Source organism: Mesorhizobium sp. U510 (genome assembly GCF_059180695.1).
The window spans coordinates 6698403-6756073 of the sequence record NZ_CP180532.1 but is presented as its reverse complement, the minus strand read 5'-3'; the positions used below and the strand labels follow the sequence as shown (position 1 = coordinate 6756073).

The window sequence follows — 57671 nt, the reverse complement described above, 5'->3', positions numbered from 1 at the left end:
CGGGCGCCGGCGACCCGCGCTGCGCTATCTACATCGTCATGGTGCGGACCGGCGGCGACGACGAGCCGCAGCACCGCCGCCATTCGATGATCCTGGTGCCTTCCGACACAAAGGGCGTGAGCAAGCTCCGCGCCATGCAGGTCTATGGCGACGACGACGCGCCGCATGGCCATATGCACCTGCGCTTCGACAATGTCAGGGTACCGGCAGCGAACCTGATCCTTGGCGAGGGCAGGGGGTTCGAGATCGCGCAAGGGCGGCTCGGTCCCGGCCGCATCCATCACTGCATGCGTGCCATAGGCCAGGCCGAGATGGCGCTGGAGATGCTGTGCCAGCGCTCCGTGCGCCGCGAGGCCTTCGGCCAGAAGCTGGCGAAACTCGGCGCTAATTTCGACATCATTGCCGAATGCCGCATGGAGATCGAGATGGCCCGGCTGCTCTGCCTCAAGGCGGCTTGGATGATCGACCAGGGCGATGCGCGCGCCGCTGCGCCCTGGATCAGCCAAATCAAGGTCATCGCGCCGCGCGTCGCGCTGAGGATCACAGACGAGGCGGTACAGATGTTCGGCGCGCAAGGCATCAGCCAGGACACGCCGCTGGCGCGGTCGTGGACGCATCTGAGGACATTGCGCCTTGCCGACGGCCCTGACGCCGTGCATCGCCGGCAGGTGGCGCGGACGGAGCTGAAAAAGTACACGCAGGAGAAGCTCTGAGCAGCAGCCGCTAGACCATGAGTGTTCTGTCAACAACCAAGGAGTGTCGCCGATGACCATTCCCTCCGAAATGAACGCGTTGCTCCTGGTCGGCGACGGCTACACCAAGACGCCAAGCGGCAGTGCGCTCGAGGCGATGGAGCCCTATCTCGTGCCGGGCCGCATCGCGGTGCCGGTGCCCGGACCGAGCCAGGTGCTGATCAAGGTCAGCCTGGCCTCGATCAACCCCTCCGATGTCGCCTTCATCAAGGGTCAGTACGGCCAGCCGCGCGCCAAAGGCCGGCCGGCCGGCTTCGAGGGTGTCGGCACGATCGTCGCCGGCGGTGACGAGCCCTACGCCACGAGCCTCGTCGGCAAGCGCGTCGCCTTCGCCACCGGCCTCAGCAACTGGGGCTCGTGGGCTGAATATGCCGTCGCCGAGGCGGCAGCCTGCATTCCGCTGCTCGATACGGTGCGCGACGAGGACGGCGCGGCGATGATCGTCAATCCGATTACCGCCATCGCCATGTTCGACATCGTCAAGCAGGACGGCGAAAAGGCCTTCGTCATGACCGCCGGCGCCAGTCAGCTTTGCAAGCTGATCATCGGCCTGGCCAGGGAGGAAGGGTACCGGCCTATCGTCACCGTGCGCCGCGATGAGCAGATCGCGCTGCTGAAGGAGATCGGCGCTGCCCATGTGCTCAACGAGAAGGCGCCGGATTTCGAGGTCACGCTGCGCGAGGTGATGAAGGCGGAGCAACCGCGCATCTTCCTCGATGCGGTCACCGGGCCGCTGGCCTCGGCCATTTTCAATGCGATGCCGAAACGGGCGCGCTGGATCATCTATGGCCGGCTCGACCCTGACGCCACCATCATCCGCGAGCCCGGCCAACTGATCTTCCAACACAAGCATATAGAGGGTTTCTGGCTGAGCGAATGGATGCGGCAATCTAGGGAGCGGCGCGGTCCGGCGATCCTTGAAGCGCAGAAGCGCTTTTCCGACGGGCGCTGGTCGACCGACGTGACGGCCGTCGTGCCGCTCGCCGAGGCGATCGCGCGGGTGCCGGCGGAACTGGCGAAGCCCAACGGCAAGGTTTTCATCCGGCCTTGATGCTATTCGAAGCCACGCCGGAAGCCCGAATACGAGGCTTTCGGCGCGTCTTTCCTGTTAGGACGCCCGCGCGTCCGGCCATCCGCAGCGGCCCGCCGAGATCACAACCGCGCTCTTCAGCCCCTATGCCTCGCCGCTTTGTCCGTGATATGCCGCCGCCATCGAATGCCGGGACGGTGCTGGACTGAGCCTGTTCCGGGTGTTGTGGGGTGTCTTGATGACGATATCCAAGCCGGTTTTCGACCGTTTGGGATTTGGCCTGTGGATCGGGGCGTTCCTGATCGTCCTTGTCCTGGTCTTGTGGTCTCCCCACACGCGGACGGTCTGGCAAGCCTACATAGACGGCAGCGAGGCGTTGCTGGCCCGACAGCCGCTCTACAATATCCAGTCCGAGATGGGATATCTCTACGCGCCGGCCTTTGCGGCGCTCTACGTTCCGTTGGTGAAACTCGGTCCGCATCTGGGCGGCCTGGTATGGCATACTATCGGCTTCGCGGTGCTGACCTTTGCCGCGATACGGCAGGTGCGCAAGCTCGGCGGCGGGGAATTGCCGTGGCTGCTTTCCTTTGGGCTGTTCCTCGCCCTGCCGATGGCTTTGGCGGCGATCCGCAACGGCCAGGCGACGATCCTTTTGACTGGCGCCTGCTGGCTTCTCACCTTGTCGGCGCTCGAAGGACGGCGGGCCGAAACCTTCTTCTGGGCCTCGGTCGCCATCATCGCCAAGCCGACCGCGATCATCATGCTTTTGTTGGTCGGCGCCCTGCGCCTGCGGCTGATACCGGTGCTGGTGCTGGCGGTGCTGTTCGTGCTCGCCTTGCCCTATGCGTTCGCACCCGCTAGCTATCTCAACGACCAGTATCGTGTTTTTGGCGGGATGCTGACCTCGATGGCCGTCGACAACACCAGCCACTTTGTTCCCACCGATTTCACGGCCCCCTTCACCAAAATCGGGCTCCCCATGCCGGAATCCGGCGCAACCATCGTGCGCATGGTCATGGCCCTGTTCACGCTTTCATTCGTCATCTGGTTCGATCGCAAGCTTGAACGCGGGACGGCTGGTCTCGCCATCTTCCTGACGGCGACATTTTACATGTGCGTCTTCAACCCGCGCGTCGAGCCCAACACCTATGCCATGATCGCCGTGCCTGCCGGTCTCGCTATTGCCTTGTTGTGGCGCGAGGAACGAGGCGGTGTCCTGGCTTCGGTGCTGTCCGTGATGCTGTTCCTGACAGGATTGACCGGAGTCGAGCGCCATATCCAAGATTTAACGTACCCCTGGTTCCGGCCGATTGCGGTCACCGTTATCGCTGGCTTCCTGATCTGGTGGTTCTGGGCCAAGACGGGAGGCAAGGTCATGAATGAAAGGCCTGTCGCAAATGGCTGAGTCGCGGCCCGTTCTCGATATTGTCGCGCCGTTCTTGAACGAGGCGCAGTCCGCATCGGCCTTTGCCGCATTGCTTGACAAGCTCGAAGCCGAGGTGTCGCAGCGCTTCGGCATGGAAGTCCACAAGATCCTCGTGGATGATGGCAGCAGCGACAATGGCGCCGAGCGGTTTTCACAGGCGCTGTCGGGTTCCTGGGAGATCGTGCGGCTCAGTCGCAATTTCGGCAAGGAGGTCGCGGTGCTCGCCGGTCTCGACCAGTCGCGCGGCGACATGGCGCTGGTCATGGACGCCGACCTCCAGCATTCCATGGACACCAGCCTGAAGATGATCGCCGAACTGGTGGAAAATCCCGATATCGATGTCGTCTACGCACAGAACGACCGCCGCGAAGCCAGTTGGCGGCGCAGCCAGCTGGCGAAGCTGTTCTACAGCCTGATCAACAGCAGCCAGCGGTTCGACATCCCAGAAAATGCCGGCGACTTCCGCGTCATGCGCGGCGCCGTGGTGCGCGCGCTGACCAGCCTGCGTGACAAAAGGCGCTTCAACAAGGGCCTGTTCGCCTGGGCCGGCTTCCGCCAGAAAGCCATAGCCTATTCACCGGAGAACCGTGTCATCGGCAAGTCGAAATGGAGCCGGCTCAACCTGATCGCGTTCTCGCTGGAAGGGTTTACGTCCTTCTCCGTCATCCCGCTGCGCATCATCAGCCTGAGCGGGATGCTGGCGGCGTTGGCGGGCATCCTCTACGGAGCCAAGGTGTTCTTCGAGGTGCTGTTCTACGGCATCGCCGTTCCCGGCTATCCCAGCCTCATGGTCGCCGTCGTCCTCCTCGGCGGCCTCAATCTCACCTTGCTTGGCCTGATCGGTGAATATGTCTGGGTCACGCTTTCGGAAAGCAAGGATCGGCCTGTCTATATCGTGCGCGACGTCGTGCGCGGCGTTCCGGACAGGCCGCCAGGCGCATCCGGCGCATGACGCGGCGCATTCGCCTGATCGCCGACGATTACGGCCTGGCGCCCGGGGTTTCCGCTGGAATTCTCGACTTGCTCGATCGCGGCCGCCTGACCGGCACCAGCTGCATGACCGGCTTTCCGGAATGGCCCGATGCGGCGGCGCGTATCAAGCCGCTATGCGGCCGCGCGGCGGTGGGGCTGCACCTGACCCTCACCGACCAGCCGGCCGTCACCGGCCGGTCGAGCCTGGCGCCGCAAGGCCGGCTGCCGCCGCTGCGTTCGCTGGCACTGCCGGTCCTGCGCGGCAGCATTGACGAGCGGGATGTCCGTGCCGAGCTCGACGCGCAGTACAGCCGCTTCGTCAAGGCGCTTGGCCGCCGACCTGACTTCATCGACGGGCACCAGCACGTGCATTTCCTGCCTGTCGTGCGCAAATGGCTGCGGGCGCATTTTTCCGAAGCCGGCGGCCAGCCGGCGCTGCGTGGCGCTCCGGCGTTGGGCGATGCCGTCGTTGCGCCGAAGGTCGCGGCAATTGCCGCCGTGGCCGCCGGCTTCAACCGCTCTATGGCGCGCGCCGGCTTCACTCTTTTCGAGCCGCTCGCCGGCATCTATGACTGGCGGCAGCCCGAACGGTTCGCGCCGGTTCTGCAGGCCGCCCTCGAGGCGCTGCCGGAACGGGGCCTGTTCATGTGCCATCCCGGCCATGTCGACGAGACTCTGCGGGCGCGCGACCCGATGCAAGGCGTGCGCGAGGTGGAATACGCGGTGCTGGCCTCCGACGCGTTTGGTGCAAGCCTCGCCCGCGCCGGCGTCGAGATCATGGACGGCAAGGGATGAGCGGCGCCGACCAGCCTCGCCGTTCGACCGGCAGCAAGATCGTGCGCTTCGCTATAGTCGGGCTGGCGAACACGGCCATCGACCTCGCTGGCTTTTTCCTGCTGCTCAAACTGCATGTTGCGCCGCTGCCGGCCAACGTCATCTCATGGTCGATCGCCGTCATCTTCTCTTTCGTGGCGAATGGCTTCTGGTCGTTCGAGCGCAACCAGGCCATCCGGCTGCATGACGCCTTCCTGCGTTTCGTCTCGCTCGGGGCGTTGATTTCGCTCGGCGTCTCCAGCCTGTCGATCGCCCTCTTCGCCGGTGTTGCCGGCGTGTGGCCGGCGAAGATCGGCGGTGTCATCGTGGCGGCGGTGCTGAATTTCCTTGCCGCGCGCTGGTCGATCGAAGGCCGGTTGCTGAAATAGCAGCTACTGCGCCGGCTCCACACCGACATAGGCGGCTTCCTCGAGCTCACGCTTGAGGCGTGTTTCCTCATGGGTCTTCGGGGTGACGAAGCGGCCAAGCAGGAGATAGGCGACCGGCGTCAGGAACAGTGTCGAGACGGTGGCCAGCCCCAGTCCGCCGACGATGACCCAGCCGAGCGCCACGCGTGCCTCGGCTCCCGCGCCCGCCGCCAGCACCAGCGGCACGCCGCCAAGTATGGTGCAGATCATCGTCATCATCACCGGCCGCAGGCGGATGGTCGAGGCCTGCTCGATCGCCTCGCGCACGCCAAGCCCGCGATCGCGCAGCTGGTTGGCAAACTCGACGATCAGGATGCCGTTCTTGGCCATGACGCCGACCAGCAGCACCAGGCCGATCTGGCTATAGGCATTGAGGCTGGTGCCTGACAGCAGCAAGGCGAAGATGGCGCAGGCCAGCCCAAGCGGCACCGTCGCCATGATGATGACGGCGCTGACGAAGCTTTCGAACTGGGCGGCCAGCACCAGGAGGATGATGACCAGCGCGAAGCCGAAGATGGTGACCATGGCGCTGTTGGTTTCGCCCAGCGTGGCGGCTTCGGCCAGCGGCAGGATGCGGCTGCCCGGCGGCAAGAGCGGCGTGGCGATCTCCTCGGCGCGGCTCAGCGCGTCGCCAAGCGCGAAATTACCCGAGAGGTTGGAGGTGATGGCAACCGATGGCTGCTGCTGTTCGCGCGACAGCGATGGCGGCACGGCGCGCTCGGTCAGCGTGGCTATGGTCGACATCGGCACGAAGCGGCCGTCTCCCGTCTTCAGGAAGACGTTTTCCAGATCGGTCGGATCGTTGATGGGATTGGTGGTCGAGACCAGTTTTACGCCATAGCTGCGGTCGGCGATGTAGACGTCGACGACATCGTTGCCGTCGAGCATGGCCTGCATGGTGTTGGCGAGCCCCGTGATGTCGATGCCGAGGTCGGAGGCGCGCTCGCGGTCGATGGCGACGGCCAGCTGCGGCTGCGTCGGGTCGATCGACAGGCGCGGCGTCTGGAAGCGCGGGTCCTTCTGCATCTCGGCGATGATCTTCACCGCCGCGTCGCCGAGCGCCTTGCGGTCGTTGCCGACCAGCGCGAATTGCAGGCCGTTGCCGGCGCCACGGATGCCGAGGCTGTTGGGCTGCACCGGGAAGATGCGCACACTCGGCACCTGCTTGGTGAGCTGGCTGATCTCGGCCATGATCTCCTGCTGGCTGCGGCTGCGCTCGTTCCAGGGCGCCAGCGTCATCACCATGAAGCCGGAATTGTAGGAGCCGTTCTGGCCGGCATTCTCGAAGGTCGAGCGGATCTCGCCGGAATCGCGCATCGGCTGGATCAGCTTCTCGATCTTCTGCATCTGCTGCGTCGTATAGTCGAGGCTGACGCCTTGCGGCGCATTGATGCGCAACAGCACGGCCGCGCGGTCCTCGGTCGGCGTCAGTTCCTGGCGGATGGTGCCGAACAGGGTGAAGGCGGTGCCGGCAAACAGCACCGCGACCAGAACCACGATCCAGGGCGCATCGAGGCAAGCGTGCAGGGCGCGCTTGTACGCGGTATTCAGGACGCCGCCGATACGGGCGCCGATGCCGTGGCCGCCCTCGTGGTGAAGCGAGGCGCCGGTCAGCATGCGCGAGGCGAGCATCGGGCATAGCGTAAGCGCCACCACGCAGGACAGCAGCACCGACATGGCAAGCACGAAGCCGAATTCGCGGAACAGGCCGCCGGTTTGGCCGGGCAGGAAGGAGATCGGCACGAAGACGGCGACCAGCGTCAGCGTCGTGGCGACGACGGCGAAGAACACTTCCTGCGCGCCGAGCACGGCGGCCGCACGCGGCCCCATGCCCTCGTTGCGCCGTCGCACGATGTTTTCAAGCACCACGATGGCGTCGTCGACGACAAGGCCCGTCGCCAGCACCATGGCGAGCAGCGTCAGGATGTTGACGGAGAAGCCGGCCAGATAGATGGCGGCGATGGTGCCGATCATGGCGACCGGCATCGACAGGCCCGGGATCAGCGTGGCGCGCCAGTCGAGCAGGAAGATGTAGATGACGATCAGCACCATGGTCACCGACAGGCCGAGCGCGATCTCGACCTCGTGGACCGCGCCCTTGACGAAGACGGCGTCGTCGCTGGTGATCTTGATCGCCATGCCCTTGGGCAGGTTTTCCTGCAGTTTGGCGACGGCGGCCTGAACGCCGGTCGAAATATCAAGCGTGTTGGATTCCGCCTGGCGGATGATGCCGATGCCGATGCCGGTCTTGCCATCGGAGCGCAGCGTGGTCTGGCCGACATCGGGACCGAGCGTGACGGTGGCGACGTCGCGTATGCGCGTCGTGCCGCCGATGATGATGTTTTCGAACTCCTCGGGCGTGGTCACGTCGGCCGTGGTGCGGACGATCAAGTCCTGGTTGGTCGTGGTGATCGACCCGGCAGGGGAATCGAAGGCGACCGAGGCCAGGGCTGTCCTGAGGTCGGCCACGGTGAAGCCGAGGCTGGCGAGCTTGTTCTGGTCGACGTCGATGCGGAAGATCTTGTCGCGGTCGCCATAGACCTGAACGTCGGCGACGCCGGGCACGGCTGCCAGTTCGTCCTCGATCTGGTCCTGCACCACCACGGTCATGTCCTGGACCGACATGTTGTCGGACGTCACAGCCAGCCGCATCACCGCATCGGAATTGGCATCGGCCTTGACGATGCGCGGCGGATCGGCGGTGTCCGGTATCTGGTTGGCGACGCGGCCGACGGCATCGCGCACGTCGGAGGCCGCGACGTTGAGGTCGACGCCGTCGTTGAACTCGATGGTGACGCGGCTCTGGCCGAAGGAGGAGGAAGACGAGATCGACTTGACGCCGGAGACGCGTGCCACCGCACCTTCGATCGTGTCGGTCAGCTCGCGGTCGACGGTTTCGGCCGCGGCGCCCTGGAACGTGGTGGAAACGGTGACCACGGCGCGGTCGACGTCCGGAAGTTCGCGGATCTCGACGCCGTAGAAGGCGGCGAGGCCGGCAACCGCGATGAGGACGTTGAGCACGAAGGCCATGACCGGCCTGCGGATGAACAGCGCGGTGAAGCCGGTATCGCTGGCGGCGTTGACGGATCCGGTCATGAGCCTTCGGCGGTGTTGGCGGCGCGCTGCTCCTGGCCGGCGATGCGGACCTCGCCGCCTTCGCTGACGCTCTGCGTGCCTTCGGTGACCACCATGTCGCCGCTGTCGATCTCGGCATCGATCAGCACGGTCTCGGTGTTGCGCTGGATGATGCGCACCGGCACGCGCTTGGCCTTGCCGTCCTCGATCTGCCAGACATAGGCGCCGTCCGAGCCCCACAGGATCGCCAGCGGGCTGACGGCGGGATAGGTCTCGCCGGGGAATTTCATGGTGATGGAGAACGACATGCCGGCGCGCAGCGAATCGGCGGGATTGGCAATCTTGGCCTTGACCAGCAGCGTGCGGCTCTTCTCGTCGATGTGGTTGTCGATGGCCGACACCGTGCCGGTATAGGAGCTGCTCGGATTGGCGATCGGCGTCGCCGTCAGTTGCGCGCCGACCTTGACGGCGGCGGCAAAGCGCTCGGGCACCTGGAAATCAACCAGGATCGAGGAGCGGTCATCGAGCGTGGCGATGGCCGACTGGTTTGTCACATAGTTGCCGGCGGAGATCGGCAGGATGCCGACAGTGCCTGATATCGGTGCCAGGATCGACCGGCGCTGCAGCGCAAGCTCGGCGTCCTGCAGCGCCAGCTTGGCGCCCGCCAGAACCACCTCTGCATCGGCCACCGCTACCGGCGTCGCGGCATTGGAGGCGCGCAGCGATTTGACGCGGTCGAGCTTGGACTGCGCATCCTGCAAAGCGAGCTTGGCCCGGTTCTGCGCGATGATTTCGGTCTCGGAATCGAGCGTCGCAATGATCTGTCCCTTGTCGACATGGCTGCCGGATTCGACCAGCAATTCGGCAAGGCGGCCGGAACTGTAGGGATTGACGGTCACGGAAGCGTTGGCGCGGCCAGTGCCGATCGCCTGGAGGCGGTCGTTGATGACAGCCGAGGCGGCCGGCGATGCAACGATGGTGGCAATCCGGGCGCCGTTGCGCGCCGCCTGACGGGAGCCAGCCGCCGCCGTGTCCTTGGCAGGAGGTGTGGCGCCATAGGCCCAGTCGATGCCCCAGCGCGCCAGCACTTGCGGAGCGCCGGGGTAGAAGCGCGCCCACGCCGCCGTGGCTGCAACCACGATCACAAACGCAAGGACAATCTGTTTCCAGCTCGGCATCGACACTCCAGCGGCAAGAATCGCCCGCCGGTTCCAGGTGGAAGCGGATGCAGCGACGATACGGGCTGGCGGCGAAAACCGGCCACGCCACATCCCGGTATCACCGGTTTATGGCAATTATCACGCAATCGTGCACATTAAATCTCGGTAACGTGAATTCGAGATGCCCGCCTAGCGCGGATGCGATTGGCTAGTGACCTTGCTAGCGCAGGCCTTCCATTTCACGGATGCGCCGGGCGCCGTCGGCCTCGAGCTGTCTGGTGACGGCGCCGATCAGCGTTTCGACGACGACGAAGAGCGCGGCCGAGGAATCCCACGCGGACGGCACCGCGGTTCGTCCTGCGATGACATGGCGGGCAAACCGGGCGATCGGCGAAAGCCACTGGTCGGTGAACAGCACGATCTGGACGCCGCGCTGATGCGCCTTCTCGGCGAAACGGACGAGGCTGTCCTGGTAGCGCCGGATGTCGAAGATCACCAGTACGTCGCGCTTGCCCATGTCGATCAGCCGGTCGCGCCACATGCTCTCCTGGCCGGCGAGGTGAAAGACATCGGGCTGGATGACGGCAAGGTGGGCGGCCATGTAGCGCGCCAGCGGATCGGTGAAGCGGCCGCCGATGAGGAATGTCTTGCCACGCCGGTCGGCAAGCCGTGCCGCGATGTCCGTCAGCTGCTTGTCGGAGAGGTGGCGGAAGGTCTCGCGCATATTGTCGAGCGTCGCTTCCAGCATTGGCGAGACCGTGCCGCCGCCGGGCGAGGGCGGGTTGAGCGTTCGTATGGCCGGAGACTGCAGCTGCGCCGCCAATTCGTCCTGCAGGCTCGACTGGAACTCCGGATAGTTCTGGAAGCCGAGCCGGGCCACGAAGCGCAGGATCGTTGGCGAGGAGACGCCGGCCGCGGTCGAGAATTCGGCGACCGTCTTCAGGCCGATCATCGGATAGCTGGCGATCAGCGTCTGCGCCGCTCGCCGCTCGCTGGCCGGCATCGTGCCGATGCGGTCGGCGATCAGTTCGGCAATGCTGGAAATCATCTTTTCCCCCACCCCTTGGCTTGGCCCATGAGATCGCATTTGACAAAGCCGGGTAAACTGTATGAAATCATCCATAGGGACGCAATGAGGCAAAATACGTAACATACGATACAGCGCTCCCCGGGGACGGCAGACTATGGAGAAAGCACGGCCCGCCAGCCTTGCATCGTCCGATACCGTGAGGGTGACGAACCCGGGCGGATCGAGCCCTTTCGTGCTGACCTGCGACCACGCCTCCAATTTCCTGCCCGCCGAATTCGGCACGCTCGGCCTTGCCGCCGAAGACCTGTCCCGCCACATCGCCTGGGATCCAGGTGCGCTGCCGGTGGCAACGCGCATGGCGCAAGCGCTCGATGCGACGCTGGTCGAAACCCGCATTTCGCGCCTCGTCATCGACTGCAACCGGCCGCTCGACGCGCCGGACCTCGTGCCGCCGATCAGCGAGACGACATCCATACCGGGCAATGCCGGCCTGTCGGAAAAGCAGCGCGCGGAACGGATCGCCCTGTCATGGCAGCCGTTTCACGGCACCATCGAACGCATCGTCGAGGAACGGCTGGCGCGCGGCCAGGAGACCCGGCTGGTGTCCGTGCATTCTTTCACGCCGGTCTACAAGGGTCACGACCGGCCCTGGCATATCGGCATCATCCATGACGAGGATCGCCGGCTGGCGTCGCCGCTGATATCGGCGCTCAAGCGACTTGCCGGCATCACCGTCGGTGTCAACGAACCCTATTCGCCGGCCGATCGCGTCTATTTCACGCTGGAGCGGCATGCGCGCTCGCGCGGGTTGCCCTGCGCGATGATCGAAATCCGCAACGATGAAATCTCCGGTGAGACCGGGCAGCGGAAATGGGCGGATCTGCTCACAGGCATTTTTTCGGATCTGGAACCAGAGGAGGCCACGCGGCCCAGATCGCATTCAGTCAGAAAGTCAGTCCAATCGGCCAGCTGAGAAACAAACAGGGGACTTCCAATGGCAGCACCGGGTTATACAGACGTTGACAAGGCGGAGGACGTAAAGCACCTCCACAGCATGGGCTATGCCCAGGAACTGGAGCGGCGTCTCAGCCGCTTTTCGAATTTCGCGGTTTCCTTCTCCATCATCTGCATCCTGTCGGGCGGCATCAATTCGCTGGCGCAAGGCACGTCGGGCGCGGGCGGCATCGGCATCGGCATCGGCTGGCTGGTCGGCTGCTTCGTGTCACTGACCTTCGCTGTTGCCATGTCGCAGATCAGCTCGGCCTATCCGACGGCCGGCGGCCTCTATCACTGGGGTTCGATCCTCGGCAACCGCGGCACCGGCTGGGTGACGGCCTGGCTCAACCTGCTCGGCCTGATCACCGTGCTCGGCGCCATCAACGTCGGCACCTGGACGTTCTTCGTCGGCGCCTTCGGGCCGGCACTCGGCATCGAGGGCACGCTGACCAACCAGATGATCTTCCTGGTCGTGGTCACCGGCCTGCAGGCGCTGATCAATCATCTCGGCATCAAGCTGACGGCAAAGCTGACCGACTTCTCGGGTTATTTGATCTTCTTCGGCGCGATCCTGATCGCGGTGGTCTGCCTGATTTCGGCCGAACATTGGGATTTTAGCCGCCTGTTCACGTTCCACAACTACTCGGGTGACGCAGGCGGCGGTGTCTGGCCGTCGGTTTCGAATGCCTGGGTGTTCGCACTTGGCCTGTTGCTGCCGATCTATACGATCACCGGCTACGACGCTTCGGCACACACGTCCGAAGAAACCATCAAGGCGGCGTCTTCCGTGCCGCGCGCCATGGTGATGTCGGTCGTTTGGTCGGCGCTCTTCGGCTATCTGTTCCTGGTCGCTTTCGTGCTGATGATCCCGAACATGGACGACGCCGCCAAGCAGGGCTGGAACGTGTTCTTCTGGGCTTTCGACCAGCGCGTCAGCCCCGGCGTCAAGGAATTCGTCTATCTCGTCGTGTTCGTGTCGCAGTTGCTGTGCGGTCTGGCCACGGTGACGTCGGCATCGCGCATGATCTTCGCCTTCTCGCGTGACGGCGGCCTGCCCGGCTCGGCGGCACTCGCCAAGGTCAGCCCGACCTATCGCACGCCGGTGGCGGCGATCTGGACGGCGTCGATCCTGTCGGTGCTGTTCGTCTGGGGCTCGACGCTGGTTTCGGTCGCCGGTACCTCGGCCTACACCATCGTGGTGTCCTGCACCGTCATCTTCCTGTTCCTTTCCTTCACCGTGCCGATCGTGCTCGGCATGCTGGCCTGGGGCACGCCGAAGTGGGACAAGATGGGGCCGTGGAACATGGGGCGCGGCGTGTTCATGCTGTTTGCCTTCCTGTCGATCGTGTCGATGATCCTGATCTTCGTCATCGGTATCCAGCCGCCGAACGACTGGGCGCTCTACATCACCGTCGGCTTCTTCATCCTGACGGCGATCGTCTGGTTCGGCTTCGAGCGCAACCGCTTCCAGGGCCCGCCGCTCGGCGACATCATCGCGGCACGCCAGGCAGCGATCAAGGCAGCGGAACAGGCGGTCGGCGAAACCGGCCACTGACATCTCCCATCAAGGCCATGGCCGGCACGTGCCGGCCATGGCTTCATTTATCCCTTTCAATGACCAAGCGCTGGAGTGCCACAGGAATGGCCGGAAATTTCTCGTTCGATCAGTTGAAGAAGGCGGTCTCCAGCGGTGAGATCGACACGGTGCTGGCCTGCATCGTCGACATGCAGGGGCGGCTGGCGGGAAAGCGGTTCCTGGCGCAGTACTTCGTCGATTCCGCGCATGACGAAACGCATGGCTGCAACTATCTTCTGGCCGCCGACATCGATATGGAACCGGTGCCCGGCTACAAGGCGGCAAGCTGGTCGAAGGGCTATGGCGACTTCGTCATGAAGCCGGACCTGGCGACGCTGCGGCGCATTCCGTGGCTGGAGAAGACAGCGCTCGTGATCTGCGACGTGCTCGATCACCACACCCATGACGACCTGCCGCATTCGCCGCGCGCCATCCTGAAGAAGCAGGTCAAGCGGCTCTCCGAGCGCGGCTATATCGGCTATTTCGCTTCCGAACTCGAATTCTACCTGTTCAACGAGACCTATGATTCCGCCCGCAAGAAGCACTGGCAGGGCCTAGATACCGCCTCGCCCTATATCGGCGACTATCAGATCGGCATCACTACCAAGGAAGAAGGCGTCATGCGCCGGCTTCGCAACGAGATGGAAGCCGCCGGCATCCCGATCGAGAATTCCAAGGGCGAATGGGGCCCGGGCCAGGAAGAGATCAATGTGCGCTATGCCGAGGCGCTCGACATGGCCGACCGCCACGTCATCCTGAAGAACGGCGCCAAGGAAATCGCCGAGTCCGAAGGCAAGGCGATCTCCTTCATGTCCAAATACAATTACGGGCTCGCCGGCAACTCCAGCCACATCCACAATTCGCTGTGGAGCGCCGACGGCAAGACGCCATTGTTCTTCGACAAGAAGGCGGACTGGACGCTGTCGACGCTCGGCCAGCAATGGGCGGCGGGGCAGTTGAAATACGCCAAGGAGTTCACCTGGTTCCTGGCGCCCTACATCAATTCCTACAAGCGCTTCCAGGCCGGCACCTTCGCGCCGACCAAGATCATGTGGAGCGAGGACAACCGCACCGCCGGCTTCCGCCTCTGCGGCGAGGGCACCAAGGGCATCCGCATGGAATGCCGCATCGGCGGCGCCGACCTCAACCCCTATCTCGCCTTCGCGGCGCTGATCGCCGCCGGGCTCGCAGGCATCGACGAGAAGCTCGAACTGCAAAAGCCGTTCGTCGGCGATGCCTACCAGGCGTCTCGTCTGCCTGAGATTCCGAAGACGCTGCGCGACGCCACCGAGACGCTGGCCAAGTCGAAGATGCTGAAACAGGCGCTCGGCGAGGACGTGCTCGAGCATTATGTCCACACCGCCAAATGGGAGCAGTTCGAATACGACCGCCGCATTACGGATTGGGAACTGCACAGGGGGTTTGAGCGGTACTAAGCAGTGTCGGCGCCGCCCCCTGGCCATCGCAGGATGGCGGGCGGCGTCAAAACCAAGATTTCATGAAGTGCGAGGACTGAAGGAATGACCGAAACGGTCAAGTTGAAATCCCCCATCGATGGCTCGATCTACGCCGAGCGGCCCGTGGCAACGGACCAGGCGGTCAATGCCGCGGTCGAGCGCGCCAAGGCGGCGCAGGAGAAGTGGGCGCAGGTACCGATCGTCGAGCGCGGCAAGTACATGCTGGCGATGCTCGAAGCGCTGGTGGCGATGACCGACGAGATCGTGCCGGAGATCGCCTGGCAGATGGGGCGGCCGGTGCGCTATGGCGGCGAGTTCGGCGGCGTCAAGGAACGTACCAATTACATGGTCGAGATCGCCGAACAGGCGCTGAAATCCGTGCCGGCCTCAAACCCGAAGGATGGGTTTCGCCGCTATGTGAAGAAGGATCCGCTCGGCGTCGTCATGGTGATCGCGCCGTGGAATTATCCTTACCTGACCGCCGTCAACACCATCGTGCCGGCGCTGATGGCCGGCAACGCAGTCATCCTCAAGCACGCGGCGCAGACGCTGCTCGCCGGCGAGCGTTTTCAACAGGCCTTCGACAAAGCGGGCCTGCCAAAGGGCGTGTTCCAGAATGTCGTGCTCAACCATGCGCAGACCGAAAAGCTGCTCGGTTCCGGCAAGATCGACCATGTGAACTTTACCGGTTCGGTCGGCGGGGGCCGCGCCATCGAAAAGGCGGCGGCAGGCACTTTCATGACGCTCGGCCTCGAGCTTGGCGGCAAGGACCCGGCCTATGTGCTGCCCGACGCCAAGATGGACCATGCGGTTGCCAATCTGGTCGACGGTGCCTTCTACAATTCCGGCCAGTGCTGTTGCGGCATCGAACGCGTCTATGTGCACGAGAAGGTCTATGACGAATTCGTCGAAGGCTTCATCGCCGAGACGAAGAACTATGTCGTCGGTAATCCGCTGGAACAGGCAACGACGATGGGGCCGATGGCGCAGGCGCGCTTTGCCGACCTGATCCGCGAGCAAAAGGCCGAAGCGCTGCGCAAGGGCGCCAAGGCGCACATCAACATGAAGGTGGCTGACGACAAGGCCGGTTCGCCCTATCTCGCGCCGGAAGTGCTGACCGAAGTCGACCACCAGATGAGCGTCATGCGCGAGGAAAGCTTTGGCCCGATCGTCGGCATCATGAAGGTGCGCAATGACGAGGAGGCGATCGCGCTGATGAACGACAGCGCCTATGGGTTGACCGCCTCGATCTGGACCCGCGATACCGAACACGCGGTGGCGATCGGCAACCGCGTCGAAACCGGCACGGTGTTCATGAACCGCTGCGACTATCTCGATCCGGCGCTGGTCTGGACCGGCGTCAAGGACACCGGCAAGGGCGCGGGACTGTCGGCCATCGGCTATGACAATCTGACCCGGCCGAAATCCTTCCACCTGCGCGAAGCCATCTGATTTATCGAAAGACAAAAATGTCCAAGCTCATCTCCAAATGGAACTACCCCACCACCGTCCGCTTCGGCGCCGGGCGCATTCAGGAACTGCCAGAGGTGCTCGCGGCCACCGGTATCAAGCGGCCGCTCTTCGTCACCGATCCGGGCCTGGCGAAACTGCCGGTCGTCGCTTCGACGCTGAAAATCCTCGACGATGCCAAGGTGCCTTACGGCGTGTTTTCCGAGGTGAAGCCCAACCCGGTCGATTCCAACCTCACCGCCGGCATCGCCGTGTACAAGAAGGGCAAGCATGACGGCGTCATCGCCTTCGGCGGCGGCTCGGCGCTCGATCTCGGCAAGCTGATCGCCTTCCAGGCCGGCCAGACGCGGCCGGTGTGGGATTTCGAGGATGTCGGCGACTGGTGGACGCGCGCCAATTCGGATGCGATCGCGCCGATCATCGCCGTGCCGACCACGGCCGGCACCGGCTCCGAAGTCGGCCGCGCCGGCGTCATCACCAATGAGGAGACGCACACCAAGAAGGTCATCTTCCATCCGAAGCTCCTGCCGGCGATCGTCATCGCCGATCCGGAACTGTCGGTCGGCATGCCCGCCTTCATCACCGCCGGCACCGGCATGGATGCGCTTGCCCACTGCCTCGAGGCCTATTGCGCGCCGGGTTACCATCCGATGGCTGACGGCATCGCGGTGGAGGGCATCCGGCTGGTGTTCGAGAACCTGCCGAAGGCCTATGCCAACGGCAAGGACCTGGTCGCGCGCGCCCATATGATGAGTGCCGCCGCCATGGGCGCCGCCGCTTTCCAGAAGGGGCTGGGTGCCATCCACTCGCTGTCGCACCCGATCGGCGCGCTCTACGATACCCATCACGGCATGACCAATGCGGTGTTCATGCCCTATGTGCTCTCCTTCAACCGTGACTCCATCGAGGAGCGTATCGCCCGGCTCGCCGCCTATTGCGGCATCAAGGGCGGCTTCGATGGGTTCGCCAAGGCGATCATCAAGCTGCGCAAGGAGTTGAAGGTGCCGCACGCGCTGCCGGGCCTGATCAAGGGGCTCGACATGGACAAGAAGCGCAAGGCGCTGATCGCCGACATGGCGGTGGTCGATCCGACGGCTGGCGGCAACCCGGTCAAGCTGACCAAGAAGGCAGCGCTGACGCTGCTGGAAAACGCTATCGCCGGCACGATCTGACGGCATCGTCATTGCCGAAAATTGATCTGGAAATTCAGGGTTAACCAAGGGGGAAAGGATGAAATGCAAGGCGGAAAGTGATTAGCCGGAAAAATAAGTGATGGCTAATTGCTACAGCCCGTTAAAAAGAGTTAACTTTTTCTGCTGCCGGCCGATGGTTTCATAAAGCTTTCATCTGGCTGTCACATGAAAACGATACCGCATCGCAGGCGTCCAACGGCGTCAGTTCAACGGAGAGAACACATGTTCAAATTCACGGGGAAGGTGCTTTCCCTCTCGGCCGCGACCCTTATGGTGTCGTCGGTGATTTCGTCCGCGGCTTCGCTGGACGATCTCGTCAAGGCCGCGAAGGCTGAAGGCCAGCTCACCACCATCGCGCTGCCGCATGACTGGTGCGGTTACGGCGACGTCATCGCCGGCTTCAAGGCGAAGTATCCGGAAATCACCATCAACGAGCTCAACCCCGATGCCGGCTCCGGCGACGAGGTCGAGGCGATCAAGGCCAACAAGGACAACAAGGGCCCGCAGGCTCCCGACGTCATCGACGTCGGCCTGTCCTTCGGCCCGACCGCCAAGGCCGACGGCCTGCTGATGCCTTACAAGGTGTCGACCTGGGACTCGATCCCAGACAGCGCCAAGGATGCCGATGGCGCCTGGTACGGCGACTATTACGGCGTTCTGTCGTTCATGGTGAACAAGGACCTGATCAAGGAATCGCCGAAGGACTGGGCCGATCTCCTGAAGCCGGAATTCGCCAACGCCGTAGCCGTCGCCGGTGATCCGCGTGCTTCGAACCAGGCCATCCAGGCGGTGTACGCCTCCGGCCTGTCGACGGGCGCCGCTGCCGGTGAAGCCGCCGGCAAGGCTGGCCTCGACTTCTTCAAGAAGCTCAACGCCGCCGGTAACTTCGTCCCGGTCGTCGGCAAGCCGGCAACACTCGCCCAGGGCCAGACGCCGATCCTGATCAACTGGGACTATAACGCGCTTGCTGGCCGCGACACGCTGAAGGGCAACCCGCCCGTCGACGTCATCGTGCCGAAGACGGGCGTCGTCGCCGGTGTCTACGTGCAGGCGATCAGCGCCTTCGCGCCGCACCCGAACGCTGCCAAGCTGTGGATGGAATACCTCTATTCCGACGAAGGCCAGATCGGCTGGCTGAAGGGCTATTGCCACCCGATCCGCTTCAACGATCTCGCCAAGAACGGCAAGATCCCGGCGGATGTGCTGGCCAAGCTGCCGCCGGCGGAATCCTATGCCGCCGCCGCGTTCCCGACGCTCGACGAGCAGGGCAAGGCCAAGGAAGCCATCAGCAAGAACTGGGACGCCGTTGTCGGCGCCAACGTCAAGTAGCACTTGAAATCCACCGGGCGGTCGCAAGGCCGCCCGGCCTTTCCTCGAAGACGGTAGCCGGCGCATGACCGATCTTACGCTTTCAAATCGAACGATTGCCTCCAAGCCCGCGCCGCCCAACGAGGCGACCGCATTTCGCCTGCCGACGCAATGGATCGGCGTGGCGCCCTTCTTCATCTTCGCGCTGATGTTCCTGATCCTGCCCACGATCTATCTCGTGATCGGGGCTTTCCAGAACAGTGATGGTCAGCTTACGTTCGACAACATTCTGCAGCTGGTCAGCGATCCGTCGATCAGCAGTTCCTACTGGGTTTCGATCAAGATCAGTTTCTGGTCGGCCATCATCGGCGCGTTTGCCGGGCTGGCAATAGCCATCGCCATCGTGCGCGGCGGACTGCCAAGCTGGACGCGCTCCGCGACCCTGACTTTCTCCGGAGTCGCCTCGAATTTCGCCGGCCTGCCGCTGGCCTTCGCCTTCCTGGCCACGCTCGGCCGCGTCGGCATCGTCACGACGCTTCTGCGTGATGTCCTCAACATCAACATCTACGCAATGGGCTTCAATTTCCTCACCACATCGGGCCTGATCGCGGTCTACCTGTTCTTCCAGATCCCGCTGATGGTGGTCATCATCGTGCCGGCCATCGACGGGTTGAAGAAGGAATGGGGCGAGGCGGCGGCCACGCTCGGCGCCACGCAGGCGCAGTATTGGCGCATGGTGGTCATCCCGGTGATATGGCCGAGCTTCCTCGGCACCGTCATTCTTCTCTTCGCCAATGCCTTTGGCGCCATTGCCACGGCCTACGCGTTTGCCGGCCCGGCGCTCAACATCGTCCCCATCAAGCTCTACTCGCAGATCAATGGCGACGTGTTGCACAATCCGCAGCTCGGCTACGCCATCGCCTTCGGCATGATCGTCATCACCGGCCTGGCCAATGTCTTCTACATCTGGTTCCGGACTCGCTCCGAAAGGTGGCTGAAATGAAGTCGGGAAAATTCTGGGCCTGGGTCGTCTTCATCGTGGGTGCGGCGTATTTCTTCATCCCGCTGGCGGCGACGGTCGAATTCTCGCTGCGCATGCGCCGCGGCGTCCATTCCTTCGATGCCTATCAGATCGTGCTGGGCGACGCGCGCTTCCAGTCGACCTTCCTGTATTCGGTGGTCGCCGCGATCTTCACCATCATCCTTGGTGTGCTGGTCGTCGTGCCGGCGGCCTACTGGATCCGGCTGCGTCTGCCGCAGCTCAGGCCGATCGTCGAATTCATCACGCTCTTGCCGCTGGTCATTCCGGCCATCGTCATCGTTTTCGGCTATATCAGGATGTACGGCTCGAATTCGCCGCTGCCGTTCCTTGGCAGCAACATGGGCGCCAATGCCTTGCTGGTGATCGGCTATGCAACGCTGGCACTGCCTTACATGTATCGTGCCGTCGATACCGGGCTGCGCACCATCGACGTGCGGACCTTGACGGAAGCAGCGCAGATCCTGGGCGCCGGCTGGGGCACGATCATCGGCCGCGTCATCCTGCCCAATGTGCTGATCGCCGTGCTGTCGGGTGCCTTCCTGACCTTTGCCATCGTCATCGGCGAGTTCACCATGGCCAGCCTGCTGAACCGCCCGGCCTTTGGGCCGTACCTGCAGAACATCGGCGCGAACCGCGCCTATGAACCGGCAGCCCTTGCCATCATCGCCTTCGCCATTACCTGGGGCTGTATGTCGCTCATCCAGATACTGTCCCGGTTCGCGCCGAAGTCGTCGAACCGCCCGAATTGACCTGAGAGAAAAGCCATGGCCGAGCCATTCCTGTCCATCCAGCACGTGCGAAAGTCCTACGGTTCCAACACCGTGGTCCAGGACTTCAGCCTCGATGTCGAGCCGGGCGAGTTCGTCTCGTTCCTCGGACCGTCCGGTTGCGGCAAGACCACCGTCCTGCGCATGGTTGCCGGCTTCGAGGATCCGTCGGCCGGCAAGATCGTCGTCGCCGGCAAGGACATTACGCGGCTGAAGCCCAACCAGCGCAATGTCGGCATGGTCTTCCAGGCCTACGCGCTGTTTCCCAACCTGACCGTGGCGCAGAACATCGCCTTCGGGCTGAAGGTTGCCGGCATGAACAAGGCCGATGCCGACAAGCGCGTCGCCGAGATGCTCGACATGATCAAGCTGCCGCAGATGGCCGACCGCTATCCCTACCAGCTCTCGGGCGGCCAGCAGCAGCGCATCGCGCTGGCGCGTGCGATCGCGCCGAAGCCGAAGCTGCTTTTGCTCGACGAGCCGCTGTCGGCGCTGGATGCCAAGGTGCGCGTGTCGCTGCGCGAGGAAATCCGTTCGATCCAGAAGAAGCTCGGCATCACCACCATCTTCGTCACGCATGACCAGGAAGAGGCGCTGTCGATCTCCGACCGCATCGCCGTAATGTATGGCGGCAAGGCCGAGCAGGTCGCCACGCCGTTCGAGATCTACAACCGGCCGGCGACCAAATTCGTCGCCAATTTCGTCGGCACGCTCAACGTGCTCGAAGGCAAGGTCACCGATGCCGCGGCCGGCACGGTTCAGGTCAACACGCAGGAAGTCTCGCTCAAGGGCAAGCTCAACGGCTCGAAGTCCGGCGACACGCTATCGCTGGCGCTGCGGCCCGAGGCGATTTCGCTCGGCCGCCAGCCCGGCCGTGACTCCAGCCTGACCGGAGAGATATCCGAAGTGCACTTCCTCGGCTCGGTGATCCGGGTCCGCGTCGGCATCGGCGGCAATACGGTGTCGCTCGACACATTCAACAACTCGGCCACGCCGCCACCGGCGGTCGGCGAGAAGGCCGAGATTTCGTTCTCATCGGGCGACATGCTGGTCTTGCACTAGCGGAGCGAACGTCATTCCGCGGCGGTCTCTGATGCGCCGAACAACGCATCTTGATCGTCGATGCTCGCAACCCTCGATGCCGTGGGTTCGGTGTCTGTCATAACCAACCGTCGGCACCGCCCCTCAGTTGGTCACTTTTAAATCCCTGGGCAGGCCAAGGCTTCGACAATCAACAGTATCCTGCCTCGGGGTACTGCCAACCGTCGCTCTTCGCCGCTACGATGAGCCATGGCTCTTTTTGAACTCACCCTTGTCCTGCTTTTGACGGCTGTCGCGCTGACGGCGCTGTCGCGGCGGCTGGAGGTCCCCTATCCGTCGCTGCTGGCACTGGCCGGGGTTGGCATCGCCTTCGTGCCTGGCGCACCGATGATCGAGATCGATCCGGAACTGGCGCTTGCCCTGTTCATCGCGCCGGTGCTTCTCGATGCAGCCTATGACACGTCGCTGCGCGACCTGAAGCGCTACCGGCTGTCGCTGCTGCTCTTGGCGCTTGGCGCCGTCATCTTCACCACTGTCGTGGTTGCCTTCGTCGGCTGGAAGATGGCCGGCTTGCCGATCGCGGCGGCGATCGCGCTCGGCGCCATCGTCGCGCCGCCGGATGCGGTGGCGGCGAGTGCCGTTCTCGGGCAATTCAAGGTGCCGCACCGCATCACCGCCATCCTGCAAGGCGAAAGCCTGCTCAACGATGCCACCGCGCTCTTGATCTACCGGCTGGCGGTTTCGGCGGCACTCGGCTCCATCATGCTGAGCAACGCCATTCCGGTGATCCTGCTGTCGACGATCGGCAGCCTGATAGCCGGTTATCTGCTTGGCCGCCTCTCGCTGCTGACGCTAACCCGTATCGAGGATGCGGCGAGCAGCACCGTGGTGCAGTTCGCCGGGACGTTCGGCGTGTGGATACTGGCCGACAAGCTCGGTCTTTCCGCCATCATCACCATCGTCGTCTACGCCATCACGATTGCGCGCAGGGCGCCGCGCCGCATGTCGGCGAGACGTCGTGTCAGCACCTATTCGGTCTGGGAGTCGGCGGTGTTCGTTCTCAACGTGCTGGCTTTCGTGCTGATGGGCCTGCAGGCACGGTCGATCGTCGGCCGGCTCTCCGGCGAGGGGCAAGGCGAAGCCTTTCTGTTTGCCGCGACGGTGCTGGTTGTCGTCATCGTGGCGCGCCTCGTCTGGGTGGCGAGTTATGTTGCGATCATCCGATGGTTTGCCCGTCTCGGCGGCGAAGACAGCAAGCGGGATTTGCCGACATTTGGCGGCGCCGTGCTGGTCGGCTGGTGCGGCATGCGGGGGCTGGTGACGCTGGTGGTGGCCATTGCCCTGCCGGCCGGCTTTCCCGGACGCGACCCGATCGTGCTTGCCGCCTTCGCGGTGGTTCTGGGCACGCTGGTGCTGCAGGGGATGACGCTGAAGCCTCTGCTGCGGATACTCAACTTCGATCCCGACAGAACCGTCGACAATGAGGTTGCGCAGGCGCGCGTTGCCGTCATGCAGGCCGCACTCGACGTGCTGAGCCGCAAGACATCGGCCGCGGCGGCTGTCGTGCGCGAGCAGTACGAGGCTCAGCGCGTGATCGCGGAAAACCCGGAAGACGCACAGGCGGCAACCGAATACGACCGGCTGCGCCTTTACGCCATCAACCGCCAGCGCGACACGCTGGAGGAATTGCGCAGCAACGGCACGATCGGCGACGAAGCCTATCACCGGCTGGAGGAAGAGATCGACTGGGCGGAACTGGCGGCATCACCAGCGGGCCGATTCCAGCCATTGACCACCGATTAGGACGGTTCTTCGACGGAGCTGAACCGCTTGCGTTGGTTGGATGCCTCGCGGCGTTCTCCGGCGGGCGGAGGATACCGGAGCGGTCCGGAATCGGTGCATGATCGCGCGGCCGGGCATGGGGGACACTTCTGGCACAAGCCGCTTGCATTCTCCTGCACATTGCAAGCAATCCACTGAGCGGCTACTGCCATCACCGAAGGTGAGCCGGGTAAGCAATGAAGCTGGTCAGCTACAACATCCAGTACGGGTTCGGCAGCGACGGCCGCTACGATCTTTCGCGCGCGGCGCGCATCGTCGACGGCGCCGACATCATTGCCTTGCAGGAGGTCGAGCGGCACTGGCAGCGCAGCCATTTCGACGACCAGCCGGAGCTGCTGTCGCGCCTGCTGCCGGACTATCACTGGGTCTACGGCCCGGCCTTCGACATGGACGCCAGCGAGCGACGGGATGGTCGCCTGGTCAATCGGCGCCGGCAGTTCGGCACCATGGTTCTGTCGAAACTGCCGATCGTCTGGTCGCGCCTGCATGTGCTGCCGATGCACCGGACGCTCAGGCCGCTCAACACACGCAACGCGGCGCTCGAATGCATGATCCGTACGCCGGTCGGCCCGGTGCGGGTACTGTCCTTGCATCTCGCCCATATCGCCGCCGAGGAGCGGCTGGAGCAGATCGACTATCTGCTGGCCGAGCACCGCCGTACGCCGTCAGACAGCGGGCCGTGGAGCGGTATCGATGACGAGCCTTCGCGCAACTGGACCAGCGGCGAAGCCGAGCCGGAAAATCCGCTGGCGGCGATCTGGATGGGCGATTTCAACATGGAGCCGGGCAGCGCCGAATACCGCCGCATCGTCGGCAGCACTCCCTATCATAAGGGTGCTGCCTATCTCGACGGCTTCGTCGATGCCGCCGTCGTGGCGATCGAACCCGCTGATGACTTCCACACGCATGAGAAGATCATCGACGGCAGGCTGGCAAAGCGCCGGCTCGACCACTGTTTCGTCGGCGGGATGTTCGCGGGGCGGGTCCGCTCGGTCGCATCCGACATAGGCGAAGTGGCGTCCGACCATTTCCCGGTCCGAGTCGACATCGATCTCGAAACGCCGCTCGGCTTGGGAGGTCGATAGACCCGAATGACGCTTTTCGTCTTCTTCGCAGTGCTTGCCGCAGCCGCCATGCACGCGATCTGGAACGCGCTGGTCAAGGTGCATCTCGACCGCTTCCTGTCGATCACGCTGATGACATTGGGCATGGGGTTTGCCGCGCTGTTCGTGCTCCCTTTCGTCGAATTCCCGAAGGCCGAGGTCTGGCCATTCATTCTCGCTTCGGTGGTCTTCCACATGGGCTACCGAACCTTCCTGATCGGCGCCTACAAGGCCGGCGATTTCGCCCAGACCTATCCTCTGGCGCGCGGCACGGCACCGCTGCTGGCAGCACTTGGTGGCATCGTGGTGGTGCAGGAGGTGCCGGCACCGTTTGCCATTCTCGGCATCCTGCTTTTGTCGGCCGGCACGCTGGTGATGTCGTTTCGCGGCGGCGCGCATCTGGAGAAGCTCAACCTGCGCGCCGTCGGTTTTGCACTCGGCACGTCGATCTTCATTGCCAGCTACACACTGTCGGACGGCAGCGGCGCGCGGCTGGCGGCGACGGCGCAAAGCTACGCGGCCTGGCTGTTCGTCTGCGACGCGACATGGGCGCTGGTGCTGTGCCTCATCTTCCGCGGGCCGCAGTCACTGCCCGTGCTGGCGCGCGACTGGAAGGCCGGGCTGTTCACCGGCGTGCTCAGCGGCGCGGCCTACTGGATCGTGATGTGGGCGATGACCAAGGCGCCGATCGCCTCGGTGGCATCGCTGCGCGAAACCTCGATCCTGTTCGCCATGCTGATCTCGGTCTATGCGCTTGGCGAGAAGATGACGGGCTGGCGCGGCGCTGCCGCGCTCAGCATCGTTGCCGGGGTTATCGCGCTCCGGCTGGGTTAGGCCGCACTCAACCCAGGACTGTCATCACCTGGCCGCGTCGTTCCGGGCTGAAGCGGATGACGACGATGATGCAGACGGCGACCACGCCGGCGAAAAGCGCCAGCGCATAGCCGTAGCTGCCTCCGGCCGCCTCCGCTATGCCCGCCTGATACGGTCCGCCATAGGATGCGGCAAGGTTGCCGGCCTGATAGATGAAGCCGGGCAAGGTCGCGCGGACCGCACCCGGCGACAGTTCGTTGAGATGAACCGGGATGACGCCCCAGGCACCCTGGACGGCCACCTGCATGACGAAAGCGCCGATGGCCAACATGAAGGGCGTGGTGCTGTAGGCCCATAGCGGGATCGACGGCAGGGCGATCAGGCAGGCAAGCGTGATGGCGTTGACGCGGCCGATCCTCTCTGACAGCGCGCCGAAGGCCAGGCCGCCGACGATGGCGCCGAGATTGGCGACGATGGTGATCCAGCTCACCGTGTGCGGATCGAAGCCGTGCTGCTTCTTCAGGAAGGTCGGGTAGAGGTCCTGCGTGCCATGGCTGAAGAAGTTGAAGAACATCATCAGCACGACGGCATAGAGCGCGACGCCCCAGTGCTTCTGCAGCGTTTCCAAAAGCCCCGGCTTGACGGATTTCTGTGCCTCGACGAAGGCCGGCGATTCCGGCACATGCGAGCGGATGAAGAGCACGATCAGCGCCGGCACGAAGGAGAGCAGGAACATGGCGCGCCAGCCGACCGTGTAGCCACCGATCGTCTGCTGATAGAGCAGGCCATAGACCACCGCTGCCAGCAGGTAGCCGGCCGGATAGCCGCATTGCAGGATGCCCGAAACCGTACCACGGGCGCTGGGCGGGATGGATTCCATGGCGAGCGAGCTGCCGAGCCCCCATTCGCCGCCCATGGCGATGCCGAACAGCGCCCGCAGGGCCAGGAAAATGCCGAGATTGGGCGAGAAGGCGGCGAGCGCGCCGATCACCGAATAGCTGACGATGTTGAGCATGAGGATGGGCTTGCGCCCATATTTGTCGGCGAGCATGCCAAAGAAAAACGCGCCGATGAAGCGCGTCGCCAAGGTCAGGAACAGTGCCTTCGATACCGCCGGGACATCGGTGTGGAATTCACTCGCAATATCGGTGAGCAGGAACGTCAGGAGGAAGAAATCAAAAGCGTCGAGCGTCCAGCCCAGGAATGAGGCCAGAACGGTTTTCTTCTGCCCGGCAGTGAGATTCAAGGCGTCCTCCTTTGGTGCCCCCAAAGGAACGATATGTCGCCCTGCTCGTGAAAGAGAACAGCGATCAGCCGGCTTTCGAAAAAACCCCGGTCACTTTTTCGTAAGATCGAGATCGAAGACCATCAATCCGTCCGTGCCGCCCTCGAGTGCGGCGACCAGCCGGGCGCCGGCGCGCTGATGAGCTTCATGGACGAGATAGGCGTCGCGGGCGGCGGCATCGCGGAAATCGATGGTGAAGCCATGGCCGAAGCCGCGCGCGAAAGGCTCGGAACTGACATTGGCACTGAAGTGGACGGTGTCCATGCCGTCGATCACCTTTCGAAGCGCCTCGAGGTCGGCATGGATCGCCGCGCGCTCGCTTTCGGGGACTTCGCCGCGAAACCGGGCGAACACACAGTGCCTGATCATTCTTTCATCCCCCTCAAGCAGCCCGGTTTCCGGAAAACACCGCCGGCGGCAGCGGTTCACGGCCGAGGATCAGGTCGGCACCCTTTTCACCAACCATAATGGTCGGTGCATTGGTGTTGGAGGAGGGCACGCGCGGCATCACCGAGGCGTCGCAGACGCGCAAGCCCTCAATGCCGCGCAGCCGCAAATCCGGCGTCACGACGGCCATCTCGTCATGGCCCATGCGGCAGGTGCCGACAGGATGGTGATCGGTCTTTGCGCTGCGGCAGGCGTAGTCGAACAGTTCGTCGTCGGTCGCCAGCGACGGGCCGGGCAGCACTTCGCGCAGCACGTAAGGGGCAAGGGCCTTCTGCCGCATGATTTCGCGCGCCAGCCGCAACCCCTTGATCGACATGGCGCGATCGTAGGGATCGGACCAGTAGTTGGGATCGATCAGCGGGTGGTCGGCCGGGTCGGCGCTCTTCAGCCGCACCGTGCCGCGCGAGCGCGGCCGCAGGAAGGCCGAGTTCAAGGTGACGCCCGGATTGTTCAGCTTCTCGACGCCGGCCTCGATGCCTGAGCCCAGGCCGAGATGGAACTGGATGTCCGGCGAGGCGGCGGTCGGGTCGGCGTACCAGAAGCCGCCGGTCTCGAACAGGCTGGAGGCCACAGGCCCCTTCTTCAAAAGCAGATATTGCAGGCCGGCCCAGACCGTGCGGTGCAGCTTGGCGTAATTGTCGTAGGTGTGGTCGCCTGTGCACTCGGCGATGACGAACAAATCGAGATGGTCCTGCATGTTGGAGCCGACGCCGGGCAGATCATGCACGGGTGTCACGCCCACCGATTTCAAGTGGTCGGCCGGACCGATGCCCGATTGCATCAAAAGCTTCGGCGAGCCGATGGCGCCGGACGAGACGATCACCTCGCGCCCGGCGCGCAGGATCTTCTTCTCGCCGCCCGGCCTGTCGACAATCTCGACGCCGACGGCGCGGCCTTTCTCAACGACGATGCGGGTCACCAGCACATCGGCTCTGACCATCAGGTTCTTGCGGGCGCGGATCGGCTTGAGATAGGCGACTGACGCGGAAGAACGCCGGGCATCCTTCTGGGTGAGCTGGTAATAGCCGACGCCTTCCTGGTTGGCGCCGTTGAAGTCCGGGTTGAAGGGGATGCCCATCTCCTGGCCGGCACGGAAATAGGCTTCGCAGATCGGTAGCGGCGAGATCGGGTTCGACACGCCGAGCGGCCCCTGGTCGCCGTGAAAATCGTTGGCGAAACGCTGGTTGTTCTCGGCGCGCTTGAAATAGGGCAGCACGTCGCGATAGCCCCAGCCGGCGAGACCCTCTTCCTTCTCCCAGGCGTCGTAGTCGCGGGCATTGCCGCGCGTGTAGATCTGGGCGTTGATGGAGGAGCCGCCGCCGACCACCTTGGCCTGCGTGTACCAGAAGACGCGGTCCTTCATGTTTTTCTGCGGCACGGTGGACCAGCCCCAGGACGCAATGCCCTTGGTCATCTTGGCGAAGCCCGCCGGCATATGGATGTAGGGATGCCAGTCCTTGCCGCCGGCTTCCAGCAGCAGCACGGAATTCAAGGGATCCTCGCTCAGCCGGTTGGCCAGAACACAGCCGGCCGGGCCGGCGCCCACGATGATGTAGTCGGTCATGTCGTTTCCACCTATAGCCGCGGCACGGAGAGCGCGCCGTCGACATTGATTATCGAGCCGGTCGAAAAGCCGAGCCTGCCGGCGGCAAGCGTCGCCACCACCGCGCCTATGTCTGACGCTTCGCCCCAGCGTTTGGCCGGCACCAGCCCGCTGTCGATCAAGGCATCGTATTTGGCGGTCACGCCTGCCGTCATGTCGGTGCGGATGATGCCTGGACGCAACTCGAACACGCCGATGTTCTCGGGCGCGAGCCTGAGCGCCAGGTTCTTCACCCACATGGAAAGCCCGGCCTTCGATATGCAGTATTCGGAGCGCTCCGGCGAAGCCATCTCGGCACTGACCGAGGTGACGGTGATGATCGATCTTGTGTGGCCGCCGGGTGTGGCCAGCATTGCCTTGGCGACGGCCTGGCTGAGGAAGACCGTGCCGCGCAGGTTGATGCCCAGCGTGCGGTCGAAATTTTCGGGCTTCAGTTCCAGCAGATCGCCGCGCACCACGGCGCCGACGCCGGCATTGTTGACGAGGCAGTCGATGCGGCCGAAGACGCGCATCGCGGCATCGATCAACACGGCGTGGCTGTCGAGGTTGGCGACGTCGCATTGGGCGTAAGCGAATTTCGCGCCGCGTGCGGCGACGTTCTCGGCCAGTCCATTAGCCGCCTGTTCGGCAAGGTCGGCGACCAGAATGTCGAAGTCGGCATCAGCCAGCGCCTCGGCACAGGCCAGCCCGATGCCGCGCGCGCCGCCGGTGACGATGGCCGCGGGGCGGGTCATTGGAAGCCAGCCTTGCGAATATGGTCCGCCACCCGCAGTGCCTGAGCGGCGATGGACAGCGCGGGATTCACCGCAGCCGAGTTCGGCAAAAAGCTGGCATCGACGACGAACAGGTTCCGATGGTCGAACGACCGGCAGAACGGGTCGAGCGGCGATGTCGCCGGATCGTCGCCCATCTTCACCGTGCCGCATTGGTGCGAGGGCGTGCGCTTATCGAAGGGGCGCGACAGCACGATGGGGTAGCCGCAGGCGCGGAAGTTTTCGCGCATCACCTTGGTCAGGCCGTCGAGCGACTGCATGTTGGAGCGCCGCCACTGCATGACGATATCCTTGCCGTCGACCATGATGCGGCTTTCGGGATCGGGCAGGTCCTCGCACATCAGGTACCAGTCGACGGCGTGGCCGGCCATGTAATCGAGCGCGAATTTGGGCATCGTCTTCACATTGGCCTTGAGCATGTTGCCATCGATCTTGCCGAGCAGTTGGACATTGCCGAGCGGTTTGCCGCCCTTGCCGTCCGACAGATAATAGTCGTTCAGCATCAGCGTCTTCTGGTAGACGGCATCGTTCCTGCGGCGCGGATCGATGGCCAGCATGGCGCTGGAATTGTGGTTCATGAAATTGCGGCCGACCTGGTCGGAGCGGTTGGCGAGGCCCTTGCCATCGGGTGAGGGCGAGCGCAGCAGGATGACGGCGGAATTGACCGCGCCGGCGGAGAGGATGACCAGCTTCGGCGACACTTTCTTCGCCTCGCCGTTCTGCCGGTAGTGGATCGCGACGATGCTTTTGCCATCAGGTGCCGCCTCGAGATACTCGACGTAGCAGCCGGTCTCGAGCCGGATGTTGCTATCCCTAAGCGCCGCCGCCAGCGGCGCCGTCTGGGCGTCCATCTTGCCTTGGCCGGTGTTGGGGAAAGCGTCCCAGCCGGTTCTGCCTTCCTTCAGCCAGGTGTCGATGTCGACGCCAAGCGGCAGCGAGGCTGGGTGCAGCCCGAGGCCTTTGAGTTCGGCGCGGGCGCGGGCAATCGACGCTTCGTCGGGTACAGGTTTGAAGGCGTAGGGAATCGAGTGGAACGGTTCGGTCGGGTCCTCGCCTAGCGCGCCACGCACGCGAAACAGCTGCTCCGCCTTGGAATACCAGGGCTCGAACTCATCATAGGAAAACGGCCAGGCGGGCGAGACGCCGCCGAAATGCTCCATGGCGGAAAAATCTTGCCTGCGGTAGCGGATCAGCACCGCGCCGTAGAATTTCGAATTGCCGCCGACATAGTAGTAGTTGCCGGGATTGAAGGCTGCACCGCCGGCTTCGCGCCACATCTCCTTCGGCCGGTAGTGGCCGTCGACGAAGATCGAGCGGGTGTCGCGGGCATGCGGGGTTGCCGGCAAGGGCTCGCCACGCTCCAGCATCAGGATCGAGGCGCCGCCGCCGGCCAGGCCGGAGGCGATCGTGGCGCCGCCAATGCCGGAGCCGATGATGACGATGTCCGGATTTGCCATGGCCGTCAGCGGATGCGGTTCTCGGTCGCCGGATCGAAGAACACCGCCTTGGTCAGGTTGAAGGCGAGCGGCGTGCTGGTGCCAGGCTGGATGTTGGCGTCGGCACGCAGCCGCGCCACCACGCCCTTGCCGCCGAGATTGGTGACGGCGAAGGTGTCGGAACCTGCCGGCTCGACGACCTCGATATGCAGGTCGGCGGTGGCGATGTTCGAGGCGTTGCGTTCGGCGCCCTCCGGATCGGTCAGCGCTTCCGGCCGCACGCCGAAAATGATCGGCTTGCCCTGGAATGCCGAGAGACCCGCCGGCGCATTGGCCATCGGCAGCGTGATCGGCTCGCGCGCCTCGCGCTGCAGCACGACAGACAGCGCATTGCCCGATGTGGCGATGGTCGCCGGGATCAGGTTCATGGCCGGCGAGCCCATGAAGTCGGCGACGAACAGGTTGGTGGGGTTGTTGTAGATCTCGGCCGGGGTGCCGAACTGCTGCACCTCGCCGTCGCGCATGACGGCGATCTTGGTCGCCAGCGTCATCGCCTCGATCTGGTCGTGGGTGACGTAGACGATGGTGGTGCCGGTCGTGGCGTGCAGGCGCTTGATCTCGATGCGCATGTCGACGCGCAGCTTGGCGTCGAGGTTGGACAAAGGCTCGTCGAACAGGAAGAGTTTGGGGTCGCGCACCAGCGCCCGGCCCATGGCGACGCGCTGGCGCTGGCCGCCCGAAAGCTGGCTAGGCTTGCGCTGCAGGAGATGGCCGATCTGCAGCACCTTGGCCACCTTGTCGATCGCCTTCTGGCGCTCGTCGGCCGGCACACCGCGCATTTCCATGCCGAAGGAGATGTTCCCGGCCACCGTCATGTTGGGGTACAGCGCGTAGCTCTGGAACACCATGGCGATGTCGCGCTTCGAAGGGTGCAGATCGTTGATGGCGCGGCCGTCGACGCGAATCTCGCCTTCAGTGATCTGCTCCAGTCCGGCGATGGTGTTGAGCAGGGTGGACTTGCCGCAGCCGGACGGACCGACCAGCACCAGGAAGCCGCCCTTTTCGAGCTCGACATCGATGCCCTTCAGGATCTCAACATTCCCGAAGCGCTTCTTCAGCCCATCAATTTCCAGAAAAGCCATGGTCGTTCCTTCTGAATTGGTCAGCCTTTGACCGCGCCCGCCATCAGCCCGCGCACGAAATAGCGGCCGGCGACGACATAGACGATCAGGGTGGGCAGAGCCGCGATCATCGCGGCCGCCATATTGACGTTGTATTCGACGACGCCAGTCGAGGTGTTGACGACATTGTTCAGCGCCACCGTCATCGGCATGGCGTCGCCGGTGCCGGCATAGGCGGAAGCGAACAGGAAGTCGTTCCAGATGTTGGTGAACTGGTAGATCACCGTGACGACGAAGATCGGCATAGAGTTCGGCAGCATGATGCGGCGGAAGATCTGGAAGAAGGAGGCGCCGTCGACCTGTGCCGCCTTGATCAATTCGGTGGGGAAGGCCTCGTAATAGTTGCGGAAGAACAGCGTGGTGAAGCCGATGCCGTAGACGACGTGGACGAAGACGAGATTGACCGTCGAATTGCCGAGGCCGAAGCTGGTTCCGACGGAGTTCTGCAAGGTCACCCCGAAGCGGCCGACGCTGCCAAGGATCGTCGCCATCGGCAGCAGCACCGACTGGAACGGAATGAAGCAGGCGAACAGCATCAGCCCGAACACCAGCGTCGCGCCGCGAAAGCGCCATTTGGTCAGCACGTAGCCGTTGAGGGCGCCGAGCATGGTCGAGATCAGCACGGCCGGAACCACCATCTTGATGGAGTTCCAGAAATAGCCCTTGATGCCGGCGCAGGTGAGGCCGACGCAGGTCTCGCCCCAGGCCTTCAGCCACGGGTCGAAGGTCGGCGCCTTGGGCAGCGCCAGCATGTTGCCGTTCTGGATCTCGTCCATGGTCTTGAACGAGGTGACCAGCATGACGAACAGCGGCATCAGGTAGAACAGCGCGAAGAGCGCCAGAAGCCCGTAGATGACGATACGGTTGACGAGCTTGGTGTTGATGCCGCCGGAGGCCTGGCGGGCAGGGGTGGCGACAGCGCTCATCGCGGCTTCTCCCTGAGTTCCGAATAGAGATAGGGCACGATGATGGCGACGATGGTCATCAGCATGATCACCGCACTGGCCGATCCGACAGCCATCTCGTTGCGCTTGAAGGTGTATTCGTACATGAAATTCGAAGGCAGCCAGGCCGAGCCGCCGGGGCCGCCGGAGGTCAGCGCCACGACAAGGTCGTATGACTTGATGGCGAGGTGGGCGAGCACGATGAAGGCCGACAGGAAGATTGGCCGCAGCAGCGGGATGACGATGCGGCGGTAGAGCTGGAAGGTTGTGGCGCCATCGATCTGCGCTGCCTTCATGATCTCGCCGTCAATGCCGCGCAGGCCGGCCAGGAACATCGCCATGATGAAGCCGGAGGCCTGCCAGACGCCGGCGATGACCACCGTGTAGATGACGAAATCCTTGTTCTTGATCCAGTCGAAATGGAAGCTCGTCCATCCCCATTGATGCAGCGTCTGCTCGAGGCCGAGACCGGGATCGAGGAACCATTTCCAGGCGACGCCGGTGACGATGAAGGACAGCGCCATCGGATAGAGGTAGATCGGCCGCAGCACGCCTTCGCCGCGGATCTTCTGGTCGAGCAGGATGGCCAGGAACAGGCCGAGCGCCAGGCAGATCAGGATGTAGAGAAAGCCGAAAATACCCATATTGGTTATCGACGTGTACCAGCTCGATGGCGGGTCGGTGTCGAAGGTCCAGCCCCACAGCCGCTGATAGGCGCGCGAACCTGTGATGACGTAGGACGGGAAGGTCTTGGAATTGGTGAAGGACAGATAGATCGTCCACAGGATGAAGCCGTAGACGAAGACGATGGTGATGGCGAAGCTCGGCGCCAGAACGATCTTCGGCAAGGCGTCCTGCAGGCGCGAGCGCACAGAGGTGCGTGACCGCTCCGGCGTCAGCTTGATCTGGCTTGTTGCTACTGTGCTCATGAGCTCCTCCCGTTTCGGGTCGTCCGTGCTGCGCCGTCAGGCGGCAAGGCGGCCCCGTGTATACGGGTCTTGGGTCGGCATGGTGTCGAGCCGGCCAATCCTGAGATAAAACCTTCCCCGCCGAGGCGGGGAAGGTGATTTCGAGCGTTGCGCTTACTTGGCGTCGTCGATCGCCTTGACCAGTTCGGTCACGGCCTCGTCCGAGGTCTTGATCTGACCATGGACGAACTTCGAGACCACGTCCTTGTAGGCATTGGCGACAGCCGGCGGGGCGCCATAGCCCTGGGCCAGCGAGCCGAACAGCGTGCCGCCTTCATTGGCCTTCTTCAGGTCGGCGATGCCCTTCTTGCCGCAAGCGTCGAAGTCGGTGTCCGGAACGTCGGTACGGGCCGGAACCGAACCCTTGACGACGTTGAAGGCCGACTGGAAGCTCTTCGACAGGGTGGCGGTGGCCAATGCGACCTGGGCGGCCTTACGGTCGTCCGGAACGTTGAACATGCCGAACATGTCGGAGTTGTAGATCACGGAGCCGTCGGTGCCCGGGAAGCGATAGCACAGGAAGTCGGTGCCCGGGGTCTTCTTAGCGGCGTGGAATTCACCCTTGGCCCAGTCGCCCATGACCTGCACCAGGGCATCGCCCTTGATGACCATGGCGGTGGCAAGGTTCCAGTCGCGGCCCGAGAAGTTCGGGTCGACATAGGTGACGAGCTTGGCGAGGTTGTCGAACGACTTCTTCATCGTGTCGGACTTGAGCGAAGCGTCGTCGAGGTCGTTGAAGGCCTTTTTGTAGAACTCGGGTCCGCCGGTCGACAGGACGACCGAATCGAACATGGTGGCTTCCTGCCAGTTCTGGCCGCCGAGAGCGAGCGGGATCACACCCGCGGCCTTGGCCTTGTCGAGCAGGGCGACGAAGTCGTCGAAGGTCTTCGGCTCGGTGCCGCCGATCTTGTCCATGACGGCCTTGTTGATCCACAGCCAGTTGACCGAGTGGACGTTGACCGGAGCCGCGACCCACTTGCCGTCATAGACCGAGAATTTCTGCAGGGCCGCCGGAACCGACTTGTCCCAGCCTTCCTTCTTCGCCGTCTCGGTCAGGTCGCCCATGACGCCGGCCGCGGCATAATCGAGCACGGTGTAGCCGAGCATCTGCGAGGCGGTCGGATAGTTGCCGGCCGCGACCATCGCCTTCAGCGCGGTCATGGCAGCATCACCGCCGCCGCCGGCGACAGGAACGTCCTTCCAGGCATAGCCTTCCTTGGCCAGGTCGCCCTTCAGCACGTTGAGGGCAGCCGCTTCGCCGCCCGACGTCCACCAATGCAGCATCTGCACTTCCTTGACGTCCGCGGCGTGCGCCGAGAAGGCAAAGCTCGTCGCAAGAGCCGTTCCGATAAGCAGTTTGCGCAACATGTACTTCCTCCCTTGTTGCATTACACGACCGGTGGAAGCCCACCGGGTTCTTCCCAACTCAGCCGACCCACCATCCGGTGCGCTGGCCGCGATGAAACTGGATTGTCTTTTCCTCGGTATAGTCCTCGACGGCGCGTTTGCCGAGTTCGCGTCCGAGACCGGACTGCTTGTAGCCCCCGAAAGGCAGCTCGGGATAACCTTCCATGAATGTGTTCACCCAAACCGTCCCCGAACGCACCCCACGCGCCACCGACATGCAAGTGTCGATGCTGGCGCTCCACACGCCTGCAGACAGACCATAGGGCGTGTTGTTGGCGATGTGCAACGCCTTTTCAATCGATTCAAAAGTGAGCACGGAGAGCACCGGCCCGAACACTTCCTCACGCGCAATGGCCATGTCCTCTGTGACGCCACGCATGATGGTCGGGTCGAGATATTGGCCGGCACTAGAGGCCAGCTGCTTGCCGCCCCTGAAGACATTGCTGCCTTTGCCTGCCGCTGCCGTAACGTAATCCGTCACCTTGGCCAGATGGTCGGACGAGATCATTGCGCCGACCTTGGTTTGCTCGTCGAGCGGGTCGCCGACTTTCACCTTGGCTGTGAGCGCCTTGACGGCATTGAGAAAATCGTCGGCGATCGCCTCGTGCACGATCAGCCGGCTGCCGGCATTGCAGCATTCGCCGGCATTGAAGAAGCCACCGAACACGGCCGCGTCGGCGGCGGCCTCGAGGTCGGCATCGGGAAAGACGATCTGGCCGTTCTTGCCGCCAAGCTCCATCGAGACCTTCTTCAGCGACTGCGCGGCGGACGCCATGGTCATCTTGCCGACGCGGGTCGAGCCGGTGAACGACACCATCTCGACCAGGGGGTGGCTGACCATCGGCGCGCCGACATCGGCGCCCAGACCGGCGAGGATGTTGACGACGCCGGCGGGCAGGCCGGCTTCGAGCAGGATGTCGCCCAGCACGAAGGTCGAGGCCGAGGTCATTTCGCTCGGCTTGACCACCGCCGTGCAGCCGGCGGCGAGCGCGAAAGGCAGTTTCTGGCTGACGATGAGGAACGGGAAATTCCACGGCGTGATGATCGACACGACGCCGATCGGCTCGCGCACGACCACGCCCAGCATCGCATCGCCGAGATTGGCGTAGCTCTCGCCATGCAGCGTGCGTGCAAGCGAGGCGGCATAGCGCCAGATGTCGACGGCGCCGCCGATCTCACCGCGCGCCTGGGCGATCGGCTTGCCGGATTCGAGCGCGTCGAGCCGGGCGATGTCTTCCAGCCGTGTCACGATCAGGTCGGCCGCCTTGAAAAGGATCGCGGCGCGCTCGCCGGCCTTCATGCGTGGCCATGGGCCGGTCTCGAACGCCTTGTGCGCGGCCTGCACGGCCGTTTCGACCTCGGCCTCGCCGGCCTGCGCATAGCGCGAAACGGTGAAGCCGTGGCCGGGGCTCTTGCGTTCCAGCGTGCGGCCGTCGCGAGCATCGACGTGCTTGCCGTCGATCAGCAGCCGATAATTTTTCGGCGCGGTTGAGGCCTCGGCGGGCATGGCGATGTTGAGGGGTGCGTTCATCAGGACTGTTTTCTCTAGCTTCTTGAAAATACTGGCTTCTGCTTGGCCTTGAAGGCGTCGACGCCGGCCTTGAGGTCGCCGGTGAGCGCGATAAAGCCGCTGGCCAGCGCTTCGGTGGCGGCCGCACTTTCCTCGCCCTCGGCCACCGCGATCATCAGCTTGGCCGCTTCCGTCGCCAGCGGGCCACGTTCGGCGATCTTTTCCCCCCAGCTCTTGGCTTCGTCGAATGCCTTGCCGGTTTCGGTCACCCGATCCACCACGCCAAGGGCCAGCGCTTTGGGAGCGAGAAGTATCTCACCACCCAAGGCCATGCGCCGGACCGTCTGCGCGCCGAAGCGGCGCACGGCGCGCTGCGTTCCGGACCAGCCGGGGACGACGCCGATCGAGGTTTCGGGGAAGCCCAATTTCACATGCGCCTCGGCGACCCGGAAATCGCAGGCGACCGCCAGTTCCAGCCCGCCGCCCAGCGCATGACCGGACAGCACGGCGATCGTCGGTTGCCGCAGCCGCGCCAGCCGGTCGAAGACGCGGTGACCATAGCGCACCCATTGCACCTGGAAATCGGCGGCGCTCATCGCACCCCAGGCCTCGACATCGCCGCCGGCGCAAAAGCCCTTGCCTTCGCCGCGCAAGAGCACGACGCGCACGCCTTCGGCCATCTCTGCCTCGTCGAGCGCGGCTTCCAGCGCCCTCAGCATCGGAATGTCCAGCGCGTTGAACTTTTCCGGGCGGCGCAGCGTGACGATGCCGATGGCGCCGTCCCTTTCGAATATGACGAGGCGCTCAGCCATGCGCGTCTCCGAGCGAGGCGCCGCCATTCAGCGACAGGCCGATCGGCCGATCCTGGTAGAGTGCCGCCGGCGTTACCTTGAGGTCGTTGGCGACACCGAGCGGCATCTCGGCCTGCGCCAGGACATCGCGCTCGAGGTCGATGCCCGGCGCCAGCTCGGTGACCATCAGGCCGTCGGGCGTCAGCTTCATCACGCAGCGCTCTGTAACATAGGTGATGTCCTGGCCTTGGGCGACGGCGCGCTTGCCGGAAAACGAGATGTGCTCGACCTCGTTGACCACCTTCTTGACCTTGCCCTCCTGGTCGATGCGGATGCCGCCATCGGCCAGCGAAAGCTTGGCGCCGGCATTGAAGAAGCCGGAGAAGACGATCTTCTTCGCCCGCGCGGTGATGTCGACAAAGCCGCCGGCGCCGGCGGTGACATGCGGCCGCGCCGACAGTTTCGACACGTTGACCGAGCCGTGGCGGTCGATCTGCAGGAAGGACAGCAGCGAGGCGTCGAAACCACCAGCCTGGAAATAGATGAACTGGTGCGGCGAGGGCATGATCGCCTCGGCGTTGGAGGCGCAGCCGAACTTGAAGTCGAGCAGCGGCACGCCGCCGACCGCGCCCTGCTCGATCACCCAGGTGACCTTGCCGTGCTGGCCTTCTTCCAGAAGGATGCGCGGCACGTTGGCCGAGATGCCGAAGCCGATGTTGACGGCCATGCCGTCGCGCAATTCCATGGCGACGCGGCGCGCGATCACCTTCTGCACGTTCATCTCGGCGTTGCGGAAGGTCGACAGCGGCCGGAAGATCTCGCCCGAAATCGCCGGGTCGTAAGGGGTCAGCGTCGTCTGCAACTGGTCGGGCGCGACAACGATATGGTCGACCAGCACGCCGGGCACGCGCACATCATGCGGCTTTAGCGTGCCGTTCTCGACGACGCGCTTGACCTGTGCGATCACGACGCCGCCATTGTTGCGGGCCGCAAGCGCCTGTTCGAGGCCGCCGAGATAGGCGCCTTCATGTTCATAGGTGAGGTTGCCGCGCTCGTCCGCCGTGGTGGCGCGGATGATCGAAATGTTGGGCACGATCGAGCGGAAATAGAGCCATTCCTCGCCGTCAAACTGCTGTACCGAGACGATCGGCTCGCTGGCCGCCGCGTTCATGGCGCAGCCCTGATGGCGCGGGTCGGCGAAGGTGTCGAGACCGACCTTGGTCAGCACGCCCGGCCGTTTGGCGGCGGCCTCGCGGTGCATGTCGAACAGGATGCCGGACGGCACGTTGTAGGCGGCGACCGAATTGTCGCCGATCATCTTCCAGATCTGCGGCGGCTCGGCGGAGGAGGGGCCGGACGGGTAGGAACCGCACAGCGTGCGCTTCAACAGGCCGGGCTTGGCCAGATGATCGATGCCCTTGATGCCGTACATGTCGCCGGCGGCGATCGGGTGCAGCGTGGTGATGTTCTTGGGATGACCTTCGCTATCGAAGCGCTCGCCGATGGCGGCCAGCACCGCGTCCGGACAGCCGAGCCCGCTCGACGACGACACGGATACCGTCATGCCATCCTTGATCAGGCTGGCTGCCTGCGCTGCGGAAACGACCTTGCTCACTTCATGCTCCCGAGTTTCGGGTCGATCTTGACGGCCTTGCCGGAGCTGGCCGATTGCAATGCCGCCTCGGCTGCAGTGAGCGACCAGACGCCGTCCTCGCCGGTGGCGGCAGGCTGGCCTTTGCCGAGGATCGCGGCATGCAACTGACGCACCGATCTGACGTAGAGGTCCTCGCGATCGAAGCTCAATTGCTCCTCACCCTTGGCGGTGCGCAGCAGCACCGAGCCGTCGGGCTTCTGGGTCATCACATCGCTGGCGATCAGCGAGCCTTCCGAACCATGCACCTCGAAGCCGGTGCCGGCGAATTTGGTGGTGAAGCCTTCATGCGACTGGGCGATGAGGCCCGACTTGAAGCGCCAGATGCACATGGCGCCGTCTTCCAGTCCGCCGCCGGCCATGCCGGCCGATTGCGTGAAGGCCGAGACCTCGACCGGATCGTCGCCGAGCACGAAGCGCAGCGTGTCGGCATCGTGCACGGTGATGTCGAGCACCACGCCGCCGCCGGCTTCCGGCTTGGTGATGCGCCAGCCCTGCAGGGTCTCCGGCAGATAGACGGAATGGAAGACGCGTGCGGCGATCGGCTTGCCGATGCGCCCCGATGCGATGGCCTCACGCATGGCGCGATGCGCGCCGGCGTTGCGCAGATGATGGTTGGTGCCGAGCACGATGCCGGCCGCCCTGGCTGCCGCCACCATTTTTCGGGCGTCGGCGCTGGTCAGCGCCAGCGGCTTCTCGCACAGCACATGCTTGCCCGCCTTGATGGCGGCTAGCGCCTGGTCGAGATGCAGCTCGTTGGTGGTCGAGATGTAGACCGCGTCGATGTCGGACTTCAGCAAGGCATCCAAGGTCGACACGGCGGATGGAATGCCGTTTTCCCTGGCATAGGCCGTGGCGCGTTCCGGATTGGAACTCATCACCGCCGCGATCTCGCCACCCTCTTGCGCGCGGATGGCGTTGATCATGAACTGCCTGGCGATCGTGCTGGCGCCGATCAACCCCCATTTGACACTCACGCGGCGCCTCCCGTTCCCGTCGGCCTGTTTCGCGTGCGGAGATCCGGACCGCAGCTTTCCCTGACCACGAGATTGACCGCGCCGATATGGTCTTCGGCCCGCGTGGTGCGCGACTGGATCAGCTTGAGCATGACGTGAGCGGCGCGCTCGCCGAGGCCGGCTGTGTCCACCGCGACGCTGGTCAGCGCCGGCATGTAGTGTTCGGCCTCGACCACGTCGTCGAAGCCGACGACGGCGAAATCCGGTCCCGGCTCAAGCCGGCGCTTGCGCAACGCCAGCATCACGCCAAAGGCGACGGCGTCGTTGAAGCAGAGAGCCGCGGTCGGCGGTTCAGCCATCGTGAGAGCGGTATCCAGGCAGGCGAGGCCGCCTCTGCGGTTGGTTTCGCCCTCGACGACCAGCACGTCGCGGGCGGAGATGCCCAGCGTCTCGCAGGCCTCGCGAAAGCCGCCCAGCCGTTCCTGATAAACCACCAGATCCGAGGTGCCGCCGAAGAAGGCGAGCCGGCGATGTCCTTTGGCGATCAGATGAGCCGCGGCAAGATAGGCGCCGCGATGATTGTCGGGCGCGATCACAGGGATGCGGCTTTCGGGCAGGCGGCGCATGGCGAAGACCACCGGCACGCCCGCCAATTCCAGCCGCCGGAAAGCGCCTGGCGTGGTGCCGCGCGCCGGTGACACGATGAGCCCGGCGACGCCTTGTTCCATCAGCGACTTCAGCACCTCTTCCTGGCGCACCGGATTCTCCGCCGTATTGGCGATGAATGGCACGATGCCGGCCGACTGGAAGACGCGTTCCATGCCGACGGCCAGTTCGGCGAAGAATGGGTTGGTGAGGTCGTTGATGACCATGCCGATGACGTTGGAATGGGCCTTGCGCAGATTGGCGGCGCCGCGGTTGTAGACATAGCCTACATCCTCGATCGCCTTGCGCACCTTGACCGCGGTTTCAGGCCGGATCAGCCCGCTGCCCTGGAGCACGAGCGATACCGTCGATTTGGACACGCCCGCCTCGCGGGCAATGTCGAATATCGTGGCCTTGGCCCGGCTGGCCATCTCGATGCGTCCTCCCAGTTTCCCAATCGAATTTATTGGAACGTTCTAATCACTGGTTCAATCTTGAGTCAATCGCGAATTTTTCTCAGCCGCAAAAACTGATTGTTCGTACTCAAATGGCCCAGCAGGAAAGGCTTCGTGTGCTGCAGCGCAGCATTTGCCGCCAACTTCGCCCCGAATCTTAAAGGTTCTTGATTTATTGGAACGTTCCATTTAATAGGCGCTGCAAAGGGAGAGGTCGATGGATATTGTCTTGCCTGCCGAAGGTGGACGCAACGCCCGCTACGCGCTTGTTGGACAGCCGGTGCAGCCGGCGATCGGCGCACGGTTTTCACGCGTCGCCTATGCCGCGGCGCATGTCGTTGCCGATCCCCTCGAAATGACCGATCCATGGTCGCGGCCCGCGGTCGACTGGGACAGGACGATGGCGTTCCGCCATCATTTGTGGCGGCTCGGCTTCCGCATTGCCGAGGCGATGGACACCTCGCAGCGCGGCATGGGTTTCGACTGGGCCAATGCGAAGGAATTGATCCGCCGCTCGATCGCCGAGGCGCGCACCGTCGAAGGCGCCGATCTTGCCTCGGGTGCGGGAACCGATCATCTGGCGCCGGCCGCTGCCGGGACGCTCGACGATGTGATCGCGGCCTATGACGAGCAGTTCGCCTTCATCGAAGGGCAGGGCGGCAAGGCGATCATGATGGCCAGCCGCGCATTGGCGGCTGTCGCGAAGGCTCCGGACGATTATGCGCGCGTCTATGACCGCATCTTGAGCCAGGCCTCCGGCAAGGTCATCCTGCACTGGCTGGGTGACATGTTCGACCCTGCCTTGAAGGGCTATTGGGGCAGCCGCGATTTCGAGACCGCGCTCGATACGGTGGTCGCCATCATCGAACGCCACGCAGACAAGGTCGAGGGCATAAAGATATCGCTTCTCGATGCCGGCAAGGAAGTCGCGCTGCGTAACCGGTTGCCGGACGGCGTCGTGATGTTCACCGGCGACGACTTCAACTACCCCGAACTGATCGCCGGCGACGGCAACAGGCATTCGCACGCGCTGCTTGGCATTTTCGACGCCATCGCGCCGGTCGCCAACGCCGCCCTGGCAAGGCTCGCCGTCGGCGACCGCGCCGGCTATGACGCGCTGATGGCGCCGACGGTGCCGCTATCGCGAAAAATCTTCGAGGCGCCGACCGAATATTACAAGGCCGGCATCGTCTTCATGGCCTGGTTGAACGGCCACCAGGACCATTTCACCATGGTCGGGGGCATGCAGTCGGCGCGCGGCATCCGCCACTACGCCGAAATCTTTCGCCTTGCCGACCAGGCAGGCCTGCTGGCCGATCCTGACCTTGCCGTATCACGGATGAAGAACCTGTGTGTCGTCGCAGGCATCTAAGCCGAACGAGACGTTTTCGATCACCATCGAGCGAAGGCAGAGCTACGTGGCGCTGCGGGGGAGCCGCAGTTGCGTGCATGATACCGAAAGTCTGAGATTGGATGGTGGGCGTGACAGGGATTGAACCTGTGACCCCTGCAATGTCAATGCAGTGCTCTCCCGCTGAGCTACACGCCCATCCGAAGCCGCGCATACACCATTTTTGGTCGGGCGCGTCAATAGCGAGAAAAAGGAAAGAAGGCGTCGTCTCGCCGCACCGGCAAACAGATGCCGATGCCTCGGTTGAAGGCGGCTCAGGCCGCCTGCAGCATCTTCTCGACCTCGTTGACGAGATCGCGCAGGTGGAAGGGCTTCGACAGCACCTTGGCGTCTTTCGGCGCCTTGGAATCCGGGTTCAGCGCAACGGCGGCGAAACCGGTGATGAACATGACCTTGAGGTCGGGATCGATCTCGGTGGCGCGACGCGCCAGTTCGATGCCGTCCATCTCCGGCATGACGATGTCGGTCAACAGCAGCGAGAACGGCTCCTCGCGCAGCCGCTCATAGGCGCTGGCGCCATTGTCGAAATCGCTGACCTGGTAGCCGGCGCGTTCCAGCGCCTTGACGAGGAAACGACGCATATCGTCGTCGTCTTCCGCCAGAAGAATGCGTGCCATGATATCCCGTCCGAATCACCCGCCCGAGACTGCCGCCCAGGCAGCCCGTTAACCATCCTGTATATGAGGCGGTGACGGTAAACATCAAGTGAATGCTGCGAAGCATTATCCGCATTCGGCGGGGCGATGCGGATGGCGAAATGCTGGACATGCGGCCAGCAAGGTGGCACTTTCATATCATGATGCATCGGTGTTTTCGGGTTCGTGCAAATTGAAGACGGCAGCCGAGGATTTTTCGGTCGTTCAACCCTTCGAAATCCGATCGGGCGTCGAACAGCGCGTCCCCTTCCTGTTCAACTCACCACATAGCGGCCGCTACTATCCGGAACGCTTCCTCGCCATGGCGAGGCTCGACCGCAACGCCATCCGCCGCTCGGAAGATTGCTACGTCGATGAATTGTTCGGCGGCGCCGTGGCGCTTGGCGCGCCGATGCTGGCGGCGAATTTCCCGCGCGCCTATCTCGACGTCAATCGCGAGCCTTGGGAACTCGACCCGCGCATGTTCGCCGAGCCGGTGCCGTCCTTCTGCAACATCCGCTCGGCGCGGGTGGCCGGCGGACTTGGCACGGTGCCGAAGCTGGTGGGCGAGGGGCTCGACATCTATTCCGGTCGCCTGCCGCTCGCCGAAGCCGTCGCCCGCATCGAGGCCGTTTACAAGCCCTATCATGAAACGCTGAAGCGGCTTTTGACCAGGACCCATGCCCGTTTCGGCTTTGCCGTGCTGATCGACTGCCATTCGATGCCGGCAAGCATCCGTGTCGGCGACAGCGGTCTGCGGCCGGACTTCATCATCGGCGACCGTTTCGGCATCTCGGCCACCGCTGCCCTGACCGAGACGGCGATCGGCCTGTTGACCGCGATGGGCTATACCGTTGCCCACAACAAGCCCTATGCCGGCGGCTTCATCACGGAGCACTATGGCCGCCCGGCGCGTCATCTGCATGCGCTGCAGATCGAGGTCAATCGCGGGCTCTACATGAATGAACGGACGTTCGAGAAGACTGCCGGCTTCGACGCGCTGGCCGATGATCTGACGCGATTTTCAGCGGATCTCATGGCGATGCCCGACCATCACTTCATCGACCTGCCGCTGGCCGCGGAGTGAAATAGCCGGCCCGAGGCGCAGGCGTAAAAAAAGACCGCATCGTTTGCACGATACGGTCGAAGTCTAGGGAGGAAACGCCCAAGGAGGGCATGGACAGGAAACCCTGTCCGAGGTTGAGGGTATTGTGCGGTGCACAAATGTCAAGCGATCTTCAGGCTTTTTTAATTCAGAGTGATGTGGAAATTGCGTTTCGATGACGCAGATGTGACATTCGGGCAACAGATGTCGCCGCGAATAAATCGATAAACAGGCTTGTTTTGGCGGGAAAGTGTCGGCAGAGCCCGGTGAGGCACTCGGCAATGCGGGAGAATCAGTTGGACATCAGCATCGATTTCATGCGCCGCATCGCGCAGGCGGCAGCGGTCGAGACCTTGCCGCGCTTTCGCGCCCAGGGTGCCGTCGCCAACAAGGAAAAAGGCAGTTTTGACCCGGTCACGGAAGCCGACCGCGAGACCGAACGCGCCATCCGGGCGCTGATATCGGCGCAGTATCCCGACCATGGCATTCTCGGCGAGGAGCATGGCAGCGAAAACACCTCCAGCCGGCATGTCTGGGTGATCGATCCGATCGACGGCACGCGCGCCTTCATCTCCGGCCTGCCGGTGTGGGGGACGCTGGTCGGGCTGACCGTCGACGGCGACGCGGTCGCCGGCATGATGGCGCAGCCTTTCACCGGCGAGCTGTTCTACGCCAACGCCTCGGGCTCGCACTATGAGGGGCCGGGCGGTCCGCGCAAGCTTTCGACCCGCAAGACGACAAGGCTCGACGAGGCGACGCTGTTCACCACCACGCCGGCACTGTTCAAGGGCGAGGCGCGCACGCGCTATGACGCGTTCGAGAAACAGGTGCAGCTGGCCCGCTACGGCGCCGATTGCTATGCCTTCGCCATGATCGCCTCGGGGAGCGTCGACATCGTCGCCGATCCCGGCCTGAAACCCTACGACATCGTGGCGCTGATCCCGATCATCGAGAAGGCGGGCGGCGTCGTCACCACCTTCGATGGCGGACCGGCGGAAAAGGGCGGCGATGTGCTAGCGGCGGCGACGCCGGAGCTTCACGCGGCGGCCATGGCTGCCCTTCGCGGCTGATATCTCCGCGCTTTCTTTGAAGCCGTTGCTTCAGCGCGATCTGATCGAGCGCTGGAATTCCGCCGGTGTGCGTCCATAGGCCTGTCTGAACGACGCGCTGAAATGGCTGTGGCTGGAAAAGCCGAGGTCCATGCCCAAAGCGGTCAGATTGTCGTAGCGGCCAAGCAGGTCGAGCGCGCGCGCCAGCCGCAGGCGCAGATGATAGCGATAGAGCGGGATGGCCTCGACCTGCTGGAATATTTGCGTCAGATAGACCGGTGAGACTCCGACCTCGGCGGCAATCTCGGCCAGCGTCCAGCGCCGCGACAGATCCGACGCCAGCACCAGCTTGGCGCGGTCGACCAGCTTCTGCCGTCCGGGGCTGGCGCCCGCGACGTGCGAAGTGCGCTCGCCGAGTGAGCGCCGCACCAGCGTTAGCGCCAGCGTCTCGGCCTCCAGCGTTTCGGCGACATTGCGGCTCAGGCTGTGGCGCAACAGCGCCACCAAGGCCTGCGCGCGCGGATCGATGCGCCGGCGCTGGCGGCGAAACGCCAGGACGCCGCTGGCGCGCAACTGCTCCTGCGGCGCCAGTTCCCGCAAGTGGCCTTCCTCGATGACGAGGTCGAGGCAGGCGTCGCCGCCCTCAATTGGATGGCTGACCTGGTAGGTCTCGGCCTCATTGAAGAAAAGCAGCTGATTGGCTTCCGCGACCGCATCATTGCGGCCGACATGACGCACAAAGATGCCGCGATAGGCAAACACCAGATGCGTCGCCGACGTGCACTCCTCATCGCTCCTGTGACGGCATTCGCCGCTGCAGACGACATCCCGCACCCTGACAGTGCCGGTGTCCAGAAGGAGCTGAACCTTGAATTGCGACATGGCCGTTGCGCTCATCCCTCGTGCCGGAAACTGATTCCGGCATTGCGATGGGCACTTTAGGCAAGCGGCCTGCCCAATCTTGTCAGGAGACTTTCTCGCTGGGGCTGCTCAATCCCATGAGCGGCGCCTGAACTCCGAATAGGCTTGGCCGCGTGACAGACCGATGTCCTTGAGCTGTTCGTCGGTCATTTCCAGCAAGGCAAGCCGGCTTCGGCGCTTCTCCATCTGGCGGGCGAGCCATCTCGCCGCCGCGATGCATTGGGCGTGCAAGGCGTGCAGGGTGGTTACGGTGTGGACTGGCGGCACCTGGGCCTGGCCAGCCAGGCGTTGTGCCGCTGCGTGATCGGTGCGCATGGCTCATTCCTCGCTCACGCCGGCCGCCGAGGCGCCGGCCTCGTTCAGCGCCGTCGCGCATTCCTCGCAGCAGACCTCGACGGTCTTGCCGCCGACCTTGACGCGGATCGGGTTGGCATCCAGCTGGCAATCGCAGGCGGCGCAGGTTTTCTCGGTCATGATCTCATCTCCATGGCGTTCAATTCGACGCATTGAGATGAGCATTTCGGGGTGGGGGCGGGCTGTCATAATCTTTAGCGGTTTGCCCGCCGCGAGGGGCGGCTGGCCAATTATCCTGACAACGGTATGTCAGCTATGCCAGCCTTCGAAGGAACCGCGGTGCCGGTCAGGCCGTCGGATCGTCCGAGCCAGGAATGAAGGCGTCGAAGGCGGCAAGGAATTGTTCGCGGTAGAGGTCGACCTCCTGCAGGATCTCGTGCTTGGAGCCGTCGATCATCAGCAGCGAGCCGAGCCTCAGGCTTCTGGCGTAGGCCTCGACCGCCCTGGTCGAGACGACCTGGTCGGCGCCAGCGGCGATGATCAGCAGAGGCACCTGTATCCGCGCCATGAAGTCGGGGTCGCTCACCGCTTCCGACGCCTTTGCCGCTGCCTGCAGCCAGCGGATCGTCGGACCGCCAAGCGCCATTCGCGGATACTCTTCGTAGATGCGCGTGTTGCGACGATAGCGGCGCGGATCCGACGTTACCTTATTGGCCTCGAAAGGCAGCGTGTGTCTGGGCCGCGGACCCCAGGCGGCATAGAGCCGGCCAAGGCCCAGAATGCAGAGGACCGAACAGATACGGCGGACCGTCCGGATCGAGACCGGCAGGTCGGGCAGGGTCAGGAACGGCGCGATCAGCACCATGCGCCGCACGCGATTGACCATGGACGGCGCGGCAAGAAGCGCGATCACGGCGCCGGCTGAATGGGCGAGGATGTAATACGGCCCGCGGCAATCGGGCAGCACGATCTCCTCGAAGAACTGCTCCAGATCGGCCGTGTAGTCGCGGAAGGACCTGACATAGCCGCGCTGGCGATCGCGGATCAGCCGGTCGGAATCGCCTTGGCCGCGCCAATCGAGCGTGGCGACGCCAAAGCCGCGGGCGGCAAGGTCGCGGATGGTTTCGAAATATTTCTCGATGCACTCGTTGCGGCCGGACAGCAGCACCACGGTGCCCCGCATCGGGCGCGCCACCGCCGCGAACAGGCCATAGCGGATCTTCTTGCGGTCGCGGGTGACGAAAAAGCCTCCGGTGGCGTTTTCTGGCCGCGGATTGTCCTCGGATTCGTGGAAAAGCGGCGTGTCTTGGAGAAGGTCCGTCATGCGGCGCTTTGTGCTCGGCGTCTTCAGGTGCCAGCCTGTCCCGGCTGGCCTCGTCAAGGTGATAGACGCCAATGCATCAAAAGCAAAGCAAATCCGGCTTGTGCCGGGATCGTAACGGGGAAGGCCGGAAGCCGCTCGAAGGCGTGCTTCCGGCCCCTGTCGATCCGGGAGGAAGGGACGTTAACACCCGGTTCGGCCTCGTTGCGGCACCTTTATAAAACCCGGCGCCGCCAATCCTTGATCTTGGTGCCACTTTAGCGGCGGCTGTCTGAACGGGCGCCGAAGCGCCGGTTCATCTGCCGTTCATCAAGGGGCAACCCATCCAGTTTTTGCCGCCGGGCGAAATCTTGAAATGCATTGGGGCGCTCCCCAAATGTGGAATGCGGTCGCCAATGTCGGGGCCGCTGGTCCTGCCGAAACGCCGCTTACGGGTTTCGCACCGGCCATACGCAAACCATGTTGCTCAACAGGAGAACACCTCATGCGTCACGTTGATTTTTCCCCGCTTTACCGTTCGACCGTCGGCTTCGACCGTCTCTTCACCATGCTGGATTCGCTTGCGCAGCCCGATGGCGCGCAGACCTATCCGCCCTACAATATCGAGCGCACCGGTGAGGATTCCTACCGGATTTCCATGGCGGTTGCCGGCTTCTCGGACGAGGAAATCTCGATCGAAGCTCACCGCAACGTGCTGACCGTGAAGGGTGAGCGCAAGGACGAGGGCAACGGTGAAGGCTCCGAGCTGCTCTATCGCGGCATTGCCTCCAGGGCCTTCGAGCGCCGCTTCCAGCTTGCCGACCACGTTGAAGTCGTCGGCGCCACGCTGAAGAACGGCCTGCTCTTCGTCGACCTCAAGCGCAACATTCCCGAGGAACTGAAGCCGCGCAAGATCGCGATCACCTCGGCCCCGGCCAAGGCCAAGCAGATCGAGGCCAAGACCGCTGCGTAATGTAGCTTAGGAATAGAACCGTCTCCTCCCGAGACGAAAGCGGCGCCGAGAGGCGCCGCTTTTTTGTTGATCGGCAGATGGATTGTTATCCGGCGATCAACTTGCCAAAGCGGTCGACTTCCTCGGCTGACGTCGCGAAGCTGGTGACGAAACGATAGAGCAGCTCGTCCTCGCCGATATGGCCGTCAAAGCCGTGCGGCTTGTGCCAGTCGTAGAAGGCGGCGCCGGCAGCCTGCAGCCTCTCGGCCTCGGTCTTCTTGATCACGGCGAACACCTCGTTGGCCTGCGGCAGCCAGGCCAGCTTCGCGTGGGCCGAATCCTCGATCGCCGCCGCGAGGCGGGCGGCCATGGCGTTGGCGTGGCGCGCTGTGTCGAGCCACAGACCGTCCTTGAAATAGGCTTCGAACTGAGCGGCGACGAACCGCGACTTCGAAAACAGCTGGGCGGCGCGCTTGCGCAGGAAGGCCAATTCCTTGGCGCGGTCGAGGTCGAACAGCACGATCGCTTCGGCGCACCAGCAGCCATTCTTGGTGCCGCCGAAGGACAGGATGTCGACACCGCGCTTCCAGGTCATTTCGGCCGGCGTCGTGTCGAGCGCGACCAGCGCATTGGCAAAGCGGGCGCCATCCATGTGCAGCGGCACGGAATGCCGTTTTGCGATGGCCGAAATCGTCTCGATCTCATTCAGGCCGTAGATAGTGCCGACCTCGGTCGACTGGGTGATCGAAACCGCCATTGGCCGTCCCCAGTGGACGATTTCGGGCGCGAAGCGGCCAATGGTCCGCTCCAGATTGTGCGCGTCGATCTTGCCCAGTGCGCCGTCGACGGCGTGCAAGCGCGCGCCGCCGGAAAAATACTCCGGCGCGCCGCATTCGTCTTCGATGACATGCGATTCGCGGTGGGCAAAGGAAATGCCGCCGGGTTTGTTGAAGGTGGTCAACGACAGCGCGTTGGCGGCGGTGCCGGTCGCTACGAAGAACACCGCGACCTCGCGTTCGAAAATCTCATTGAACCTGATGTAGACCGCCTGGTCGAGCGCGCCGTCGCCATAGGCGGTGGCAAAGCCGCCGGCCGCGGCCGACAGGCCGGCAACGATGTTGGGATGGGCGCCTGCCCAATTGTCGGAAGCGAAGAACATGCATCTGCCTATGTCTGGGGAAGATCGGGGTTTTGGGGAAAATCGGCCGGAGTTGAACGGTTTCATGCGCCAACCGCAAGGGCCAGATGCCCGAAAACCGTTAAAGCCAGCCAAGCCGACAGGGCAGGGATCGGCGACTGAAGCTTACGTTTTTCCTCAACGTCACGTAATTTTATGTCGCGGAACGCTCAAGTTTTTTGTGAATCGGTCTTGTGTGCGTCGGGGAATTCTGCCATAAAAATTTAGGACAGTAGTGCTGTCTTATTTTGTCGCACAAAACAGGCTGGATTGGCGTAACATATTGGCCTCTCCGGCTGTTGCTGCGAGCGACAGGTGGACGGCCAGACTCTGGCCTGTACGATACCAGACGCGAACCATGCGGAAAGCCGCCTGGTTCGGCAAGGATTTCGCAAGACGTGCCGCAAGGATCAGGGTGAGCCAAGCGCTTGCCGAGGCAAACCAGCGCCTGAAGGGCTGGAACGGAGGACAGGACAATGACGGACATGACGCTCTCTGCGACGAACGGCCAGGCCGCGCAGACGAAAGCGGCTGCCGTCAAAAATACGCCGCGAACCGACATTGGCCGAACTGATATTGGCCGAACCGGGTTTGCCCCTCGGGGCCTCTACGATCCGCGCAACGAACATGATGCCTGCGGCGTCGGTTTCATCGTCAACATGAAGGGCGTGAAGTCGCATCAGATCGTCAAGGACGGCCTTGCCGTGCTCGAAAACCTGACGCATCGCGGCGCCGTCGGCGCCGACCCGCTGGTCGGCGACGGCGCCGGCGTGCTGGTGCAGCTTCCGGACCAGTTCTTCCGTGAGGAGATGGCGGCCCAGGGCATCGAATTGCCGCCGGCGGGCCAATATGGCGTCGGACACTGGTTCATGCCGCAGGACGCAGCACTTCGCGCCCATATCGAGGACATCATCGCCGAATCGGCGCAGTCCGAAGGGCTGCCGCTCATCGGCTTCCGCGACGTGCCCGTCGACAATTCGTCGCTGTCGAAGGCACCCGACATCGTCGCGTCCGAGCCGTTCCATCGCCAGGTCTTCATCGGCCGCACATCAGATATTCCCGATGACGAGGAATACGAGGCCCGGCTCTATCTGCTGCGCAAGGTCATCTCGGGCCGTATCTATGCCGAGAACGACAACAAGGACATCGGCGCCTATTGCGTGTCGCTGTCGGCGCGCACCATCGTCTACAAGGGCATGTTCCTGGCCTATCAGGTCGGCGCCTATTACAGGGATCTCAAGGACCCGCGCTTCGAGACCGCGCTGATTCTCGTCCACCAGCGTTTCTCGACCAACACCTTCCCGTCATGGAAGCTGGCGCATCCCTACCGCATGGTCGCGCACAATGGCGAGATCAACACGGTGCGCGGCAACAACAACTGGATGGCGGCGCGCCAGGCCTCGGTCGATTCCGAGCTGTTCGGCAACAACATCTCGAAGCTGTGGCCGATCTCCTATGACGGCCAGTCCGACACGGCGTGCTTCGACAATGCGCTCGAATTCCTGTTCCAGGGCGGTTACAGCCTCAGCCACGCCATGATGATGCTGATCCCGGAAGCCTGGGCCGGCAACAAGCTCATGGATGCCGACCGCAAGGCTTTCTACGAATACCATGCCGCCCTGATGGAGCCGTGGGACGGGCCGGCCGCGGTCGCCTTCACCGATGGCCGCCAGATCGGCGCTACGCTCGACCGCAACGGCCTGCGCCCCGCACGCTACATCGTCACCGACGATGACCGCGTCATCATGGCTTCCGAAGCCGGCGTGCTGCCGGTGCCGGAGGAGAAGATCGTGCAGAAGTGGCGGCTGCAGCCCGGCCGCATGCTTCTGATCGACCTTGCCAAGGGCCGCATCGTGCCCGATGAGGAGATCAAGTCGGAGATCGCCACCAGGCATCCCTACAAGACCTGGCTCGCCAACACGCAGCTCATCCTGGAAGATCTGAAGCCGGTCGAGCCGCGCGCGCTGCGCAAGGATGTCAGCCTGCTCGATCGCCAGCAGGCGTTCGGCTACACCCAGGAAGACACCAAGTTGTTGATGTCGCCGATGGCGACCACCGGCCAGGAAGCCGTTGGTTCGATGGGCACCGACACGCCGATCTCGGCGATGTCGGACAAGTCGAAGCTGCTCTACACCTATTTCAAGCAGAACTTTGCCCAGGTCACCAACCCGCCGATCGACCCGATCCGCGAGGAGCTGGTGATGAGCCTGGTGTCCTTCATCGGGCCGCGGCCGAACATCTTCGACCTGGTCGGCAATTCGCGCCGCAAGCGGCTCGAAGTGCGCCAGCCGATCCTGACCAATGGCGATCTGGAGAAGATCCGCTCCATCGGGCATACCGAGGACCGTTTCGACACCAAGACCATCGACATCACCTATGGCTCGAACGAGGGCGCTGCCGGCATGCAGGGCGCTATCGACCGCCTGTGCGAACGCGCCGAGGCGGCAGTCGCCGGCGGTTACAACATCATCATCCTGTCCGACCGCCAGCTCGGCCCGGACCGCATCGCCATCCCGGCGCTGCTGGCGACGGCTGCGGTGCACCATCACCTGATCCGCAAGGGGCTGCGCACCTCCGTCGGCCTGGTCGTGGAATCCGGCGAGCCGCGCGAAGTGCATCATTTCTGCTGCCTTGCCGGCTATGGCGCCGAAGCGATCAACCCCTATCTCGCCTTCGACACGCTCACCGACATGCACAAGCGCGGTGAGCTGCCGGAAGAGGTCGACGCCTACGAGGTCGTGTCGCGCTACATCAAGTCGATCGGCAAGGGCATCCTCAAGGTGATGTCCAAGATGGGCATCTCGACCTATCAGTCCTATTGCGGCGCGCAGATCTTCGACGCCATCGGGCTGAAGACCGATTTCGTCGAGAAGTATTTCACCGGCACGGCGACGCTGATCGAAGGCGTTGGGCTGGACGAGGTCGCGGGCGAAACCGTCAGCCGCCACACGGACGGTTTCGGCAATGATCCGGTGCTGCGCAACAGCCTCGAAGTCGGCGGCGAATATCTCTTCCGCATGCGCGGCGAGGCGCATATGTGGTCGCCCGACGCGGTCGCCACCTTGCAGCACGCCGTGCGCCAGGGCTCGTGGGAAACCTTCAAGGAGTATTCGGCGCAGATCGACAGCGAGACTGCCCGCGCGCAGACCATACGTGGCCTGTTCAAGATCAGGCTGGCGGAGGAGACCGGCCGCAAGAAGGTCGCGCTCGACGACGTCATGCCGGCGGCCGAGATCGTCAAGCGCTTCTCGACCGGGGCGATGTCGTTCGGCTCGATCTCCAGGGAAGCGCACACCACGCTGGCGCGCGCCATGAACCAGATCGGCGGCAAGTCGAACACCGGCGAGGGCGGCGAAGAGGCCGACCGCTATTTGCCGCTGCCCGGCGGCGGCAAGAACCCGGAGCGCTCGGCGATCAAGCAGGTCGCCTCGGGGCGGTTCGGCGTGACGGCCGAATATCTTGTCAATTCCGATGTCATGCAGATCAAGGTGGCGCAGGGCGCCAAGCCCGGCGAGGGAGGCCAGCTGCCCGGCCACAAGGTCGATGCGACCATCGCCAAGGTCCGGCATTCGACGCCGGGCGTCGGCCTGATCTCGCCGCCGCCGCATCACGACATCTATTCGATCGAGGATCTGGCGCAGCTGATCTATGATCTGAAGAACGTCAACCCGGCGGCCGACGTGTCGGTCAAGCTGGTGTCGGAAGTCGGCGTCGGCACGGTCGCGGCCGGCGTCGCCAAGGCGCGCGCCGACCACATCACCATTTCGGGCTATGATGGCGGCACCGGTGCCTCGCCGCTGACCTCGCTCAAGCATGCCGGCAGCCCGTGGGAAATGGGCCTGGCCGAGACCCACCAGACGCTGGTGCTGAACGGCTTGCGTTCGCGCGTCGCGCTGCAGGTCGACGGCGGCTTGCGCACCGGGCGTGACGTCATCATCGGCGCGCTGCTCGGCGCCGACGAGTTCGGCTTCTCGACCGCGCCGCTGATCGCGGCTGGCTGCATCATGATGCGCAAGTGCCACTTGAACACCTGTCCGGTTGGCGTCGCCACCCAGGACCCGGTGCTGCGCAAGCGCTTCAAGGGCACGCCCGAGCATGTCATCAACTTCTTCTTCTACGTGGCGGAAGAGGTGAGGGCGCTGCTGGCCGAGATGGGCTACACCCATATCGACCAGATTATCGGCGACAGCGATCTTCTGGAAAAGCGCGACGTGGTCCAGCACTGGAAGGCGCGCGGCCTCGACTTCTCGAAGATGTTCTACAAGCCCGATGCGCCGCACGAAGCGGTGCACTGGACCGAGCGGCAGAAGCACCCGATCGACGACGTGCTCGACCGCAAGCTGATTGAACTGGCCAAGCCCGCACTGGAGGCCAAGCAGCCGGTCAAGATCGAGGTGGACATCCGCAATGTCGACCGTTCGACCGGCGCGATGCTATCGGGTGAAGTCGCCAAGCGCTTCAAGCACAAGGGCCTGCGCGAAGACACGATCCAGGTGAAGCTGACCGGTACCGCCGGCCAGTCCTTCGGCGCCTTCCTGGCGCGCGGGGTCTCGTTCGAGCTTGTCGGCGCCGGCAATGACTATGTCGGCAAGGGCTTGTCGGGCGGGCGCATTGTCATCCGGCCGCCGGAAGAGGCGAGGATCGTGGCGGCCGACTCCATCATCGTCGGCAACACGGTGCTCTACGGCGCCACCGAGGGCGAAGCCTATTTCGCCGGTGTCGCCGGCGAACGCTTCGCGGTGCGCAATTCGGGCGTCGCGGCCGTCGTCGAAGGCGTCGGCGACCATGGCTGCGAATACATGACCGGCGGTGTCGTCGTCGTCATCGGCAAGACCGGCCGCAACTTCGCCGCCGGCATGTCGGGCGGCGTCGCCTACGTGCTGGACGAGGCCGGCGATTTCGCCGAGCGCTGCAACATGGCCATGGTCGAACTGGAGCCGGTGCCGGAAGAAGACGACCTGATGGAAAGGCTGCTGCATCATGGCGGCGATCTCGACCACAAGGGCCGCGTCGACGTGTCGGGCGACATGACCAGCCATGACGAGGAACGCCTCTACCAGCTGATCTCGAACCATGTGCACTATACGGGTTCGGTGCGCGGCCGCGAAATCCTCGACGACTGGACGACGTTCCGGCCGAAATTCCGCAAGATCATGCCGGTCGAATACCGCCGCGCGCTGATCGAGATGGAACGCATGCGCATGGGCGTCGCGGCCGAATAGATTTTAAGAGAATTGCCGGGGAGCCCAGGCTTCCCGGCCCCTTTCATCGACAGTTTGACCTCGGGCGCAAGGTTGCCATGGCTGCCTCAAGAGGTTAACGGGTGCGGCGAAAACCGCACCATCTGGACAGCAGGAACTGGACTATGGGCAAGGTAACAGGCTTTCTCGAAATCGACCGGCAGGTGCACAAGTACCAGCCGGCCTCCGACCGCATCCGGCACTTCCGCGAGTTCACGCTGCCGATGTCGGATAAGGAGGTCGAGAAACAGGCCGCGCGCTGCATGGACTGCGGCATTCCGTTCTGTCACGGGCCGACCGGTTGCCCGATCCACAACCAGATCCCGGACTGGAACGACCTCGTCTACAACAGGGACTGGGACAACGCGATCCGCAACCTGCACTCGACCAACAATTTCCCTGAGTTCACCGGCCGCATCTGTCCCGCCCCTTGCGAGGAAGCCTGCACGCTGAACCTCGAGGACATTCCGGTCGCCATCAAGACGGTGGAACAGGCGATCGCCGACAAGGCTTACGAGACCGGCCACATCAGGCCCTATCCGCCGGAGAAGAAGACCGGCAAGCGGGTCGCCATCATCGGCTCCGGCCCGGCCGGCATGGCAGCCGCACAGCAGCTCGGCCGCGCCGGCCATGACGTCCATGTCTATGAGCGCGAGAGCCGCCCGGGCGGGCTGATGCGTTACGGCATTCCCGACTTCAAGATCGAGAAGCACTATATCGACCGGCGCATCGAGCAGATGCAGGGCGAGGGCGTGACCTTCCATTGCGGCGTCAATGTCGGTGTCGACAAGCCCGTCGCCGAACTGCTCGCCGAACATGACGCGGTGCTCTATTGCGGCGGCTCGGAGACGCCGCGTGCGGCCAACATTCCGGGCGACGATCTCGGCGGCGTGCATGACGCCATGCCCTATCTGGTGCAGCAGAACCGCCGCGTCGGTGGCGAGCCGATCCAGTCCGTGGCATGGCCGTCGCACCCGATCATCGCCGGCGGGCAGCATGTCGTCGTCGTAGGCGGCGGTGATACCGCCTCCGACTGCGTCGGCACCGCCTTCCGCCAGGGCGCGGTGCGCGTCACCCAGCTCGACATCCGCCCGCAGCCGCCCGAGAAGGAAGACAAGCTCGCGGTGTGGCCCTACTGGGCGACCAAGATGCGCACCTCGTCCTCGCAGGCCGAGGGTGCGGAACGCGAATTCCAGGTGGCAACGCTCGAATTCATCGGCGAGGACGGCCAGCTGACCGGCGTCAAATGCTGTGAGGTCGACGAGAAGCGCAAGCCGATCGCCGGCACCGAATTCGTCATCCGCGCCGATCTCGCCTTCATCGCGATCGGCTTTGCCGGACCGGCGATGGTGGGCGTGGCGAAGGAACTCGAGGGTGAGATGAAAATCGTCACAGACAGCCGCCGCTCGCGGAATGTCGAGGCCAATGACCGCGACTACAGGACCAGCGTCGACCGGCTCTATGCGGCGGGCGACGTGCGCCGTGGCCAGTCGCTGGTCGTCTGGGCGATCCGCGAAGGCCGCCAGGCGGCGCGCTCGATCGACGAGGCGTTGATGGGGGCGAGCGTCCTGCCGCGCTGAGACCGCTTGATCTCGGAAGCTCCGAGTGATTAAGGGGTGATCGCCGTCGTCGTGTCGGTCGCCGCGGCTGTCGCCGGCGGCTCGGCTTTCGGCGGCCATGAGAAATCGTCGGCGCGGCCGGGCGCGGCCTCCGGCGCCTTGCCTTCGATCACCAGCCGCTCCCCGGGAAGAGCCGGATTGGCGTTTGCCGGCGGGGCGGCGCCGAGCAACTCGGTGCCGCCGTCGAGCGCCGGGTCGCTGAGCAGCATGGGTGCGGTGCGGTCGATGACAATGGGTGCCGCGGCCGGCGCCGGTGCCTCGACGGGCGCGCCCGCAGGTGCTGTCGCCGGGGCCACGCTGCCGGGTGTGGCCAGGCCTAGGATCTTCATCAGCGGCTTTTCGGTGTAGAAGGCGAGCTTGCGCTTGCCGGCCTTGGAGACGTTGATGCCGTCATCGGCGCGCAGCCGCACCGGCTGGCCGTTCATGTCGGGGCCGTTGGTGACGAAGGCGCCGTTCTCATCGACGAAGCCGTCCCAGACATCGACGAATTCGCCGCCATGGTTTTCGGCGGCCTGATGGTAGATGTCGTTGAAGGCCAGCATGTCGGAGGTCATCTTCGGCACCCGGAAGGCCGGCATGCCGACCCACAGGAAGGGCACCTTGGCGGTGGCGATGGCCTTGC

48 protein-coding genes and 1 tRNA gene (2 of these 49 cut by a window edge) are annotated in these 57671 nt (G+C 63.9%); 24 read left to right on the top strand and 25 right to left on the bottom strand.

Going from position 1 to position 57671, the window contains the following annotated elements; genetic code table 11:
* The 6 genes from ACLGL5_RS34730 to ACLGL5_RS34705 all read left to right on the top strand — a co-directional run.
* On the top strand, positions 1 to 713 hold the 3' portion of the coding sequence (locus tag ACLGL5_RS34730) for an acyl-CoA dehydrogenase family protein (protein ID WP_069093101.1). 529 nt of this gene lie to the left of the window's left edge; 713 of the gene's 1242 nt are visible here — the last part of the coding sequence; its start codon lies beyond the left edge, outside the window; it ends in the stop codon at positions 711 to 713.
* A gap of 52 nt (positions 714 to 765) precedes the next feature.
* Complete coding sequence (locus ACLGL5_RS34725; RefSeq protein WP_069093100.1) at positions 766 to 1803, top strand: zinc-binding dehydrogenase; 1038 nt, start codon at positions 766 to 768, stop codon at positions 1801 to 1803.
* 217 nt (positions 1804 to 2020) lie between these two features.
* Positions 2021 to 3187 carry a glycosyltransferase family 87 protein gene (locus ACLGL5_RS34720; protein ID WP_069093099.1) on the top strand — a complete coding sequence of 389 codons (1167 nt, stop codon included), beginning with the start codon at positions 2021 to 2023 and terminating at the stop codon, positions 3185 to 3187.
* Positions 3180 to 4160 (top strand): glycosyltransferase family 2 protein, encoded by a 981-nt coding sequence (locus ACLGL5_RS34715; protein WP_069093098.1) that lies wholly within the window; start codon positions 3180 to 3182, stop codon positions 4158 to 4160. The genes ACLGL5_RS34720 and ACLGL5_RS34715 overlap by 8 nt, the downstream gene beginning before the upstream one ends.
* Positions 4157 to 4975, top strand: a complete 819-nt coding sequence (locus ACLGL5_RS34710) for a ChbG/HpnK family deacetylase (RefSeq protein ID WP_069093097.1) — start codon at positions 4157 to 4159, stop codon at positions 4973 to 4975. The genes ACLGL5_RS34715 and ACLGL5_RS34710 overlap by 4 nt, the downstream gene beginning before the upstream one ends.
* Positions 4972 to 5382 carry a GtrA family protein gene (locus ACLGL5_RS34705; protein ID WP_019861103.1) on the top strand — a complete coding sequence of 137 codons (411 nt, stop codon included), beginning with the start codon at positions 4972 to 4974 and terminating at the stop codon, positions 5380 to 5382. The genes ACLGL5_RS34710 and ACLGL5_RS34705 overlap by 4 nt, the downstream gene beginning before the upstream one ends.
* A 3-nt stretch (positions 5383 to 5385) precedes the next feature.
* Here the strand turns inward: ACLGL5_RS34705 and ACLGL5_RS34700 are convergent, their stop codons facing one another.
* The 3 genes from ACLGL5_RS34700 to ACLGL5_RS34690 all read right to left on the bottom strand — a co-directional run bounded on the left by ACLGL5_RS34700 (position 5386) and on the right by ACLGL5_RS34690 (position 10704).
* Positions 5386 to 8517, bottom strand: coding sequence for an efflux RND transporter permease subunit (locus ACLGL5_RS34700; protein WP_019861102.1), 3132 nt, complete (start codon positions 8515 to 8517; stop codon positions 5386 to 5388).
* On the bottom strand, positions 8514 to 9674 hold the full coding sequence (locus ACLGL5_RS34695; RefSeq protein ID WP_019861100.1) for an efflux RND transporter periplasmic adaptor subunit: 1161 nt from the start codon (positions 9672 to 9674) through the stop codon (positions 8514 to 8516). Before ACLGL5_RS34695 ends, ACLGL5_RS34700 begins: the two co-directional genes overlap by 4 nt.
* 202 nt (positions 9675 to 9876) lie before the next feature.
* Complete coding sequence (locus ACLGL5_RS34690; protein ID WP_069093096.1) at positions 9877 to 10704, bottom strand: MurR/RpiR family transcriptional regulator; 828 nt, start codon at positions 10702 to 10704, stop codon at positions 9877 to 9879.
* A 136-nt stretch (positions 10705 to 10840) separates the two neighbouring features.
* On the opposite strand from ACLGL5_RS34690, the gene ACLGL5_RS34685 reads away from it, so the two are divergent.
* The 12 genes from ACLGL5_RS34685 (at position 10841) to ACLGL5_RS34630 (ending at position 25315) form a co-directional block, all read left to right on the top strand.
* Positions 10841 to 11659, top strand: coding sequence for an N-formylglutamate amidohydrolase (locus ACLGL5_RS34685; protein ID WP_038649489.1), 819 nt, complete (start codon positions 10841 to 10843; stop codon positions 11657 to 11659).
* 21 nt (positions 11660 to 11680) lie between these two features.
* Positions 11681 to 13237, top strand: a complete 1557-nt coding sequence (locus ACLGL5_RS34680) for an amino acid permease (protein ID WP_019861096.1) — start codon at positions 11681 to 11683, stop codon at positions 13235 to 13237.
* A gap of 86 nt (positions 13238 to 13323) precedes the next feature.
* Positions 13324 to 14694 (top strand): glutamine synthetase family protein, encoded by a 1371-nt coding sequence (locus ACLGL5_RS34675; protein WP_027047383.1) that lies wholly within the window; start codon positions 13324 to 13326, stop codon positions 14692 to 14694.
* 84 nt (positions 14695 to 14778) lie between these two features.
* The gene (locus ACLGL5_RS34670; protein ID WP_069093095.1) at positions 14779 to 16167 is read left to right on the top strand and encodes an aldehyde dehydrogenase family protein; all 1389 of its coding nucleotides are present in this window, start codon (positions 14779 to 14781) and stop codon (positions 16165 to 16167) included.
* Between the two features lie 17 nt (positions 16168 to 16184).
* Positions 16185 to 17357 (top strand): iron-containing alcohol dehydrogenase, encoded by a 1173-nt coding sequence (locus tag ACLGL5_RS34665; protein ID WP_069093094.1) that lies wholly within the window; start codon positions 16185 to 16187, stop codon positions 17355 to 17357.
* Between the two features lie 243 nt (positions 17358 to 17600).
* Positions 17601 to 18707: an ABC transporter substrate-binding protein gene (locus ACLGL5_RS34660; protein WP_019861092.1), complete on the top strand. Its 1107-nt coding sequence runs from the start codon at positions 17601 to 17603 to the stop codon at positions 18705 to 18707.
* A gap of 64 nt (positions 18708 to 18771) precedes the next feature.
* Positions 18772 to 19689 carry an ABC transporter permease gene (locus ACLGL5_RS34655; protein WP_019861091.1) on the top strand — a complete coding sequence of 306 codons (918 nt, stop codon included), beginning with the start codon at positions 18772 to 18774 and terminating at the stop codon, positions 19687 to 19689.
* The gene (locus ACLGL5_RS34650) at positions 19686 to 20477 is read left to right on the top strand and encodes an ABC transporter permease (RefSeq protein ID WP_069093093.1); all 792 of its coding nucleotides are present in this window, start codon (positions 19686 to 19688) and stop codon (positions 20475 to 20477) included. The genes ACLGL5_RS34655 and ACLGL5_RS34650 overlap by 4 nt, the downstream gene beginning before the upstream one ends.
* A gap of 15 nt (positions 20478 to 20492) precedes the next feature.
* Positions 20493 to 21557, top strand: coding sequence for an ABC transporter ATP-binding protein (locus ACLGL5_RS34645; protein WP_019861088.1), 1065 nt, complete (start codon positions 20493 to 20495; stop codon positions 21555 to 21557).
* Between the two features lie 228 nt (positions 21558 to 21785).
* Positions 21786 to 23339 carry a cation:proton antiporter gene (locus ACLGL5_RS34640; protein ID WP_069093092.1) on the top strand — a complete coding sequence of 518 codons (1554 nt, stop codon included), beginning with the start codon at positions 21786 to 21788 and terminating at the stop codon, positions 23337 to 23339.
* Between the two features lie 215 nt (positions 23340 to 23554).
* Positions 23555 to 24463 (top strand): endonuclease/exonuclease/phosphatase family protein, encoded by a 909-nt coding sequence (locus ACLGL5_RS34635; protein ID WP_069093091.1) that lies wholly within the window; start codon positions 23555 to 23557, stop codon positions 24461 to 24463.
* 6 nt (positions 24464 to 24469) lie between these two features.
* Positions 24470 to 25315 (top strand): EamA family transporter, encoded by an 846-nt coding sequence (locus ACLGL5_RS34630; protein WP_019861084.1) that lies wholly within the window; start codon positions 24470 to 24472, stop codon positions 25313 to 25315.
* 7 nt (positions 25316 to 25322) lie between these two features.
* Here ACLGL5_RS34630 and ACLGL5_RS34625 read toward each other — a convergent pair whose 3' ends face one another.
* The 14 genes from ACLGL5_RS34625 to ACLGL5_RS34560 all read right to left on the bottom strand — a co-directional run bounded on the left by ACLGL5_RS34625 (position 25323) and on the right by ACLGL5_RS34560 (position 41322).
* Positions 25323 to 26540, bottom strand: coding sequence for an MFS transporter (locus tag ACLGL5_RS34625; RefSeq protein ID WP_069093090.1), 1218 nt, complete (start codon positions 26538 to 26540; stop codon positions 25323 to 25325).
* Between the two features lie 90 nt (positions 26541 to 26630).
* Complete coding sequence (locus tag ACLGL5_RS34620; protein ID WP_069093089.1) at positions 26631 to 26948, bottom strand: Dabb family protein; 318 nt, start codon at positions 26946 to 26948, stop codon at positions 26631 to 26633.
* Between the two features lie 13 nt (positions 26949 to 26961).
* Positions 26962 to 28590, bottom strand: coding sequence for a GMC family oxidoreductase (locus ACLGL5_RS34615; RefSeq protein ID WP_069093088.1), 1629 nt, complete (start codon positions 28588 to 28590; stop codon positions 26962 to 26964).
* A gap of 11 nt (positions 28591 to 28601) precedes the next feature.
* Positions 28602 to 29363, bottom strand: a complete 762-nt coding sequence (locus ACLGL5_RS34610) for a 3-ketoacyl-ACP reductase (RefSeq protein ID WP_069093087.1) — start codon at positions 29361 to 29363, stop codon at positions 28602 to 28604.
* Positions 29360 to 30859: an FAD-dependent oxidoreductase gene (locus ACLGL5_RS34605; RefSeq protein WP_069093086.1), complete on the bottom strand. Its 1500-nt coding sequence runs from the start codon at positions 30857 to 30859 to the stop codon at positions 29360 to 29362. Before ACLGL5_RS34605 ends, ACLGL5_RS34610 begins: the two co-directional genes overlap by 4 nt.
* Positions 30860 to 30864: 5 nt before the next feature.
* Positions 30865 to 31980, bottom strand: coding sequence for an ABC transporter ATP-binding protein (locus ACLGL5_RS34600; protein WP_019861075.1), 1116 nt, complete (start codon positions 31978 to 31980; stop codon positions 30865 to 30867).
* A gap of 20 nt (positions 31981 to 32000) precedes the next feature.
* Entirely contained in the window at positions 32001 to 32945 is a 945-nt protein-coding gene (locus tag ACLGL5_RS34595) for a carbohydrate ABC transporter permease (protein ID WP_064980812.1), read from the bottom strand.
* A complete protein-coding gene (locus tag ACLGL5_RS34590) occupies positions 32942 to 33892 on the bottom strand; it encodes a carbohydrate ABC transporter permease (protein WP_027047381.1) in 951 nt (316 codons plus the stop codon). The genes ACLGL5_RS34595 and ACLGL5_RS34590 overlap by 4 nt, the downstream gene beginning before the upstream one ends.
* 153 nt (positions 33893 to 34045) lie before the next feature.
* Entirely contained in the window at positions 34046 to 35299 is a 1254-nt protein-coding gene (locus ACLGL5_RS34585) for an ABC transporter substrate-binding protein (RefSeq protein ID WP_027047380.1), read from the bottom strand.
* Between the two features lie 58 nt (positions 35300 to 35357).
* Positions 35358 to 36869 (bottom strand): aldehyde dehydrogenase family protein, encoded by a 1512-nt coding sequence (locus ACLGL5_RS34580; protein ID WP_069093085.1) that lies wholly within the window; start codon positions 36867 to 36869, stop codon positions 35358 to 35360.
* 14 nt (positions 36870 to 36883) lie between these two features.
* Positions 36884 to 37660 carry an enoyl-CoA hydratase/isomerase family protein gene (locus ACLGL5_RS34575; RefSeq protein WP_069093084.1) on the bottom strand — a complete coding sequence of 259 codons (777 nt, stop codon included), beginning with the start codon at positions 37658 to 37660 and terminating at the stop codon, positions 36884 to 36886.
* Positions 37653 to 39254: an acyl CoA:acetate/3-ketoacid CoA transferase gene (locus ACLGL5_RS34570; protein ID WP_069093083.1), complete on the bottom strand. Its 1602-nt coding sequence runs from the start codon at positions 39252 to 39254 to the stop codon at positions 37653 to 37655. The genes ACLGL5_RS34575 and ACLGL5_RS34570 overlap by 8 nt, the downstream gene beginning before the upstream one ends.
* Positions 39251 to 40267 (bottom strand): Gfo/Idh/MocA family protein, encoded by a 1017-nt coding sequence (locus ACLGL5_RS34565; RefSeq protein WP_081295876.1) that lies wholly within the window; start codon positions 40265 to 40267, stop codon positions 39251 to 39253. The genes ACLGL5_RS34570 and ACLGL5_RS34565 overlap by 4 nt, the downstream gene beginning before the upstream one ends.
* The gene (locus ACLGL5_RS34560) at positions 40264 to 41322 is read right to left on the bottom strand and encodes a LacI family DNA-binding transcriptional regulator (protein ID WP_019861068.1); all 1059 of its coding nucleotides are present in this window, start codon (positions 41320 to 41322) and stop codon (positions 40264 to 40266) included. The genes ACLGL5_RS34565 and ACLGL5_RS34560 overlap by 4 nt, the downstream gene beginning before the upstream one ends.
* A gap of 241 nt (positions 41323 to 41563) precedes the next feature.
* On the opposite strand from ACLGL5_RS34560, the gene ACLGL5_RS34555 reads away from it, so the two are divergent.
* Positions 41564 to 42718: a dihydrodipicolinate synthase family protein gene (locus ACLGL5_RS34555; protein WP_019861067.1), complete on the top strand. Its 1155-nt coding sequence runs from the start codon at positions 41564 to 41566 to the stop codon at positions 42716 to 42718.
* Between the two features lie 102 nt (positions 42719 to 42820).
* Here ACLGL5_RS34555 and ACLGL5_RS34550 read toward each other — a convergent pair.
* Positions 42821 to 42895 (bottom strand) — tRNA-Val (locus ACLGL5_RS34550).
* A 116-nt stretch (positions 42896 to 43011) separates the two neighbouring features.
* The gene (gene cpdR / locus ACLGL5_RS34545) at positions 43012 to 43374 is read right to left on the bottom strand and encodes a cell cycle two-component system response regulator CpdR (RefSeq protein ID WP_006199474.1); all 363 of its coding nucleotides are present in this window, start codon (positions 43372 to 43374) and stop codon (positions 43012 to 43014) included.
* 163 nt (positions 43375 to 43537) lie between these two features.
* On the opposite strand from cpdR, the gene ACLGL5_RS34540 reads away from it, so the two are divergent.
* Positions 43538 to 44479, top strand: a complete 942-nt coding sequence (locus ACLGL5_RS34540; RefSeq protein WP_027047377.1) for an N-formylglutamate amidohydrolase — start codon at positions 43538 to 43540, stop codon at positions 44477 to 44479.
* Between the two features lie 314 nt (positions 44480 to 44793).
* Positions 44794 to 45567, top strand: a complete 774-nt coding sequence (gene hisN, locus ACLGL5_RS34535; RefSeq protein ID WP_027047376.1) for a histidinol-phosphatase — start codon at positions 44794 to 44796, stop codon at positions 45565 to 45567.
* A gap of 30 nt (positions 45568 to 45597) precedes the next feature.
* Here hisN and ACLGL5_RS34530 read toward each other — a convergent pair whose 3' ends face one another.
* The 4 genes from ACLGL5_RS34530 to ACLGL5_RS34515 all read right to left on the bottom strand — a co-directional run bounded on the left by ACLGL5_RS34530 (position 45598) and on the right by ACLGL5_RS34515 (position 48085).
* Positions 45598 to 46428, bottom strand: a complete 831-nt coding sequence (locus tag ACLGL5_RS34530; RefSeq protein WP_027047375.1) for a helix-turn-helix transcriptional regulator — start codon at positions 46426 to 46428, stop codon at positions 45598 to 45600.
* Between the two features lie 108 nt (positions 46429 to 46536).
* Positions 46537 to 46782, bottom strand: a complete 246-nt coding sequence (locus ACLGL5_RS34525; RefSeq protein ID WP_019861063.1) for a DUF1127 domain-containing protein — start codon at positions 46780 to 46782, stop codon at positions 46537 to 46539.
* 3 nt (positions 46783 to 46785) lie between these two features.
* Complete coding sequence (locus ACLGL5_RS34520) at positions 46786 to 46941, bottom strand: hypothetical protein (RefSeq protein ID WP_019861062.1); 156 nt, start codon at positions 46939 to 46941, stop codon at positions 46786 to 46788.
* Between the two features lie 166 nt (positions 46942 to 47107).
* Positions 47108 to 48085, bottom strand: coding sequence for an alpha/beta fold hydrolase (locus tag ACLGL5_RS34515; RefSeq protein ID WP_027047374.1), 978 nt, complete (start codon positions 48083 to 48085; stop codon positions 47108 to 47110).
* Between the two features lie 481 nt (positions 48086 to 48566).
* Between ACLGL5_RS34515 and ACLGL5_RS34510 the strand changes: the two genes are divergently transcribed.
* Positions 48567 to 49034: an Hsp20 family protein gene (locus ACLGL5_RS34510; protein ID WP_010911365.1), complete on the top strand. Its 468-nt coding sequence runs from the start codon at positions 48567 to 48569 to the stop codon at positions 49032 to 49034.
* 85 nt (positions 49035 to 49119) lie between these two features.
* Here the strand turns inward: ACLGL5_RS34510 and ACLGL5_RS34505 are convergent, their stop codons facing one another.
* Positions 49120 to 50172: a threonine aldolase family protein gene (locus ACLGL5_RS34505; RefSeq protein ID WP_019861060.1), complete on the bottom strand. Its 1053-nt coding sequence runs from the start codon at positions 50170 to 50172 to the stop codon at positions 49120 to 49122.
* Between the two features lie 494 nt (positions 50173 to 50666).
* On the opposite strand from ACLGL5_RS34505, the gene gltB reads away from it, so the two are divergent.
* A complete protein-coding gene (gene gltB / locus ACLGL5_RS34500) occupies positions 50667 to 55412 on the top strand; it encodes a glutamate synthase large subunit (protein WP_019861059.1) in 4746 nt (1581 codons plus the stop codon).
* Between the two features lie 143 nt (positions 55413 to 55555).
* The gene (locus tag ACLGL5_RS34495) at positions 55556 to 57010 is read left to right on the top strand and encodes a glutamate synthase subunit beta (RefSeq protein WP_019861058.1); all 1455 of its coding nucleotides are present in this window, start codon (positions 55556 to 55558) and stop codon (positions 57008 to 57010) included.
* A gap of 29 nt (positions 57011 to 57039) precedes the next feature.
* Here the strand turns inward: ACLGL5_RS34495 and ACLGL5_RS34490 are convergent, their stop codons facing one another.
* On the bottom strand, positions 57040 to 57671 hold the 3' portion of the coding sequence (locus tag ACLGL5_RS34490) for an SGNH/GDSL hydrolase family protein (RefSeq protein ID WP_069093082.1). It continues 598 nt past the right edge of the window; the window shows 632 of its 1230 coding nt (coding positions 599-1230); its start codon lies beyond the right edge, outside the window; the stop codon is at positions 57040 to 57042.

Bases quoted from the DNA above. Each gene is read 5' to 3' on its own strand.
- ACLGL5_RS34600 (WP_019861075.1), bottom strand. From the start codon at position 31,980: ATGGCTTTTCTGGAAATTGATGGGCTGAAGAAGCGCTTCGGGAATGTT.
- ACLGL5_RS34650 (WP_069093093.1), top strand. From the start codon at position 19,686: ATGAAGTCGGGAAAATTCTGGGCCTGGGTCGTCTTCATCGTGGGTGCG.
- ACLGL5_RS34670 (WP_069093095.1), top strand. From the start codon at position 14,779: ATGACCGAAACGGTCAAGTTGAAATCCCCCATCGATGGCTCGATCTAC.
- ACLGL5_RS34495 (WP_019861058.1), top strand. From the start codon at position 55,556: ATGGGCAAGGTAACAGGCTTTCTCGAAATCGACCGGCAGGTGCACAAG.
- ACLGL5_RS34710 (WP_069093097.1), top strand. From the start codon at position 4,157: ATGACGCGGCGCATTCGCCTGATCGCCGACGATTACGGCCTGGCGCCC.
- ACLGL5_RS34595 (WP_064980812.1), bottom strand. From the start codon at position 32,945: ATGAGCGCTGTCGCCACCCCTGCCCGCCAGGCCTCCGGCGGCATCAAC.
- ACLGL5_RS34690 (WP_069093096.1), bottom strand. From the start codon at position 10,704: ATGATTTCCAGCATTGCCGAACTGATCGCCGACCGCATCGGCACGATG.
- ACLGL5_RS34590 (WP_027047381.1), bottom strand. From the start codon at position 33,892: ATGAGCACAGTAGCAACAAGCCAGATCAAGCTGACGCCGGAGCGGTCA.
- ACLGL5_RS34605 (WP_069093086.1), bottom strand. From the start codon at position 30,859: ATGGCAAATCCGGACATCGTCATCATCGGCTCCGGCATTGGCGGCGCC.
- ACLGL5_RS34685 (WP_038649489.1), top strand. From the start codon at position 10,841: ATGGAGAAAGCACGGCCCGCCAGCCTTGCATCGTCCGATACCGTGAGG.
- ACLGL5_RS34505 (WP_019861060.1), bottom strand. From the start codon at position 50,172: ATGTTCTTCGCTTCCGACAATTGGGCAGGCGCCCATCCCAACATCGTT.
- ACLGL5_RS34560 (WP_019861068.1), bottom strand. From the start codon at position 41,322: ATGGCCAGCCGGGCCAAGGCCACGATATTCGACATTGCCCGCGAGGCG.
- ACLGL5_RS34720 (WP_069093099.1), top strand. From the start codon at position 2,021: ATGACGATATCCAAGCCGGTTTTCGACCGTTTGGGATTTGGCCTGTGG.
- ACLGL5_RS34510 (WP_010911365.1), top strand. From the start codon at position 48,567: ATGCGTCACGTTGATTTTTCCCCGCTTTACCGTTCGACCGTCGGCTTC.
- ACLGL5_RS34525 (WP_019861063.1), bottom strand. From the start codon at position 46,782: ATGCGCACCGATCACGCAGCGGCACAACGCCTGGCTGGCCAGGCCCAG.
- ACLGL5_RS34695 (WP_019861100.1), bottom strand. From the start codon at position 9,674: ATGCCGAGCTGGAAACAGATTGTCCTTGCGTTTGTGATCGTGGTTGCA.
- cpdR (WP_006199474.1), bottom strand. From the start codon at position 43,374: ATGGCACGCATTCTTCTGGCGGAAGACGACGACGATATGCGTCGTTTC.
- ACLGL5_RS34715 (WP_069093098.1), top strand. From the start codon at position 3,180: ATGGCTGAGTCGCGGCCCGTTCTCGATATTGTCGCGCCGTTCTTGAAC.
- ACLGL5_RS34725 (WP_069093100.1), top strand. From the start codon at position 766: ATGACCATTCCCTCCGAAATGAACGCGTTGCTCCTGGTCGGCGACGGC.
- ACLGL5_RS34635 (WP_069093091.1), top strand. From the start codon at position 23,555: ATGAAGCTGGTCAGCTACAACATCCAGTACGGGTTCGGCAGCGACGGC.
- gltB (WP_019861059.1), top strand. From the start codon at position 50,667: ATGACGGACATGACGCTCTCTGCGACGAACGGCCAGGCCGCGCAGACG.
- ACLGL5_RS34520 (WP_019861062.1), bottom strand. From the start codon at position 46,941: ATGACCGAGAAAACCTGCGCCGCCTGCGATTGCCAGCTGGATGCCAAC.
- ACLGL5_RS34655 (WP_019861091.1), top strand. From the start codon at position 18,772: ATGACCGATCTTACGCTTTCAAATCGAACGATTGCCTCCAAGCCCGCG.
- ACLGL5_RS34660 (WP_019861092.1), top strand. From the start codon at position 17,601: ATGTTCAAATTCACGGGGAAGGTGCTTTCCCTCTCGGCCGCGACCCTT.
- ACLGL5_RS34585 (WP_027047380.1), bottom strand. From the start codon at position 35,299: ATGTTGCGCAAACTGCTTATCGGAACGGCTCTTGCGACGAGCTTTGCC.
- ACLGL5_RS34665 (WP_069093094.1), top strand. From the start codon at position 16,185: ATGTCCAAGCTCATCTCCAAATGGAACTACCCCACCACCGTCCGCTTC.
- ACLGL5_RS34575 (WP_069093084.1), bottom strand. From the start codon at position 37,660: ATGGCTGAGCGCCTCGTCATATTCGAAAGGGACGGCGCCATCGGCATC.
- ACLGL5_RS34620 (WP_069093089.1), bottom strand. From the start codon at position 26,948: ATGATCAGGCACTGTGTGTTCGCCCGGTTTCGCGGCGAAGTCCCCGAA.
- ACLGL5_RS34675 (WP_027047383.1), top strand. From the start codon at position 13,324: ATGGCCGGAAATTTCTCGTTCGATCAGTTGAAGAAGGCGGTCTCCAGC.
- ACLGL5_RS34515 (WP_027047374.1), bottom strand. From the start codon at position 48,085: ATGACGGACCTTCTCCAAGACACGCCGCTTTTCCACGAATCCGAGGAC.
- ACLGL5_RS34615 (WP_069093088.1), bottom strand. From the start codon at position 28,590: ATGACCGACTACATCATCGTGGGCGCCGGCCCGGCCGGCTGTGTTCTG.
- ACLGL5_RS34610 (WP_069093087.1), bottom strand. From the start codon at position 29,363: ATGACCCGCCCCGCGGCCATCGTCACCGGCGGCGCGCGCGGCATCGGG.
- ACLGL5_RS34680 (WP_019861096.1), top strand. From the start codon at position 11,681: ATGGCAGCACCGGGTTATACAGACGTTGACAAGGCGGAGGACGTAAAG.
- ACLGL5_RS34555 (WP_019861067.1), top strand. From the start codon at position 41,564: ATGGATATTGTCTTGCCTGCCGAAGGTGGACGCAACGCCCGCTACGCG.
- ACLGL5_RS34645 (WP_019861088.1), top strand. From the start codon at position 20,493: ATGGCCGAGCCATTCCTGTCCATCCAGCACGTGCGAAAGTCCTACGGT.
- ACLGL5_RS34630 (WP_019861084.1), top strand. From the start codon at position 24,470: ATGACGCTTTTCGTCTTCTTCGCAGTGCTTGCCGCAGCCGCCATGCAC.
- ACLGL5_RS34580 (WP_069093085.1), bottom strand. From the start codon at position 36,869: ATGAACGCACCCCTCAACATCGCCATGCCCGCCGAGGCCTCAACCGCG.
- ACLGL5_RS34705 (WP_019861103.1), top strand. From the start codon at position 4,972: ATGAGCGGCGCCGACCAGCCTCGCCGTTCGACCGGCAGCAAGATCGTG.
- ACLGL5_RS34530 (WP_027047375.1), bottom strand. From the start codon at position 46,428: ATGTCGCAATTCAAGGTTCAGCTCCTTCTGGACACCGGCACTGTCAGG.
- ACLGL5_RS34640 (WP_069093092.1), top strand. From the start codon at position 21,786: ATGGCTCTTTTTGAACTCACCCTTGTCCTGCTTTTGACGGCTGTCGCG.
- ACLGL5_RS34700 (WP_019861102.1), bottom strand. From the start codon at position 8,517: ATGACCGGATCCGTCAACGCCGCCAGCGATACCGGCTTCACCGCGCTG.